The organism is Neobacillus sp. D3-1R (genome assembly GCF_052180215.1).
Classification (GTDB): domain Bacteria; phylum Bacillota; class Bacilli; order Bacillales; family Cytobacillaceae; genus Pseudoneobacillus.
The window spans coordinates 518,116-575,786 of record NZ_CP197471.1 but is presented as its reverse complement, the minus strand read 5'-3'; the positions used below and the strand labels follow the sequence as shown (position 1 = coordinate 575,786).

Sequence of the window (57,671 nt, the reverse complement as noted above, 5' to 3'; positions counted from 1 at the left end):
CATTTGATTTAAATCATTAGGGGGGGATACCGGAGTAATTCCGTTCCCGCTCATTAATCCCATTTCATAGATTTTGTAAAAACGGAACATCATTCTCCCTAAAAATAGAACTGTAACCAAGCTCCCTATCCAAACATTTGGCTGAAAATACCATTTTTGTCCACGTACCTCATAATGCGTCAGCCCTGCTCCATAAAAGGCCAGGAATGCTCCTATGGCAATACCTACAAAATCTGAAATCAGGCTAATTGGATGTGTCAGCGCTCCTGAGAGGAAAATCAATCCAATTACAAGAAAAATAATTGTTCGCGTGACTAACTTCCTTGTATTTAATTCCTGCCAACCGATATTTCGGCGTATTCTCCGGTAAATACTAAAGGCAACTAACAACAAAATACACAATATTGCAATGAAATGCTGGTTCATTATATCCCGCCTTATCCTTTTTCAACTATTCCATCATATACTTTTTTGAAGATATTGGGCATAATTCCCACTAATTTTTTAATAAAATACTATTTTTAAATATGTATACTCTGCATTGCCATGGCGAGTATCACCGTTATAGACGTATTTGCATGATCCATAAGTAAACCCACCTCTCCACCCCAAAAATGAATTAATGCCTTTACACGAAAAAAGGTACCAGTAAGTTGTTTCATCCTTGGATTCTGTTTCGGATCCTTAGTGCAGTAAAAAGGAGAAGAATTTGGCCGCTAATAAAACGTTCGGGAGCATTCCTTATGTTTTTTCTCTCTTCATCCAACTTAATGGCGTTCATTATGAATACTAGTTCGTGTAGAAGAAAGAAAAAAACGCCGATACGGCGTTTTTCTGACTACTCGCATTAAAATATTTGTTCTTTGTTTATTCTATCTTATCGTCTTTTTTTTCGATGGTAGTTCAGTGTGAGTTCGGTTCAAAGGTTCATATTTTTTAAAAAATCAATACTGATCAACGGTTGCACCCATTACGGCAGCTGTTACGAATGGTAATCCTTTTAATTCCATGAGCTGTTCTTTCGTACCTGTTACGACTACGCCGATAATCATACCATCCTTTTGGTTTTCCTTTACCACGTCGTAAAGGTGGTCTTTTGCATAAGAGGTGTAATAGTTATTGTTTTTACTATCCTTTAATCTCTTTACATCTTCAATAAAATCGTCTTCTGTTCTTTTCGTATCCTTAAAGGCTGGATCAAAGTAAGCATCAAATCCGTAGACTTCCTGAGCTTGTTCAGGGATAGCAATGGTATCTTTCTTTTCAAGCTCTAGTCTTTCTTTTGAATAGCTGTTTACGCGATACCAGGTTGCATCTACATCCTTTGGTAGCATTGTATTGATAGCGTCAAACGTATACCCCTTATCCAAGGAAATGGCCATTTCTATAAACTGATCATCTTTCACTTTCTCTAAAATATCGAAGTCCTTAAAGTAATGCTCATACTTTAAGGATGGGTGATAGAATAGTAAAACACGCTCTCCGCTCTGATAATCATAAAAGCGATCTATTTGTGGTGAGCTTGCATGCTCATTAATTTGTACACTACCCCTACCTGAGGCAATTGGGTGACCAGATCCGAAAACATTAAATTCAACCGTTTCATCTTCCCAAGGAATCACTCGTCCTTCAATCATTTTATATTTTTTTGAGGTAAACGTTCCATTTAAGAAGGAATAGTTAAAAGAGTTATTACCTAGAAAAACGTTTGGTCCTGAAATGCGCTCATGTAATTCAAGGTCAGAATACACATCCCAGTGTTTCTGATTCACAAGTGCCGAATTGGCGGCAACTCCAGCGAATAATAAAACAGGTGTAACAATAATCGATATCACCGTATTTCGCAAAATTGTTTTTCGTTTTGCCTTTTTTACTAACTTCTTTACATCTTCATCTTTAAACGCGAAATCCGAGTCTAGTTCTTCTATCCCTTTTTGTTCCTCATGTTCATGCTTACTCATGTCTCATCCCTCCTAAATAACTCCTTAAATTGCGCCCTAGCTCTGGCTAAATACGTTTTCACTTTGTTTTCGTTCATATCTAACACATTCCCAATCTCTTTATACGAAAGCAAAGTGTCATATTTTAAGAGAAGGATTTGTTTATAGACCGGACTTAATAAATTTAACGTTTCCCGCACCTTTTGTTGCCCTTCATTCTCTACCATTAGATCATCCAGCATTTTTTCATTGCTAACCATGTCACATATTTGTAAGTCAGTGGTTCGATTCATTCTGCGGCATACATCATAATATTGATTGATTGATACCTTAAAAACCCAGGCCGACAATTTATCCTGATCAATGGAATCCATATACAGTAAAGCTTTATATAAGGCTTGCTGGACAATATCTTTGGCATCTTCTCTGTTACAGCCCTGTTTGACTAAATACAGGAAGACTTTGTTTGATAAATCTTTTATCTGTTCGTTGAATGCAGCATTCACAGCCCTTTTTTATTCTCCTTTCGAAAGCTTTCACATCTATAACGGTCTAGTCAGTAAAATGTATACAACTATTTTAAAAAAACCTCTGTTAATGGTGGATGTTATTTTTATCATTGAAAAATAGACGGAAGGATTCCTGTTACATCAGCAAATTGACATATTCCCTTATAAATAAGCTGATTTTTTCCTGTTAAGCTATGCATTGCCATGATTTTAAGGTTATCTAATCAGAACATCTTCGCCTATTTCACCTTCAAACCACTAATTTTAACATAAATTTCCTTCTCTTGATAAAAAAAACACTCCTATTGTTTTAAGGAGTGATCACTTAAAATACTAGGAGTGCGCCTCGATATTTATCTTTTTAGAAAAGTAACCCACAAAAACAATTACTTTCCTACCATTACTTCCCTTTTTAAAGTTCGGTTTAACTCACCCGAATTCATATAGGCTGTTCCCATTGCTATTAGAAGTAAAATTCCGGTTACCACAAATATGCTGTGGATTGGGAAGACTCCTGCTAAGTATCCTCCAAAAATTGGACCTATCATCCCGCCTACTTGGTTCGCTGTTTGGTTCAAACTAAATGCTCTGCCACGGAATTCTTCTGGTGTGGACTTCACGACTAGACCATTTAATGAAGGGTAAACAGCACAGAAGAAGATTCCATAAATAAAGCGGATAATGGAAAACCCCCATATATGTGTAAAAACCAGCTGTGCTAATGTACCAAGTCCACCGCCCATCAAACCAATAAATAGGACTCGTTGGAAACCAACTTTATCAGCCCATTTCCCCCAATAAGGTGCAAATAATGCACTCGCGACACCTGGCAGCGAAATCACAAATCCGGTAAGTAACGAAGCATAAGCGGAAGAACCACCGAGTTTTGTAATATATAAAGGAAGAAGCGGATCAATAATCATGATGGAACAACTGATAATTAAAGTTAAGATCAGGACAAGCATGAATGGTTTATTGCCCAGAGCCACTTTAAAGTCATTTTTAATATTGCTTTTTTCTTTTGCTGGCTTGAAATTTTCCTCTTTAACCCAGAAAATAATCAGGAATGTCGCCAGACCCACAATAATACCCGCAGTAGCAAATGCCCACCGATTACCTACTAATTCCGCCATTCCTCCGCCAAGCAGCGGTCCAATAATCATCCCTGACGCTGATGCAGAAGAAATAAGAGAAAGGGCATATCCGACTTTGTCATTTGGAGTGTTCGTACCGATTAATGCAATCGCTCCAGGAATGAATCCACTCAATAAGCCCTGTAAGATACGAAGTCCTAAAATTTGATACGGATTCGTCACAAAAGCCATTAATACATAGATAACAAAGAGTGCAAACCCTGCCCGAATAATCATCGGCTTTCTACCGTATTTGTCGGCCATACCACCCCAAAACGGAGTCGCTACCGCACCTGCAAAAAAGGCGGCACTGAAGATGAGCCCTGACCACATCTCGGTATTTTCATGAACCCCTATTTGTAAAAGAAATATCGGTAAAAAAGGAATCACCATTGAAAAACTGGCCGCAGTAAAAAAAACGCCAATCCAAAGTATCCACAAATTACGCTTCCAAGTTGGCACATCGTCCATCTCCCCAGCAAAGTAAATGTATTAAATTTTCCCCAATGTTAATTTTATAGTTTTATATTATCAGAAAAAAAAGTATTTTCATACTCGAAATATTCGGTTTAGGAAGTATTTTTTCAAAAAAGTCCCATGTGCTAGTTGGGTTGGTGCGCTTGGGACAGGTCCTATTTCTTCTGAAAGTTGATAAATGTAAAATTCGGTTGATAATAGTTTCCTGGCGGTTGATAAATTCCTATTTCCGGTTGATAAACTTTGAAAAACGGTTGATAATGGTTTGAAGCTCTCCTCTACACCTTTAAATCTATCCATAAAACGGATATTCTTTTGGGACATGATAGACTCTTGTCTTTTTATCGCCGGAAAAACGCAAATTTAAGGAGAGTAATAGTCTTTGGGCAATTCTAGCGTTTGGAAGATGGAGAAATCGGCGGAGTTCCTTATTGGTAATCGTGGGTTTTATGAGAAGAAAGTAATCACGGATTGCTTTTTCGTGGGCTGTTTTGGAGCAAGTATGGCAAAGGGGACAAATCCAGTTTTGTTTATGATAATGCATTCCTAATTTTCCGCAGCTCGGACATTGCACCCCTGTTAAAATTTCACTGGTGGCCATTTTGTATTCGGCTAGCATGGTGTGACTCCAGATGGATACATGACTATTGATAAGAGTCTTTGCTAATTTTTTAAGTGCTTTCTCGTTTAATTGTTCTTCTGGGTGAAGCCTATCCACTTTTTCTATCCTATTTTTGATATCAGGGGACTTGCATATTTTTTGATAGATTTGTTGGTGATCTGGATGTGTTTTTAATAGACCTTTTTTATTTGCAAAAACAACGATGTTTTCCACTGGTAGATTGGCCAAGCCGCATGATTGAAGCCAGTTTTGTAATTCATACTGTTGGCGTTCCGCTTGTAAAATGGGGCACGGATAGACCTCGGTGCTATCTCCCTTTGTTTGAATGAGCTGGTTTAATGGGGTATCTAAAAAGATAGTACCTGAGTAGTTTTTTGCTTCCAGAATGAAGGTGTAGTGTGAGGTAAGAATAAGCGTGTCGATTTGAAAGTGATACTGATCATTTTTTAGCCTAAGGCCATGGAAGATCAGATACCTCTTTTGGGACAGAGTGCTTAAATGGTAGTCGAGGCTTTTTTCACCGTGGTATCCAGATGAATAGGAGCCGAGGTCATTTTTAATAGTGGGAAGTTTGGGGTGATTGGGGTCAATTCTTTGCTCTAAGGCTTCACAAAATGGCACTTTTAATGGTTTTGGTCTTGGTTTTTTGATCAATTTTAACCCTCCTTTTTTCATTAAGTAGTTATTTCCTCACTTTTGGTCAATTTCCTGCCGAAAACCTGGCCCATTTTTTTCAAATTGATGACCTTTGTGAAATTTATCAACCGATTCTTTCAATTTATCAACCGATTCTACGAGTCTATCAACCGCAAAAATCCCCTTATCAACCGCCCCACCTATTTATCAACTCCCCGCCCCAAAACCTTGGTATTTCTATACTTTGTACCATTAAAATTGTGTTAATATCACTTTGCTCACCTTTTCACAAATCGTTCACTTTCACCTCTCATTTTAGTGATGGAAATCACGAGAACGATTTACAGAAAAGTTAAACTATAAATGTAATCAATAATAAAAAATATATAGGAGTTTAATTGGAGGGAAAAGATTATGAGTAAGTTTACTAGAGTGGCAGCAATGATGGTTACTTCTGTGTTAGTATTAAGCGCTTGCGGTGGTAAGGATAATTTAGTAGTGGAAAAAAAGGTTGAAGCAGAAGCAAATTCAAATGTCACAACACAAGTTTTCGGACCTCATGAACATGTAAACCAAAAACCTACTCCAATCAAGATAAACAGAATTGGCGAGCATGAAGTAAATGTGGAAATGACCGCTCAAATTACAGATATTGAAATTTCTAAAGGAGATATCTACAAAGCTTGGACCTTTAATGGTGAAGCACCTGGTCCAGTGGTTGTTGTGAATGAAGGCGATTTAATCAACTTCAAATTAACCAACATGGACCCAGCGGTACCGCATAGCATGGACTTTCACGCTGTGCATGCTGCCCCATCTGTTGATTTTGCAAACGTGATGCCAGATGAAACAGGTTCATTCACTTATCCAGCAAACAATCCTGGCGTGTTCATGTACCACTGCGGTACAAAACCAGTTTTATCTCATATCGCCAACGGAATGCACGGTATGATTATTGTGAAGCCTAAAGATGGCTATCCAACTGATAAGCAAATCGACCGTGAATATACGATTATTCAAAACGAATGGTACAAATACAATGACTTAGAAGATTTTACAAATGGCGTTCCTAAAAATGTTGTCTTCTCTACAAAAGCGTTAAAAGAAGGCGACCCTAATACAAATGGAACAGTCGGCGCTTTAGTTGACCATCCGCTTCTTGCAAAAGTTGGCGACAAGGTTAGATTATATGTATTAAACGTTGGTCCAAATGAAGTGAGCAGCTTCCACGTCGTAGGTACCGTTATGGATGATGTCTACATCGATGGAAACCCATACAACCAGATGAAAGGGATGCAAACGGTTATGCTTCCAGCTAGTGGTGGTGCGGTTGTAGAATTTACTGTAACAAAAGAAGGCAGCTATCCAATCGTCACACACCAATTCAACCATGTTACAAAAGGAGCCGTTGCGGTTCTGAAGGTGACAAAAGACGGTTTAGATGACGGCAGTGAAACAATGTCTCACTAAAATAATAGAAGCGCCGGTGGATTCGTTCCACCGGCGCTTTTGTTATAAATAGTCGATATGACCTTTTTTTGATAGTAATTGCGATTATCGTATCACCTTAAATTTTGGTGAAAATTTTTAAAAATTAAGGTACTTCCCTGCCATCCTATGGATTTTTCAACCGGGTTTGCCATTTTATCAACCGCTTTTACGGATTTATCAACCGCATCCGCCACTTTATCAACCGCCCAGCAAATTTATCAACTTTTTCCCCTCTCCACTCTAAAATCCCACAAAAAAAAGAATCCCCCCTAAGGAAGATCCCCATTAACCTTAATCCACAAAAACGCCCCAACCATCAGAATATCCACCATGCGGTTTACATAGCTCATCTACTTTTTTCTGCATCTTGACTATTTCACTATGGTTCAGCAGCATTTTTTTCGAAAAACTGCATAACCACTCATCGGTTTCATCATCTTGCTCTAAAAGGCAATTAAATCCTTCCCCTTTTAGTACTTGGGAAACCTTTTCACCTGTCGTTTTATTGGGTACTGCCACAAAAAATTCAACAGATTGAGGTTTTTTAAAACTTATCCCTTCATTATAAAGGCTTCGCAACGCTTCTCCATCAGCATCATTCGGAAATTTCATTCAATAGTTCCTCCATCTTATTTCACATCTAGTTTGACTATTATAGCACAGGAAACGCTCATCGAAATCCATCGAACGATAAGTTATCCCGATTTCCTAACCAATTGTAAGGTCGCTTGGTACAATGAAATATGATATTTTTGTGCTTCAAATTCTGGCTGTATCATCACATTGATGGTTAACTGAATATTTTCTTCCAAAAAGTAAGGGCTCATGACTTTTAATTGATGGCTCCATATTTCTTGTTCCGTTGGTGTCATCGTTCCTTCATTTCCCCACTCTTGAAAAATGGCAACAATGTTGGAAAGATAGTGGTAGCCCTTCTTTAAATCCATCATTTTCTCTGATAACTCTTCCAATATCTTTTTACTCTTTTTACCTAACGGGTTATATTTCAAACTATTGGAAGCTGTTGTTATATCTTTTTTTGCTTGGTGAAGTTCCTGCAGCAACCCTTTTACCCTAGCTTCGAGGGCCAGTCCCTCTGCTTGCCTACAACCAGTTTGAACCCATTCTCCTGTATCGATGAAAAACTTTGATAATTCACTAGAAAATTTTTCAAACCTTCTGATTGCTTGTTTCGTATAATTCGGCGGAAAAATAAGCATTTGAATCAAAATGGCGATCATCGCGCCAATTAAGGTATCTCTTATTCGATCCATCGCGTAATGTTTGGTTTTATGTTCGAAAACAAAAACCAGTAAAATCGTTAAAGCAACCTGATGAAGAACCGTCTCATCCCGCTTCATCCATTTGGCAATAAAAGTTCCTCCTAAAATAAGTAAACCAAGTGTCCAGCCGTTTACACTTAACTTACTTGCAATAAAAATCGTACTAACGATCCCAATCACAGTCCCAACCATTCGATGCCATGAATACCGTATCGATTGGTCAATCGTGGTTTGCATACAAAGGATAACGGATAATGGGGCCAGATAGGGATGATTGGATCCAAAAAGTTTGGCGATTTCCCATGAAAGACCAGAAGCCACCGCCATCTTCCAAATCAGTAAAGACTTATCTTCATAATGCTCTAATGTTTCGCGAGTATTTTGCATGTTAATACCTACTTTAATAATGTCATACAACCTTTTGTATTTTTTACATAAAAGTAGATTTATATTAAAAAATTACTCACTAGAAGATTGCTTTTTCACAACCCAAATACCAGCATCCAAGTTTGTTACATGTACAAAAATCGTGTTAATTGTGCTTTTTACTGGGCTATTCATTTCTTACTCTTATTAATAATGACGTCATTATTAGATTTCATCTATTGGTACAAGCAAAAAAAGTAAAGTCACATAGTATATGTCATCAAACTATTGGAGGTGATAGTTTTGAAAAACCAACCCGAAGATCCAAATGGATTAGTATTAATCGTTGTGTTTTTCATCCTCTTTATTATCACAGTTGGAATCAACTTCATGATAAAATAGCAGGTTACATCCTTTTCCGGTAAAAATGGGGCTCATCTCTATCCCTGTCCAGACATATAATCCGGTATTAGATATTTTAACAGCTTCACATGAAATTTATGGTAAAATATAGATAATCATAAATTATTATTGCTCAAAAAGGAGGTTGTGATGGTTTCCATTATATATACCATTCTATTAATAATCATTTTCCTTATTTTAGTAAGAAAAAAGAACGATGAGGAATCTAATTTTCCGTTAAAGGTAATAGGTTACTTTATTTTAGGCTCCTTCGCTTTTAATCTAAATCATATTGCACTTCCACTTGGGTTTGTGATTTATCTGTTATTTTTCCATCCTACATTAAATGGACATGTAAAACGTACAGCCGCTATCTGTGGAGTGGCTGCATTTTTACTTGTTCATTGGATCCTGCCAGGTACCATGGAAGCATGGGAAAGTCGTCCACATTTTATTAAACAAGAAATCGAATCCGTTTATACAATGGACTTTCCTTACCAATTGAAAATGGTAAAAGAGAAATTCAAACTCGAAAACAATGATCTAAAACTTGAGGATTTTGAAGTAGAATATTTGAAAGATGGTTCCATTAAAGATTTGAGTTGGCAACTTGCAACACCTAATAATGGCAAATATACCATATATCAAATCCGTTATGAACTAGGAAAAAATAGATATCGTGTGACGAAGAGCCAGGCTGATACTTGGTTTCATTATGACCGGTTAATCGATGCTCAACATTTCTTCGAACATATCAAAACACTTAATATGAAAGAAATTACTCTAGGTAAAGGTGACTATCCATACTATGTCATTCAAAGTACAGGCGAAAGAGTAAATTACGCAGCTGAAGACGAATCACTTTTTATCGTAAAAAATGGTGAAATACAATCAATTGATAAAAACCAACTTCCTGTTGAGGGTTATATGATTAGAACCTTTGCGATGGAAAAAACGGGAGAACAAAGAAATAAACAAGGGAATCTCACACAAGAAAGCTTCGAAGGAACTGATACATCTACTTATTTTGTTATAGAATAAGAAAAGCGCAAGCGCCTTGGTTAGCCCCGACAAGCAAATGTTCTCTAGCGTAAGAAGTTTGAACTTTGACTTCTTACGCTAGAGGTTATTTGACCTCGAGGGGCTAGGCGCTGGAGCTAGACAATTTTCGAAGTCCAAAGAAATTATGCTTTCTTATCCTATAAAAAAAGCCTTACTTCTTACAACTTAAGAAGTAAGGCTAACTGAATAGAAGTACTATGTTATACCTCACGAACTTTTATCCTCCAAATCATATGATGGGCTCCTTCTCCCCAATAATCTTTTAACAAATAATCTGGTTCTCCAAATTTCTTTTGCCAGATTTTTTGTGCATTTCTATATCCGGAATCTAAACAAAATTCTTTTATTCCTCTATTCTTTAAAGCAGCATTCATAGATTCTAATAGTTGATTACCTATGCCTCTTTTTTGATAATTGGGGTGTACAAATACTGTTCCCACTTCATTCATACCTTTCCATGCATGATTAGTACATTGGTTTATAAGCTCACTTGCTGGACCATATTCTATTGTGCCAATTATTTGGTCGCCATCTTGAGCAATTAGAAAATATCTATCTTTACCGCCACTTTCGATATCTCTATTTAGGTAGTTGTTCTTCGTTTCGATTTCATCTTTCATATCCTCTAACAAATGCCCGATACCCTCTTTATGAAAAGTATCAGTTATGACCAATCTGAATAACTCTTTTAATTGGTTTACATCCTTTACTCTTGGTCTTCTTATGACAAGATTCATTTTCTAACACCTTTCATTTTTATAAAAATCTGTCCTACATAGCAGAATAGTAAAAATAGGCTTGTTTGGAATTTGAGTTTAAATTCAAGTACTAACAATAATAGCCATCAAAAAATGGTTATTTATAGTTTTCAAGGTATTGTCCCTTTTCAAAAATATCTTTTGAACTTAGGGCGGTCCATTCCTCCGGCGTTTCATTCGGGTGTAACTCGAGATACGATTTGACCATTTTATATCCTTCACTATAACCATAAAACCTTGGAAGGTCTTTTCCACCCCTAATAATTTCTAATGACCGCATCAAGTCATACTTTTCAAGATCTGGTTCAACTTTTGACCAGTTATCTTTGTTGTAGGTTAAATCAACTGGAGTAAAATCTATTTCGGGATATACTACCTTTTCATACATGACTGCTTTTCCTTCAAATATAAGATTATCTAATACAGAAACGGAACTATTTTTATTCAAATATTTTTCAGTCCAGACACTGTGATGGTATTCATGGGCTAAACCTGCTCTTATTGCATCATCGGTGTAGTATCTATTATAAAGGACAATAATTTTCCCCGCTCCAACTGTTACCATTGCTGCGTTTACATTTGTGGAAGGAAAAACACAAACTGTTGTTTCTTTTTCTGAAGATAGAAGGTTTGAGGATTTTATGAGAGCTTCTCTGATTATTTTATCGGTTTCTTTACTCTCCATTTTTTCGGTTAATATCTCCATTTCAGTTAAACGTTCCGGAGCTACATTTAGGATGGAATCGGCCATATGAAGGTATTCTCCATTTTGGAAGCAATCATTGTAAATAGGTTTAATTACCTCTTCTTTATAAATGTCCATTTTAGAATGACTAGGTTTATCTTTGACCTTAGCTATATAGTTAGGAAAAAACTTATAGGCATTGACTATTTTGTATTTTTGTTTTGTTTGAGGGTGTTCAAAAGAAGAAACAATATTTTCATATATTTGTTTTTCATTTGATTCGGAGAGGCTTTTCTTCGTTTTTTCTGTTTGCGTACAGGAAGTCAGTGAAAGAAGTAAATAGATTAGAATAAATGTTGTACCTATTTTTAGAAAGTATTTCAACAAAATCCCCCATTTAAAGAAGCATTTATGATAATTTCAAACTATTAAATCTACATAAATTTTACCATATTTTAGGTATAAGTAACTATTTATTTAGATGTATTAAGCATCTATCTCTAAAGTAAAAACACATGGAAAAGGCTTTACTTCTCCCTGAAGTAAAGCCCCTAGTTACGGTATTTGTTCTACTTGTTGTTATGAATCTAATTTAAACTTTTCAATTTCGACTTTTAAATCATTGATTAAATCGTTTAACTCTTGCGCTGAATCTGAAACAACGACAATTGCATTTAATTGTTCTTCGATACTAGAAGTAACTTGTTCAGTAGAAGCCGCCGATTCTTCACTTACTGCGGCGATGCTTTCAACTGCCTTTGAAACATTATCTTTAGAAGTAACAAGTAATTGAATGTTTTCGTTGACATCTTCAATGATTGATTGGATTCCACTTACAGAACCTGCAATCTGATTAAACGACTCTTCTGTTAGCACCACAGCATCAAGCTGTTCCTTTGCTAAAAGTTTCGTTTTATCCATTTCCTTATTCGCAATATCTGTTACTTCCATTATACCTGATAAGGTTTGGCGAACTTTATCAGTTGCTAGAGAAGTTTCTTCCGCCAGCTTTCTCACTTCACTTGCAACCACCGCAAAACCTTTACCATGTTCACCAGCACGAGCAGCTTCAATGGAAGCATTTAACGCTAGAAGGTTGGTTTGCTCTGAAATGGAATTGATTGTCTTGATTATTAATTCTATCTCTTTTACTTTTTCAGTAAGTGTTTCCATTACTTCTTTAGTTTGTGATACGGAAGTTTCCGTATCATTGGATTTTACTTTAAGCGTGCTTACGCTTGTCAATCCAAATTGATTAGATGCTACTACTTGTTTAGAAGCAGCGCTCATTAATTCGGTTTTATCTGACATTTCTTGAATTTGACTTGCTAATTCAATAGTGGCATTAAATGTATCATCGGCATCACTAGCTTGTTGAACAGCCCCTTTAGAAATTTCACTTATGGCCTTCCCAATCTCTTCACTAGAAGCGGTCGTTTCTTCTGCAACAGCACTTAGATTTTGAGAGGTGCTTGTAATACTATGAACAGAATTATTCACCTTGCTAATTAATGCTTTTAAATTCACGACCATTAAACTGAAACTATTGACTAGTTCCCCAATTTCATCTGAGCGATCTGTAGTATTAACTTTTACTGATAAGTTTCCATTTGCCACTTCTGCCGCATGATTCGTAATGGCTGTGATTGGCTTTGACATTCTTTTTGCAAAATAGTACGAAAGGAATCCACCGATGATGACGGAGAGAAATAAGGTAATAACTAGAGCTAAGAGAACTTGATTGGCCCCTTTATTAAAGTCCATTTTATAGGTTCCAGCCGAAATGACCCAACCCCAATTTGGATCGATTTTATTATAGGAAATCTTCTTTTCAATTGCCTTATCATCATTTGGCAATGCCCAGCTATACTCGACAAAACCACCACCATTTTTTGCTACTTTTATTTGCTCTTGAACGAGTAATTTGCCATCTACATCTTTCGTTTCCCATACATTTTTACCTTCTATGGATGGATGAGCCACTTCAAGGCCATCTTTATCATATACCACAAAATATCCATATTCCCCTAAATCAACGGGATTTGAAATGGTACGTTTTCCATCTGCATTCATCTTACCGATTAAGTATTCTTTTACTCTTTCTTGTGCATCTTCTAAAGAGAGCTCTCCATTTTCAACTTGTTTATTAGTTGAATCGATTAATTGGATAGCCATTTCGACACCATTTTGTAAAGTGGTTTTGCCTAATCTGTCCATTTGATCTTTTGAGATAAAGTAAGCAACTGTTCCAATAATAATATTCGGTACTATTAATACGATTAACATCATCGATATTAACTTATGACCAATTTTCAACTTCATTTTTCTCCCCAACCTTCATAATCTTTATATGATTATGTATCGACCTTATCCATTTAAAGATGAAGGTATTAAGCGCTGGTAAATGTTTGCAATTACTTCAAATTAATAACAACTGTTTCAAAATCGTGTATTTCAAATTTCAATATTTCCTGTTTATCAGCACAAAAAAAAGCGAGAATTCCTAGATGAATGAATCCTCGCTAAGGTCATATTTGCTTTAAAGTTTCACTTAGTCCTCTATTCTTCAAGGCAATATTCATAGATTCTAATAGTCGATTACCAATGCCTCGAAAGTTAATGCCTCTCTAACATCTAACATAAATTACTATTTTAAAGGAATACTACCTTTTATACATTTTTAAAAAAGGAGGGCTATATCCATTGAAAAAAAGGGGTTTTATTCTTTTACTTTTACTAATTGGTTTATCTCCCATTATGGTAAATGCGCATGTAAAATGGTTTACGGAGAAGGAGCCGGAAAAGGTTCCTATTGAAGAAATCCTTTCAACTGAATTTATAGTGTTATCCTTACTCATTGCGCTTTTTTTAGCATTATTATCCCAATTCATACCACAGCTAATGAAAATTCCCGGTGTCTCCCGCATCGATATGAAGTTAGATGGGTATCGGAAATACTCTCGTTACATTCTTAAATACGGTACAGCGGTTGCATTTATTTTACAAGTGCTCAAAGGAACGATGTTTGCACCTGAGTTCTCTATCCATCATACTTGGCAAACCGTTCTCATGTGGATCATTATTGTTTTACTGTTCATTCCCCATCATTTTGCAACAAAAATAGCTTCCATCATCATGCTTGGTTTATATATTCATATATGGAGTTATTCAGGTTGGTTTCATATGCTGGATTATGGATTTTACCTGGCTATTATCGGTGTTTTATTGGTTGGAAAAACGAGATTGGAGACAGCAGGGTTCCCTTTTCTTTACCTTGGAACAGGTTTAAGTTTATGCTGGGTTGCTGTGGAAAAATGGGTCTATCCTATTATGACAACAGATATTATCCACCGCCATCATGTCCCTACTTTTGGTTTTGCACCTGAACTATTTGTTGTTCTCTCCGCGTTTATTGAATTTGTCGTTGGTTACTTGTTAGTCGTTGGTATTCTTAACCGGCTATTGGCCGTAGTCGTCACCATTTTATTTATCCTAACAACGACCATATTTGGCTACACAGAAGTAGTAGGTCATGGAATGATTCATATTGTTTTAATCATTTTTATAATCGAAGGAATATCCTTTTATCATCCACCCATTACTATGCATAAGACCCGCTTGGACCAAATGATCTTTGTTTTCCTAAACTTTTTATTTGTGCTAAGTACATTTTTACTGATCTATTATCGATTTGCATAAAGGCTTAGAATGGAACTACTTGGAAGGACTCTCTAGAAGAGATTATTGAATAGCATTTTCACATCAAGGAAATTTCGTCATGATAAGGAATCCGAAATTAACTCATATGATTTACAAAAAAGCGAGAATTCAAAATTGAATCCTCGCTAACTCTTTTTTATACTTTGTATCCTTAATCCATCTACCGCTTTAAATAAGCGATTCCATCTGGATGAATTCCCACATCAATGCGAGATTCTTCCTTTAAGGTAGTCATGTTAATTACGGAAATATCATTTGTTTTATTGTTTGCTACAAATGCAAAAGTGCCTTCTGTATTAAAAACAATGCCGCCAGCCCAGCTGCCTACCGGAATTCGTTTGATTTCCCAAGGACGTACCTGGTCGTTTATTTTTTGTTCCGTTAAGATAACGGAAACATCACTAGAATCACGGTTCGCTATTAGGGCATACTTTCCATCTGGTGAAAAAACAAGACGGACCGGAACTTTTCCGACACGACGTTTATGCAGAACCTTGTACGAATTGATATCCATCACAAACAACGTATCATCGTCTTGGTTCGCAACATACAGTAGCTCTCCATTTGGATGAACAGCTACTCCCTCAGGACCAGGTCCTACTGGAAAGTGATTCACGATTTCCTCTGTTTCCACGTCAATTACTGTGATATTATGACTACCGATATTTGGAACATAAACGGTTTTTCCATCTGGTGAAAAAGAAATCATATGGGACCACTTTTGAAAAGTTGGAATGACTTTTTCAATTTCATCCGTTTCAGTATTAATAATAAACACCTTTTCACTGTAAGTGGAGGCTAAATAAAGCTTCTTACCATCCTTTGTTAAGCCAAGGCCATGCGGAAAATTAAAATCCGGATGCTCCAGTCTTTTCACAATTTCATATGTATCGTTGTCAATCACATCAAGCTTATTCCCTAACGAACAAGCCACATACGTTTTTTTACCATCAGGAGTAATAATGACTTCATGCGGGTTATGATCCGTTTCTATTGTTCTTTCAATCTCATTTGTTTCTAAGTTAACGATTGATATCGTATCTTCATCTTTATTTAAGACAATTAGATGCTCTGCCATCTTCTTTCCTCCCTACTATTGATATCTGAATTTTAACACAATTATTTCGAGAATAGAAATAGAATCCTTTTTATAAAAGGCTATGTTAATTATCTCTGTTAAATTGGCACAAATGGCTAGAGTAGTAGGGTTTATCGGACACACGTTCCGTTATATGACAAAAATGTTTGTTTTTAAAGAATTAAAGGACTATGGTTCCGCTATTTCACTAAAAGTGGCCCTTTGCCTATGAAATAAAGTGAATAACGGAACCTGAGTCCTTTAAAGTAGAAAAAACGCCTTATTTTAGGGGAATAACGGAATGTGTGTCCTATAAATTTAACATCCATACTACTCCTTAAATAACTATAAAAAAAGGGTGTCAGAAACTGCACCAACGCAGTATCTGACACCCTATTAATCTATAGATTAGTCTCTATCTTGATCATCATGGTCTTCATCTTTATCGTGATCTTCACGATCTTTGTCGCCATCATGGTGATGCTTATCTTTATGCTTCTTTAATTCTTCACGGTGTTTCTTTTCAGCCTTCTTAGCTTCTTCACGTTTCTTTTCTTCGGCTTTTTTTGCTTCTTTGCGCTTCTTTTCTTCTGCCTTTTTAGCTTCTTCGCGTTTCTTTTCTTCCGCTTTCTTTACAGCTTCTTGTTCCTTTTTCTTTTGTTCTTCCATAGCTTTAGCCGTTTTCTTAGCTACTTCTTTATTGATTTTCTCAACCTCTTTTGTTTCTTCTTGTTCCGCTTTCTCTTCCTTCTCACTTAATTCTGCTTCAAGATGAGTCTTTTTAGCTGCTGCTTCTTCAGCTGATATTTCACCGCTAGCTAATTCAGCTTCCATTTCACTCATCTTCTTTTCAAATTTTGCTTCTGCTTCTTCAAGCTTTTTATACTTTTTATCTAACTTTTGGAATGATTTTTGAATGTTTTTCATGATTGCTTTTTGAGCTTTAGGATTCTCAATTTTTGCTAAAACTACTAGCAGTGCATCAATATTATGGGCTAACTTGCTTTCAACTTCTGTTGCTTCAGTGTCTTCTGTCACCACTGTTTCTTCTGCCTTGTCTTCTTCCGCAACTACTGCTTCATCTGTTGCTTCAGCTTCCTCTGCTACTTCTGTTTCATCTGTTGCTTTATCTTCTTCTGCAACGTCTGTTTCATTTGTTACTTCTGTTTCTTCGCCAACAACTTCTTTATCTTCTTCTGTAGTATCTACTGTCGTTCCTTCTGCTGAATCATCTGTTACAGAAACTTCAGATTCTGGTAACTTTTCTGCAGCAAGTTCTTGAGTTGCGATAGCTTCTTGAAGAACTTTTTCTGCTTCTTCTTTATCTCCTTTTGCAAGTAACGCATTTGCTTCTGCAATACGCTCAGCAGCATACTTAGCTAATAGCTGTGCCTCTTTATAGTCGTCCGTCGTTACGGCTAGACGAACCTTTTCAATCATCATTTTTACAAAATAAAAGAAGTCACCAGGGATTAATGATGGTTCCTCCATGTCTTCTTGTGGAGCTTGTACAACCGTTGTATCTTGAGTAGTTACATCTGTTTCTTCCGTTGTTTCCGTTGTTTGAGTACCGTCTTGTGAAATAACGTCTGTTGTTGGTGCTTCGACGTTTGATACTTCTTCTGTTGCCGTAGATGAACCAGTCACTTGGTCATCTGCAAATGCACTTCCTGCTCCTACTGAAAAAGTAAGCGCTAATGCTGAAACACCTTTTACGACAAAACCAGTCAAATTCTTGTTTTTCATCATGATTTTTTTCCCCCTATGTATTGGTTACTAAAAACTACGTCGAATAAATAGGGGGTTTGTCGGTACTAGTAAAATTACTTTTTAAAACACTACTAAAGTCTATTTTTTCAAACCTATCATACTCCTCCTAAAAATTATTTCACCAAAATTTAACATATATAGAACATACCTCCTAAAGTATTAAAAAAATAGTGATATTTCACCTAAATAGGTATTTACTCCCTATAAAATACGTTATATAAATATAAGTAATAAACTTAGTCCTATGCACATAGTGGAAATGTTCTATTATTAACTTTAGGAGGAAGAAATGAACATCTTTAAGAAAAACGCAATCGAAAAAGTTAATATGACAAATATGGAACTTTCTTTATTAGCTTCAGGGGATGGTACCGAGGTCATTCATCATAAATTACACCCTGGTGCCCGTTTAGCTATGATTCCTGAAGAAGGATGGACCGCCATGGAGCATATGTACATTCTATCTGGTCAATTAATCTATCAATCTCCAAAAGGTGAAGTACTTTTAGAGCAAGGTGATTCCTTTTTTGCCAGCCCGATACAGGAACATGTAATTTTTATTGCAAAAACAGAGGTCCAGCTTCTCTATGTCACCTCTCAACCACAATTTCATGCGTATAGTAATTCCGTTCGAAACATGATGGACTTGGCCGTTTCCGTCGAGCAAAAAGATGGATATACAGCAGATCATTGCAATCGAATTAAAGAACTATCCATGATGGTTGGTGAAGTAATGGGGCTATCCCCTGACGAACTGTACATATTAAATTTAGCTGCATTTCTCCATGACATTGGAAAAATTAAAGTCCCGAATGAAATTCTAAATAAACCGGCTGGACTTACTGATGATGAATACGAAATCATGAAACAGCACACGACTTGGGGACGAGAAACTTTAACTGCAACTGAAATTGTTGACTTAGTGAAAGCTGGAGAAATTGTGGAACAACATCATGAGCGGTTTGATGGAAAAGGATATCCAAATCAGCTTAAAGGAGAAGAAATTCGAATTGAAGCTGCGATTATTACCGTTGTAGACGCTTTTGACGCTATGACCTCTGATCGGGTTTACCGAAAAGGAATGGAAAAGGACATAGCTCTAAATGAGATTATGAAAAATAAAGGGACGATGTTTCATCCATTAGTGGTAGACGCATTCTTCTCTATTAAAGATCAAATCCATTAAAGGAGGTGTGATTATGAAAAGATTTTTACTAGCTATTGCCATTGTTGCTATGCTACAAACCGTTTTCGTTGGTGTTGCTGGGGCTGAATATTTACAGAAATCCGACCAAACTATTTCGGTTAATACTGGACTTGGCCTTTATTCGCCATTAAATACTGGCAGCTTAACGTTTAAAACTCAAGAAGCTATCCATGATTTATTAGGGGACACTACAGGATTAGATGTTGACCATTATTATCTTTGGGTGGAAGTAGACGGCAACCAATTACTTGGTGTTGATCCAATCCGCGCTATGTATTAATAAACACCAAAAAGGACCTAAGAGATTAGGTCTTTTTTTATTGGCTTTTTTGTAAGACATTGTCATTTTTGTGAATATATCAAAAAAAGCAAGAAAAGATTATTTTTAATGTGATATAAGTCACATTATTACGCGACCTTTATCCTATATATTTAGATAGTTTACAATATACTCTGCTGAAATATTTATTTGAATTTCCAATTCTTAGGTCCTCTACGAGACTTTTAACTAACTATATATTAGGTGACTTTATGATAAATAAAATTGATGAGTGGCTAAACCGTCCAACTTATTTTCGTTATTGGTTTGTTATTATCTTAATTATCAATATCATGTATTGGGATTATTTTGAGCAACAACATCTATTTGTTTTTTATATTCTAGCAAACATCTTTTTAGGAATCGGTTTTTACGACCAGTCTACCCTATTTTTATTTGTCGCGACAACTTTAGTTGCCTTGACAAGATTTTTACTAGATCCCTATCAAACAACGATGCTCACTTTCATTATTCTTTTGTTAACCTATTTTTTAGTCGTAGTGATTTCTTCTGGACTCATTAAACGTAATAAAAAAATTAAAAGGTCCAAACTAGAGTTAATCTCAGCTTTATCGAATGCTCTAGATTCTAGAGATCCTTACACGATGCATCATTCTAACAACGTAGCACAATATTCTCTAGAAATAGCTAAAAAAATGAATCTATCTGATTCATTATGTGACGTCATTTATAAAGGGGCTTTGCTTCATGACATCGGGAAAATTGGAGTTCCCGAAAACATTCTACTGAAGCCTTCTAAATTAACAAATGATGAATATACAAAAATCAAACTGCATTCATCCATAGGGCATGAAATTATAAAACATGTTTCAGATTTTAACGGCACTGGAATTTTAGACATTGTTTTATATCATCATGAAAGATATGACGGTAAAGGCTATCCACTTGGATTAAAGGGGGAAGAAATTCCTTTAGTTGCGAGAATTGTAGCCATCGCAGATACGTTTGATGCGATGATCTCTAAGCGGGTATACAGGGATGAAATGGATTTAGATAGTACTCTTGAAGAAATAAGAAATAACAGAGGAACACATTTTGATCCGAAAATTACCGATGTGTTTCTCAGTCTGTACGAAAATGATGCAACCGTTTGGAAAGATAAAGAACAGAAGATTGCTAATTAGATATTCACTATCAAAAAAATGCCATCTCAAATCTTTTTATAGGTTGAGAAGGCATTTTTTTGAGTTAGCCACTAGTTGTCTATTTAACCTGCGTTAATAATGCTGTAACCAGTTTGCTTAAAGTCTCTTTTCCAATAAAGGGGGCAAGACTTGCAAGAATATCTGAGTTCAAATTTTCTACATCTACATTTTGGATTAGATCTTCTATGTTTTCTTTACTTAAAAATGGAGCAAGCTTTACGATTCTGCTTGCATCTAAATTACCCTCTATCACTTGATTGACAAGCAAATGAAGCGTTTCACCACTTAAAAACGGAGCCAGTTTTTCAACTTTTTTCCAACTTATAGTACCTTCCTTTGCTTGATGAACTAGTTTCTCTAATTGGTCTTCTTCCAGAAATGGTGCAAGACTTACAATCTGTTCGGCATCGACACTTCCATCCACCACCCAGTCTACGATACGAGTCATAGATTGCCTACTCAAAAAAGGAGCCAGTGCTCGAACCTGTTCCCACCCCATTTGACCATCTTCCAATCTTAGAACTAGTTTATCTAAGCTTTCCTTTTTTAAAAAAGGAGCAAGACCCATTAGCTGATGTACTTCTAATGTAGCAGGTTTTTCTACTAACTCCATTAATAGTTCTTGATTAAGAAACGGAGCGATTTTTGAGATAACATCCCAGTTCACTTCGTTTTCTGTTGCATGTCGTACAAGCTCTGATAAGGATTCTGTACCTAGAAATGGAGCAAGCCTAGTTATGAATTCAAAATTGATGTTTTTGACATTTAAGTTTTCCGAAACCTTATTTAGTGTACTTGCCTTAATGAGAGGAGCAACTTCCGTTAGGTCCTCCATATTGACTTCTCCATTATTAATCATAGCCGCAACTTGCTCTGTCCGATTTTCAGAAATTTCTTCTACTAATTTACCAACTTTTGAGACACTCTGATTTTCCCCAGCACTCATTAATTCATCAATCGAAATTCCGAAAAATTTAGCGATCATAGGAAGGGTAGCAATATCCGGAAGCGAGTCCCCTCTTTCCCATTTAGACACAGCTTGATGACTGACATTCAGTTGTTCAGCAAGTTCTATTTGCGTCATATCCTTCTCTTTACGAAGCTTCGAGATATACGCTCCAATTTTACGTGTATCGAGCATTCAAACTCCCCCTAGGCAAAATATCCAGTGCGCACTGTTACGATAATCTTAGCATAGCGAACCAGAACAGCCTATCAACCGGTAGTTGAATGATTAAAATTGCACTTTTTCAACTGTCAGTAGAAAAACAACAACCGCTTTACCAAGTTATCCGACTTTGTGAGCCGTGTTTCCGACTTTGTCACAGACTTATCCGACTTTTTTAATGAAATATCCGTCTAAAATGAAGATGTTTCCGACTTTGTCACACTTTTTACAAATAAATCCAAATCAAAAAGAGAGATTGCGTTTAAGCAACCTCCCCTACTTTTTATCGATTGTAGTCAATTACATATAGATATGGGATACGGATGTCACCAGCGCTAGATGTTACATTAATATATCCGCTTTTGAATTCAGGAGTTCCTTGTTGTCCGCCAGAGGCAACTCCTCTATTCACAACATTAACTGTAATTTGTGCGCTTTGATTTCCAGCCAGAGTGACAGAATCAGCACTTAATTCTAAATTTTCATCAGCACTTAAGTTGTAAGTTATTGCATCTTCTTCATTAGTTGGATTCTCTAGAGTAAAGCTCATCTGATAAGTCTGATTTCCAACTGGACGCACAAGACCAAAACTTAAAGAGGATGGGAATGCCATTGCTGGCGTATTCATTGCACGACCTAAATCAATTAAGCCCGCCCCTACTTTAAGAGGGTCTTTTTCATCTGTATCAGGTAACACACTTCCAGCCACATCATGCGCTGTTCCCATTAATGCTGCTTTCACTTCCGCTGGACTCCAATCAGGATGAACAGCTAATAATGTTGCCGCTGCACCTGCTACATGTGGTGAAGCCATTGAAGTTCCTTGATAAAGCTCATAGTCGCCGCCAACAACGGATGAGTAAATATTAACACCAGGAGCCGCAACATCCGGTTTCAATGTGTAGTTTGGTGTTGGTCCCCATGAACTAAAGTTAGCTAGTAGGTTGGGAACGGCGGCAACTTCTGATAAATTAGGGTCAACTGTAACTGTACGATCACCTGTCCAGTGAACTAATGTCTGCCCAGCTGAATTCCCAATCATAACAGCTGGAATCGAAGCTCCATCTGAAGACATTGGAATTGGTTCATCCACACCATCAAGTTGATAGATAATAACAGCTTCTGCTCCTGCAGCAGCTGCATTGTTAATTTTTTCAGTAAATGTACATGCACCGCGTTGGATAACTGCCAGTTTTCCTTCTAACGGTGTGCCACTTACTGGAGTACAAGCTAGCTTATCTCCACCCGCAACATCTGACCATAGTGCATATTCACCTTTTATTTTTTCCGTTACGGTTCCTCCACCAGAACCAGTAGTCGCAACCGTTTTTCCACCATCAAATGCTTCTGAATCTAAAAACATTGCAAATGAACGACTATTAGTCGTTGCCGCTACTGTAATTACCTTTTCCGCTGTTCCCGGTGATCCAACGGTATAGTTTCCTGGCCCCTCGTTACCCGCTGAAATGGCCACTACTACACCTGCATCCACAGCTGCATTTACCGTCATATCAAGTAAATCAGCACCTTTGTGAGGCGTTCCACCTAAGCTTAGGTTTAGTACATCCATTCCATCTTTAACAGCCTCTTCAACAGCTTTAGCTATAAATAAACTCTTAGCATCTTCCACTTGTCCTGGGAAAACGTTATAGTTTCCTAGATATGCACCAGGTGCGACTCCGCTAAGTGGTTTGTTGCCAAGAGGTGGCATTGTGCCAGACTTCCCAGCAATGGTTCCCGATACATGTGTACCATGGCTTTCCACCGCTTCAGCAGTCTGCCACGGCTCCTGATGGAATACTTTTGCTACAATTACCTTTTCACTAGTAAAACGTGTATCCCCTTTTGGAAATCCTTCCGGTGCTTGCATTCCATCATTTGGTTGAAGGAATGGATGTTTAAAATCAATACCAGAATCAATGACACCCACCTTTATTCCTGCACCCGCATTCGCCTGACCTCCAAGTGCTGTCCAAACTGGAGCTGCATTAATCAACCCAGTACTTGTGCTCATCGCCTTATGATAGGTCGCACTGTACCCTTTATTCACAACACCTGGTCCACGGCTGATTTCTTCTAAAGTAGCACCGTTTAACTTAAGGCCGATTCCATTATAAGTTACCGCATATTCCGTTACGACTTCCACTTGTGGAAGCTGTTTCGCCAACCATTTCTTATAATTTTCACGTTGAGATTCAAGTCTTTTTCCATATTTATTTGCTGCCGGGGAGTTTAATTTAACTTTTTCCCCTTTTGCTGGCTTTGTAGATTCGTAGCCTTTAATATTTCCATCATAGGATGCGATCGGTGCATCACCAAACTGAACAAATGCATATTCCGGATCCGTACTTTGATCCACTGTTGACAGCTGCCGATCATCATTTTTAACAATCCCTTGTGTTGGTATCGCTGCTGCAAATAGTAAAAGTAGAGTTAATGAGATCCCTAACAGGTTTCTAAATTTCCTAACTAATTTCATCCACATTCCTCCTTCATATATGTATCAGTTCATATCTATTGTTCGTGTCCAAAAAAAATAACACTACTAAAGTAGTGTTTGCATCTAGGAAAATAAGCTTGTTTTAGTAGTATTCATACAAAAACATTTAGTTCTTTCTCACATTAAAGCAGTGGGGGTCAGACCCCCACTGCTTTAATGTGAGAAAGAAATTCTTTTGAAGTCTTCCAAACTTACAAATGTTGAATACACTGCTTCAAAAGGACAAGTTGGCTATATTCATTTCATTTACCAGTGACGTAAACGTCCATCTGTCTACACACTTAAACGCTCTTGATGATACAGTCCCCTTGTAGGACTTACCTCTTTTGTGATAACCTCTTTTATTATTTTCGCCAATACACTACTATAAACTAAGCCATTGTCTCCATAAGCAAATAGGAAGTAACAGTTTGGAAATTCTTCGTATTCACCAATCATTGGAAGTCCATCATGTGTTCCGCCATAAAATGCACCTAAATAATACTCTGGATAAACCTCTATTCTCGGAAAAAGCTTATTAAATTCCTCAATCAATTTATCTTTTTTATGTATAATTTTAGAATCACGTTCTTCAGGAAAAGATGTATTATCATCTAATCCTCCGATGATAATTCGGTTATCTTTTGTGGTTCGCATATAAATATACGGTCGAGCCGTTTCCCAAATAAGAGTTCGCTTATGCCAGTCATTAAAGCTTTCAACTTGATTGGTTATAACTGCATACGAACTAGTCACCACACTGTTTTTCTCTTGTTTAAACTCTAATCCTTCATAGCCTGCTGCAATAATCACATAACGAGATTTGATCCTATGACCGTTTTCAGTAAAAAATGTGGTATTTTCATTTGTAAAAGACTTTTCACTTATTTTCGTATTTTCAAAAATTCGCACTCCATTTTTATGGGCTAATTGTAGTAATCCATGATTATATTTATAAGGATTAATTTCGCCGTCATTATACAAATAAAGTGCGGATTGCTTTTTAAAAGGATAGCGTTCACTTATTTGATTTTCTGAAAGTAGATCTACTTTAAATTGATGTTTTTGAAGGAAGGCATACTCTTTTCGGAGATTCTCAACACCTTCTTTATCACTAGCATAATAAAGACTATCTCTCCAAAAGAATTCGGGGTCAATATCCATTTTAAGAGAAGTCTTTTCTATATCCTTTATTGCTTCTTCGCATAGCTTCGTATGTTGAATAGCTGCTTCTTCACCAAATGTATTCACTAGTTCAAAAAGCATTTTATCTCCTAAATATTGAAGAAGAGCTGTGTTTACACATGTACTTCCTGCCCCTATTCTTCGTTTGTCGACGACCACGACGTCTAGGTCTTGCTCACTTAGTAAATACGCACATTGCGCACCTGAACTTCCAGCACCAATAATAAGAACATCGCACTTTATATCTTCATCCAACTCTTGATACCTTGTTGAATTAGGATATGTTGTTTGCCAATAAAACCTTCCACTATGTAAGTCCATTTTATGCCACTCCTAAAGATTCAACTCATTTTACTAATATCTCCAATTTATAAATAATATTTCCATTACTGAAAAAATAATAGTCAAACGCTATATAATACATAAGGATTTGTTAAATATCTTTGTTGAACTGGCACTAGTGTAAATCATTTTGCAAAGTCGTGGCTAATTAAGCCGTAAACATTCAATTTAGGCGGTTCACGTTCCCTTAATTTAAGGAAATGTTTTTTTGAAGATTCTCGGACTATGGTTCTGTTATTTTCCCTAAGTGTGGCTTTTCAAAAAAATAAAAAAGAGATTGCCACAAAACAATCTCCCTTTCTCATTAACGGTTGTAGTCAATTACATTAGATATGGAATGCGAATATCACCATTAGAGGATGTTACGTTGATATCAACTCTTTTGAATCTAATGTTTGTATCAGGAAAATAGGCTTGTTTTGACCGTCTTCTATTCTACCTAAACCATCGGATACTTTCTCACATCGATCCAATCCTCCGCCTGTTCCAGTTCCCCCGCTAATTGGAACAGTAGATCCTCCCGCCCTTTTGCAGCAATAACTTGTACACCTACCGGCAACCCATCCGCTGTTAAATGAAGGGGAAGAGACATGGCTGGTTGTCCGGTTAAATTAGCTAGCTGGGTAAATGGAGTTCGTGATAGGTTTTTTTGGGCAATTTGATCGACAATACCAGCCTTTTTTAATAGTCCACCAAGTCCTAATTTTCCTACTGTGCTAATTAAAAATTTTTCTGAAGACGATGGCTCTAATTCTCCGATTTTTGCAGGAGGAAACGCCGTTGTTGGAGTTAAATAAAAATCATATGTTTCATGGAACGTTTCCATTTGATAGGCTGCCTTGTCCCACTCTCTAATGCTTAGGGCAAATTCTTCGGCTGTTGTTGCTTTTCCTAACAGTCCTAATAGCCATGTGGTAGGTTCGACATCTTCGAAGGTAACCTTTTTACCAAGTGTTTCTTCCAAAGAAGTTAATAATGCTGCCGTTTCCGCAAAGTACATCATTAAATAGCTCTTGGCGATTTTATGTCCATCTACAGGTGCATCTACTTCCTCCACTACGTGTCCCATTGATTCTAATAATCTAGCTACCTTTAGCACAGCCTTTTTACATTCGGGGTGAACTTCTGTGCCAATGGGCGAGGAAACGGAAAGAGCAATCCTTAATTTTTTACCAATTGGTGTACGTGAAGCCTGAAGATAGCTTCCTTGAAAAGATGGAGCATAGTAAGCAGCCGCTTTATCATACTTATATAGTTCATCTAACATCGCTGCACTATCTCTTACCGACCTTGATAATACATGCTCAACGGAAGCCCCTTGCCATGCTCTGCCATAATGAGGCCCAACCGGTGTTCTGCCCCTTGTTGGTTTAAGTCCGAACAAACCACAATAAGCAGCGGGAATTCGTATCGAACCGCCCCCATCATTAGCGCCCGCAATGGGAACAATTCCAGAGGCCACAGCAGCTGCCGATCCACCGCTTGAGCCGCCTGGCGTCACGTTTAAATTCCACGGATTTCTGGTTGCACCGTAATGGTCAGGTTCGGTAATTGCCACTAAAGCGAATTCTGGGACATTCGTCCGACCTAGAAAAATAACCCCTGCCTCACGTAACCTTTTTACATATTCCGAATCAACTTTTGATTTAAAACCTTGAAGCGCCTTGGATCCCGAGGTGATAGGTTGTCCCTCCATCTCTTGTGAGATATCCTTTAAAAACATTGGAACCCCTGCAAACGTTCCGGAAAGGTCAGTCTCTGCAAGCTTTCTGGCTTCTTCGTACATCCGGTAAATCACTGCATTTAATTTTGGGTTGAGGGAGTTGGTTAATCGAATGGCTTCCTCCACTAATTCTTTTGGGTGAACCTCTTTTTTCTTAACTAATTCTGCTAAGCCCAAACCGTCATATTCTTTATAGTGAAACCCCAACATGCTATCACCCACTTTCATTCTAGTAATTTTCTTCTATAAAAATATGAAAATTTCCTCTATGATATTCTTCTAACAAGTATAAAAATATCCGGAACCTATAGGGAAACTATATTTTTTCAAGAAGCTATTTCAGATTATATTTACTTCTGCCTTCACTATAAATCAAATGCCGAGCAAGTTTTTTGATTTTTAGATATCTAACCATACGCTTATCTAACATAGTCATATTATGTAATACAAGTCACTTATGAAACAATAAGGAGGTAGATTATGAATTTAAAGAAGTTTGTAGACTCTTTACCTATCCCGACTGTACTGAAAAATATAGACACGACACCCGACGGCATTCCTTATTATGAAGTAACCATGAAACATGTTAAGCAAAAATTGCATCGTGATTTGCCGCCAACAACCGTTTGGGGATATAACGGAATGTATCCTGGACCAACATTTGAGACTACACGAAATCAACCTATTTATGTGAAATGGAAAAACAAATTACCTTTTGAACATATCCTTCCTGTCGATCGAACGATTCATGGAGCAGAACCTGATCAACCATCTGTTAGAACGGTTGTTCATTTACATGGTGGACGTGTTAGACCTGAAAATGACGGATATCCAGAGGCATGGTTTACTCGGAACTTTGAAAATGTTGGACCAAAATTTGAGCATGACGTTTATTATTACCCCAATTGTCAACGACCTGCAACCCTGTGGTACCATGACCATGCAGTTGGTATTACTCGTCTAAATGTATATTCTGGGTTAGCTGGTTTGTACCTATTACGTGATGAACATGAGAAGAGCTTGAATCTTCCTAGTGGAAACTACGAAATTCCATTAGTGATTCAAGACCGTTCCTTTTATCCGAATGGTGATCTCTTCTATCCAACTCAGCCTGGCCACGAGCCACCTCCAGCACCTCAGCCGCCTCCTCAGATTAATAAGAAACTACCCAATCCATCTGTTGTTCCAGAGTTTTTTGGCAATACCATCTTGGTTAACGGAAAAGTGTGGCCTTATCTGGAAGTCGAGCCAAGAAAATATCGCTTCCGTGTTGTTAATGGTTCCAACTCTCGTTTTTACCGTATGCGTCTCAGCTCTGGCCAGAATTTTATTCAAATAGGAACAGATGGAGGATTATTAGAGCATCCGGTACTAATTTCACAGCTCATTCTGGCTCCTGCTGAACGTGCAGACCTTATTATTGATTTTTCCAAACATATAGGACAAAACATCATCCTTACCAATGATGCACCTGCCCCCTTCCCAGATGGTGATGTTCCTAATGAAGACCTAAGTCAGATTCTACAATTCCGCGTCAATCTAAAACTCGCTGGTCGTGACCGAAGTGAAGTTCCTAATCGTTTAAGTTGTTTGGAACACCTAAATCCTGCTGATGCTATTACACGTCGTAAAAATGTCCTGGTTGAAAGTACCGATGAATTCGGTCGATTAAAGCTCCTATTAAATAATATGGACTGGGATCAACTTCCGATAACGGAGACCCCCTATAATGGTACGATTGAAATTTGGGATTTATACAATACAACCCCTGACACCCATCCGATTCATTTACATTTAGTCCAATTTCAAATTTTAGGCCGTGCAACCTTCAAAGGAAATCCAACGAGACTTAACCGCTCTATTGGAAAAATGCGTCCACCTGACCCGAATGAAATGGGATGGAAGGATACGGTACGTGCAAACCCAGGAGAAGTTACTAGAATTATTGCCCGCTTCGGTCCATTTACAGGAATTTATCCTTGGCACTGTCATATTCTCGAACATGAAGATCATGAAATGATGCGCCCTTATGAAGTCCTTGAAAATGAATCCAAAGGTAAACTAAGTTCCTCACAGTGCCCGGATGATACCTTTAAACAATGCTTCGACTGTGAAGACTGATTGAGTAATCCACTAAATATAGCTCTCTTTACCAATAAGCAGTAAACACCCCGTTACGGATTGTAACGGGGTGTTGTTTTGATGAAAGCTGTTTACGTATAGATTGGTTCTAAGCTTTTCTTAATAAGTGAGCAGCTCTTTTCTTGATTTTTAAAAGAATTTTATCGCCCTATATAGTGAAATCTCTCTTCTTTTTTAGTTACAAAAGCAACAAAGTTTTGAAAAGAGCTTTAATGAATACTCAAATAAGTTTCATGAATTAACGGATTGTTAGCAAGCTCGCTTGGCTTACCTTCGACCTTTATCTTCCCATTTTCCAACAGATAGCCCCAATCTGCTATTTGTAAAGCAGCTTTCGCGTTTTGCTCTACTAGAATGATAGTCGTATCTGTTTGTTTCAATTTGAACAGTGTTTCGAAGATTTCCTCGACGATTAACGGGGCCAAACCTAGTGAAGGTTCGTCGAGCATTAAGACTTTAGGACGTGCCATCAGTCCCCTCGCAATGGCTAGCATCTGCTGTTCTCCGCCACTCAGGGTTCCCGATAATTGCTTTCTTCTCTCCTTTAATCGCGGGAAGAGCTGATACATTTTTTCCATATCTTCGTCGATTCCATCTCGGACTGTTTTAGAAGCACCATAACCGCGATAACGATTGTAAGCACCGAGGCGCAGGCTTTCTTCTACTGTTAGCTCTGCGAACATCCCTCTTCGTTCAGGGACCAAATTCACTCCAACATAGGCAAGCTTTTCTGCTGGTGAACCCGTAATGTCCTGACTCTCTAAAAATACTTGTCCTGACCTTGGCTGCAGTAAGCCGGCAATTGTATTTAACAAAGTTGTTTTCCCAGCCCCATTGGCACCAATAATCGTGCTTAATTGACCTTCTTTAATTTCAAGGTTAATTCCTTTTAAAGCATGAATGCTTTCACGGTAAACATGTAAATCGTTTATTTTTAAAATAAGCTTCGCGTCACTTGAAACTACTCTTTCTTTATAGGACTTTTCCATATCTCGACCAAGGTAAGCCTCAATTACCTTTTCATTTTCCTGAATTTCAGCTGGCGTTCCTTCGGCAATTTTACTGCCAAAATCAAGAACAATCAGGCGATCCGAAATTTCCATAACGGTGGATAAATCATGTTCAATTAAGAATATCGTTAAGCCCTGCTGCTTTAACTTCTTAATCAAGGAAATCATCGTTCTCCGCTCTTCCACACTTAAACCCGACATCGGTTCATCTAGTAAAAGTAGCTTTGGTTCAAGCGCAATAGCCCGAGCGATTTCAAGCAGACGCTGTTCACCAAAAGATAAATCTCCTGCTAGCGTGAGCGCCTTATCCTCCAAACCGATGAGTCTTAGATTTTTCATTCCTAATTCGGTTGCCCGTTCTTCCTTATGTTTCAAATGTGGAAGCCTGAGCATAGAGCTAATAATATTCGTTCTCCTTGTATCCTTTACCGACACCATGACATTTTCCAATAACGTCATATTGTCAAAAATTTGCAGGTTCTGGAAGGTGCGGGCAATGCCCAGTTCTGCAATTTCGTTTGGTTTTAAAGCATTGATTTTTTCACCATTAAATTTCACTTCACCTTCATCAGGTGAATACATTCCCGTAATACAATTAAATGTTGAGGTTTTGCCAGCGCCATTCGGACCGATAAGAGAGACGATTTCCCCTTCTTTAATATCGAAGGTGTTTTCATTTACGGCAATAACACCGCCAAATCTCTTTGTCACTCGATTGAATTCAAGCAATGTTGCACCCATCTATGACTCCCTCCTGAACCGCTGACTGATTTTTTCAAAAATGCCCATGATTCCTTTTGGCATATAAATCATCATGATGACCAATAAAAGCCCAAAGAAGATAACTTCGACCGCGCCACCAGCACTTTCACCAAAGATAAATGGGACTACCTCACGAAGTACTTCGACAAGGAGAGTCACCACAACGACCCCAATTAATGGACCGTACATACTCGCTAATCCGCCAAGCACGGCCATCACCACAAATTTGATCGACATCTCAAAGCTGAAAATCGCTGGGCTGATAAAACTCATATATGACGCATATAATCCTCCGCTTAATCCCGCAAACACCGCACTGACCACAAACGCAGATAATTTATATTTGCCGATGTTGATGCCCATCGATTGAGAGGCAATAGGACTATCCTGGATGGAACGTAAATTTCTACCCCAAGAAGATTTTAAAAGGTTTTTTGTTAAAAGAAATACGATAACAGCAATAAGAGCAATCATATAGAACCAAGTCATATCGGATGCAACCGAAAACGATCCTATTTCAAAGGATGGAACCCCGATTAATCCGGATGGACCGCCAGTTAGCTCGGACTCTTCGATTAAAATAATATTAATTACGATCCCAAAACCAAGGGTTGCTAAAGAAAAATAATGACCTTGAAGATTTCTTGTTAAGTACCCGATTAAATAAGCAATTCCCCCTGCTAAGACCATTCCAATCGGAATCGTTAAAAATGGAGAAAGGGAAAGTTTGATTGCTATGATTCCTGAACCGTAAGCACCGATTCCCCAAAAGGCGGCTTGCGCCAAGGAAACAAGACCTGCATGGCCCATTAACAAGGAAATCCCAATCGTAGAAATAAAATAAATACCTATTAAAACAAATACACCTGTTATATAGGTACCTGCCAAATAAGGAAAGGCAACCAACAGTATAAGTAAAAAAGGAATCAGGAATATATTTCTTTTCGAAAGGGGTTTTACGGTAATCGATGATTCATTGCTGATGATTGTTTTTTCCATATAGATCCTCCCTCCTTATACCCGTTTTCCGCTCTTCGTTCGAATAATGCCTTGTGGCATGAAGACAAGCACTAATAATAAAATGAAAAAGGCAATCGCATCTTTATAGCCAGATGAAATTAATCCTGCCCCTAATGATTCGATCACGCCCAAAATGATTCCCCCGATTACCGCACCCGGAACACTGATCAGTCCACCCAGTACAGCGGCGACAAATCCTTTTAACCCAATCATCAATCCCATATCATAGGTTGCTAGAGAAATCGGAGTGACCGCTACCCCTACAATACCGGCTAAACAAGCACCAATCATAAAAGAAAGCAAGCCCATCCATTTAGGTGAAATCCCCATTAAACGGCTTACCTCACGATTCATCATACTGGCTCTTAATGCAGAACCTAACATTGTTTTTTCAAAAAAGATATACAGTACCAGCATTGTAATGAAGGTAATGCCAATGATAAAGAAATCTTGACGTGGTATCGCTGCACTTAAGAAACTGACTGGCTCTCCTGCTAAAAATGGCGGTAGGACCTTTGGAGAGCTTCCAAAAATAAGTAACGCAAGACCACGTAACACAGTGGATACCCCAATCGTGATAATAATGAGGACAACCTCACTGTTAAATCGGGCTGGCTGAAGCGCTAGTCTTTGCACCAGCGCCCCAACAATCGTAGCTGTGATGACCGCAGCTACAGCCGCTACCCAAAGGGGGGCACCTCCGGAGACCATTGCGGCCGCCGAGATTCCCCCCACCATGACAAATTCACCTTGAGCAAAGTTGATAACACCGTTTACGTTATAAATGGTCACAAACCCTACTGCGATTAAGGCATAAATTCCACCAACTGCTAAACCGGATAGTAATAATTGTACAATTTCCAAACTGCTTCAATCCTTTCTATTCCGGAATGACCCAATCGCCATTCTTGACTTGAACCATAAGAGCATCTGCTGAACTTAACCCTTGGTGATCCTTTTCACTTAAGTTAAAAACGCCTGTTACGCCTACTACATTTTCTAACTTCTCAAGATTGTCGCGAATCGAATCTCTTGTGACCTTATCTCCAGATTTTTCAATCGCTTTGGAGATTAACAGCATTGCATCGTATGCCATACCATCAATTGGACTTGCACCTTGTTTTGTTTTTGCTTCAAAGTCTTTTACGTATTTTGTAATAATTTCCTTTTGAACATCGCCGTCTCCGATTTGATCAGAAACCCAAACCTTACCGGCAGATACATATGTTCCTTCAGCTGCTTCTTTTCCTGCTAATTCAACAAATGCATTCGAGCCTGCACCTGCTGGATATATCAGCATATTATCCATTTTTAGCTCCCAATAGTTACGGTTCACGATCGATGCAGCTGGTGGAATCGACCAGACAATGATCGCGTCTGGATTTAAGCCTTTAATTTTCGTTAACTGCGGCTTCATATCTTTATCGCCCATTCCAAACTTTTCAACGGCTACAATATTAATGCCGTTTGCTTTCGCTACTCCTTCAAACGTCTTTAATCCGCTATCACCATACGCATTATTCAAAGCCATGAAAGCAATGTTCTTTTTATTTTCTTTTTTCAATAACTCTACGATACTAGTAGAAATATCTTCATTGTCTACAGGAGTTTTAAACACCCAGTGTCTTTCCTCAGCTGGCGAAGAGATCGCATCCCCTGACCCTATCGATACAAGTGGTACTTTACTTTTTTCAATATAAGGAAGTAGAGGCATCGTTGTTGGTGTTGTTCCTCCCCCAATAACAGCTACTACCTTATCTTGCTCGACTAGCTTTTTCGTCACGACTAGAGATTGCGTTTCGCTTGATTCATTGTCATATACAACAAGCTCAATCTTTTTACCATCAATACCGCCATCATCATTGATTTGATCCACTAGCATTTGGATGGCATCTTTTTGTGGAACACCCCATACTGCTGCAGGTCCAGATAACTCTAAATTGACACCTATCTTAATCGTTCCTTCTTTGGAGCTAGTCTTCGTGTTACAAGCTGCAAGACTAAAGATTAATAGAATGCTAAGAAATAGCGTAAACCATTTTTTCATTTTGACTCCCCCATCTTTTTTTTAAAAGTAATGTCTCTAATTTAATTTTTTACATTATTTAGTTATCCAACTGTATTTGTAGTCTTTGTCTTCGATGTCATGGGCATTTTTTAAGACTTTTAACGGTCTGAATGTATCGATCATTACGGCAAGCTCGAGTGTTTCTTTCTTGCCTATACTTGCCTCAATTTTTCCAGGATGTGGACCATGTGGAATTCCTGATGGATGCAGGGTAATGGAACCAAGCTCTACCCCTTTTCGACTCATGAAATTTCCTTCCACATAATAGAGAACCTCATCGCTATCAATATTACTATGATAGTAAGGGGCCGGGATGGCATCTGGATGATAGTCATATAGACGCGGTACAAACGAACAAATGACAAAGTTATTTCCTTCAAAGGTCTGATGGACTGGTGGTGGCTGATGAATACGTCCGGTTATTGGTTCAAAATCCTCGACATTGAAGGTATATGGGAACAGATAACCGTCCCAACCAACGACATCTAATGGATGGTGCCCATAAACATGCGAATGCATATGGCCGCGTGATTTCGTCCGAACCTCAAACTCGCCACTTTCGATATGAGTATCTAGTGTTTCCGGACCATGGAAATCTCTTTCACAAAACGGACTATGCTCCAATAGCTGCCCAAAGTGATTGCGATATCTTTTTGGTGTTGTGATCCAGCTGGTTGTTTCGATCACCAGGAACTTGGATTCACCTGGATCTGGAGTAACTTTGTAAATCGTTCCAACCGGAATGACAATGTAGTCACCAGGTCGATAAGGAAGCGTTCCGAAAATCGTCTCCACTTTTCCGCTTCCATAATGAACAAATAAAACTTCATCCCCATCACTATTTCGGTAAAAATAATCCATTGCCTCCGTCGGTTGGACAATCCCAATCGTTAAATCCTCGTTGCCAAGAATATATTCTCTTCCTGCGACAGGATCGTTTTTCTTCGTTAATTTACTTGTGTAAAAATGGCGTGGAATAAGAGCCGCCTGCTCCTCATAATTGAGTTCCACTTTTCCTAATAATGTTGACTCCACCATCGCCGTTGGTGGATTATGATGGTATAAAATCGACTGAAGTCCAGAAAACCCTTTCGTTCCCATTACTTGTTCCCTATAAAGAGAACCGTCTTCCTTCTTAAAAACTGTGTGTCTTTTACGCGGGATTTCCCCTAACCTTTTGTAGAAAGGCATGGTTGCTTCCTCCTTATCGTTTTTCCGTTTTCATTTTTATCGTATTACGTTCATTCCTTTATGGATTGAACGTTTGACATAGTTGGATGGAAATGAACTATCTCACTTCCTGAACCGCTTCGTTCCATTCGAGCTTTTTAGCTGGTAAAACGCGTCCTGTTACTTCTCCAAAACCAACTCGATAGCCATCTCCTTGGCACCAGCCTGTCATTAACAATTCATCGCCATCATGAAGCCATACACGTTCTTCGCCATTTTCAAATTGAAGTGGCTCTGCCCCGCGCCAAGCTAGTTCCATCATGCTTCCACGTGATTCTCTTTCAGGTCCGCTGATGGTTCCAGATGCTAGTAAATCACCCGGGTTTAAATTACATCCGGTAATCGTGTGATGGGCAATTTGTTGGGCAATGCTCCAATATAAATAGTTGTAATTGCTAGCCGTGATTCGCTCTGGTGCTTCCATGTTTTGACCTTTTAGATAAACCTCTAATTGAATGTCAAATGAGCCAGCCTTATTGTTTTTTAAATAAGGTAGAGGCTCTGGGTCCTGTTTTGGCCCTGTTACTCTAAATGGCTCAAGTGCTTCAAGTGGTACGACCCATGGCGATATGGATGTGGCAAAGTTTTTGGCTAAAAATGGACCAAGCGGTTGGTATTCCCACGCTTGAATATCACGTGCGCTCCAGTCATTCACTAAAACTAATCCAAATACATGATCTTCCGCTTTATTTACCGAAATAGGGTTCCCTAACTGATTTCCTGAACCAATAAAGCAGCCAACCTCTAATTCAAAATCCAGCTGTCGGCAAGCTGAAAATTCAGGTGCACTTACAGTAGGCGGCTTAATTTGACCTTGCGGGCGGTGGATATCCGTACCGCTTAATACAACCGAGCTTGCGCGTCCATGATACCCAACAGGTAAGTGTGTCCAGTTTGGCATTAATGCATTTTCTTTTCCACGAAACATAGTTCCGACATTGGAAGCGTGTTCCTTTGAAGCATAAAAATCGGTATAGTCGCTAATCTTCACAGGCAATAACATTTCGATTTTACTTTGAAGTGTGAAGGCTTTTTCTCTTAAAGAAGCATCATCGCGAAGGGTTGGCACATCTTCTTTTAAAAGATGTTGAAGGACACTGCGAACTTCCTTCCATGCTTGCTGACCCATTTCCATAAAAGGATTTAAGGTTGATTGATGAAAAACGTTCTGGCCTTTTACTGGTGTATAATCAAAAAAGCCTGCTTCGTCTAGTACAGAAAGGTCTAACACATATTCCCCTATCGCTACACCAACACGTGGTTCTGCATGAGTTCCTTTCGGTTGAAAAATCCCATACGGTAAGTTTTGAATAGGAAAATGGGAATCTGAATTTACTTTTATAAATGAACGAATCACTGGGATGCCTCCTTTAAAAATTTCATTTCTCTTAATTCATCACGCGGTTCATCAAAACTGCAGGAACCATATGAATACAATTGTTTTCGATATTTCTGGATATCACTAGCCTCGATGATGACATCCTTCCAAAATAGCCCTTGCTCCTGAAATTGGAAGTGGTTTGGTTCCTCATCTATTAGAATTTCAACTAGTTTCTCTTTTTCAAGCTGATGTGCGAAGGCTGCCAGCCCTGCTGTAAAAACATTGAGAAAACCGTACATTTTGGTTTGTACTTCTTCCCGGTACATCCGAATAGGATGGTGCAATCCAGCTGTAAATTTTAACGGCAGCTTTCTTCGAGCACATCCTGATAAAAAAGCAGCAACCTTTTCGGGTGACGGAAACATGTTTGCTTCTAGCCCACCGGTCCGAAGCTTAAGTCCCAATGGTTGATTGGTCACGGCATTATGAGCAGCAAAAGCATCAAATGTCTCTAAAAGATGTTGTTCCCAGTCTTCTGTGTTGGGGATGGTCACTTCGCAAAAAAGCTTCACATTCCCCTGTTGAGCCAACTCTGACAAAACCGCCAAGTCCTCCACTTTTGGAATCGATAGAGGCATTGGAAGTTCAACTGCTTCTACCTGTACCTTTTCCCCATGCTTTTCTTGGAAACTAGTAATCTGTTGTAAAACATGTTGAAGGCCAGTTTGGCAGCCTTCCATATGTTCGCTTTTCATACCTGTAACCGAAAAGGATAATACTTCGATTGGCAATGTGTTAAGAACGAATTCCTCCAGTGATGAAGCAGGAATAATAAAAGTCCCCAGCATCCATTCGTCTTCACTTTGTTTATAGGAAATAAAGTTTTCAATTGCTTTTTCAAGTGATAAACCTGCCGGTGGGAATAATCCCGCATAATCGATTAGATTTTCCAAAAATGCTTGTAAACTTGCATTTTCCATTTCTTTACTAGTTGGCTTTAGCTCCATCTTTTCTTCGCTCCTTCGATATTAGGACTTATGATTCACGAAAAGCGCAAGCGCCTTGGTCAGCCCCGACATGCAAATGTTCTCTAACCAATGAAGTCTGATTTATGACTTCATTGGTTAGAGGTTATTTGACCTCGAGGGGCTAGGCGCTGAAGCTGGACAATTCTCGAAGTACAAAAAGTTATACTTTCTGATCTTTTAACGAAGCGCACTGCCCTTTTAATGCCACTTGCATTGACACTAATTCTTTCGCTAATGCCTCAATACGAGATAACACATCATGATCGGTTATTTCATTTGCCATATTAAAATGGTTGGTATGGGCGTAAACATAGCTTGGTGCAACATAAGCACGGAAATATCCCGCAATTGGCTTTAGCTGATTTTCAATAACTAAATAATGCTGATAGGTCCCACCATTTGCGACAAACCCCATGACTTTATGGCGGAAAACATCCGGTGAAACGATATCGAATAGATTTTTTAACGGTGCTGGCATTGAGCCATTAAAAATGGGGCTGCCAATTAAATAAAAATCAGCTTCGGATACCTTTTGGATCGCTTCTCTTGTGTCATCATTGTATAATTCCAGCTTACGTCCATCACAAAATTGCATTTCATAGTTTCTTAAATCGAGAAGGTCCGTTTCAATGTCAGGATTTACTTTCTTGATTTCTTTTAGAACAGCCTCCACTAACACAGCTGTTTTGGCACCTAAAATCGTCCCCGAAATTCCAAGTATCTTCATCTGCTTCCTCTCTCCAATCGCTATTTTTATGTTAAGACGATACTTTTACACCACTAGCAAAAGCAGGCATCACCTTTTCCGCCACGAGCTCCATGGATTGAAGAACTTTTTCATGTGGCAATCCACCAAAGTTCATAAGCATCATGACATGGTCACAGCCAGCTTCTTGATATAATCGCAGACGGGCAATCACATCTTCTGGAGTCCCAATTAATAGTTGTTCACGCTCTTCTAAATCTTCAAATTGCGCACTTCTTCCATACTGACGAGTATCTAAATATAGGTTTAAATGTTCTCTCGCCACTTGTTCTGCTTCCTCACGGGTTTCAGCCACAAACGTATGGAGTGCCAATGGAATATTGATTTTGCTCTCATCATGACCTGCTTCACGATATGCCTTTTTATAATCATCCAAAATTTGTTTTAATTCAGGGATCGAACGGCTTGCCACGTATGGAACTCCCATAATGTTATAGCCCATTTTTCCAACAAATGTTGATCCAACTGGACTTAAGGCACCAATCCAAGTTGGAACCTTCTTTTGTTTCGGAATAACCTCCAGCTTCACATCTTTGAACTGATAATAATCTCCTTCATGTGAAAATCTTTCACCTGTCCAGGCTTTTTCAATAACGGCCAGCGCATCATTAAAACGGAACGCTTTGTCTTTTCCTTCTACATTAAAACCAGCAAATTCATGTGGAAGATAACCGCTTCCTAACCCTAAATTTAAGCGCCCATCACTTAACACATCTAGTAAGGCATAATCCTCTGCCACTTGAATAGGATTTTTAAACGGCAACGTCACGATCGATACCCCTAAACGGATGTTCTTTGTATGCTGAGCGGCAACAGCCAAAAGCATCTGTGGAGTTGTTAAGATTCCGTATTCACTAAAGTGATGCTCTGCAAACCAAACGGATTCGTAACCTAAACGATCTGCCTGAATGGTTTGTTCTAACACTTCTTTCATTAATTGTTCATGGGAACGATTAAATTTTTCCTTGTAGTTATCAAAAACAGTAAATAGACCAAATTTCATGACGATTTCCTCCGTTTTTTCAATTTTGGACAACAAAAAAACCAGTAGCAAAGAAACATCTAAAAAACTGAAAAAATATCAGATTCTAGATCTTTTTTTACCACTGGTTTTTAATCTACTTAATTGAGATTGGGTCTCTCTCCCTTTCCCCATAGATTAGCCAGTTAAACAACATGTTAATATAATTATATATAAATTATATAACGAATATTCTAAAAATTGCAAGCGCTTTATTACTTGTTACCTTACTTCATTTTACTTTCCATATAGCGCTGGTAAGCGGTAATAAACGCTTGGATAATCGCCTTTTGCGGAGAAACTAAAAATCTCGATTCTATTAATTTTGTAAGATGATCGATGCCATTTTGAAGAGATTGTCCACGCAGCAAAGAGGATAGAAAGTTATTCGTGATATCCTTTATAAAAGTAAAGTCACAATCTACGATGATATCTGTCTCTTTATCAATAATCAGTAAACAGCCAAGGGACTTCTGCAACTCAAACACCGGAGTTCCTTTCGGCAATGGAGCAAATCCCGCTACATATACATAACTGTCTTTCATTTCGCCTCTCATAACTCCTACCTCCATCTCAAAAAATTTCTATATTAATAGTTTATCATTACGGGTTAGTAAGAAAAAGGTGATTGGTGGCAGAAATGGGGGTGAAAATTTCACTTTTACTAGTCTTCCTTTTTGGTAGGAGCCTTATATCTGACTGTTTTCGTGATTTATCTGACCGTTTTCGTCATTTATCTGACTGTTTCAAGTATATATCTGAACATTTTTGGATTATTACTAACTTTGTCACAATTTTTACATATTCTACCAAAATTCAACCTTAAATAACCTTACTGCATAAACAGAAAAAGACCCAAATTAGGGTCTTTTCAAAATTCTTTAAGCACCACAGCATTTTTTATATTTTTTCCCGCTGCCACATGGGCATGGATCGTTTCTGCCTACTTTTGGATTTAAACTACTAGGTTGATTTTGACGCTCCATATCCTTTGCGAAGTCTGCTTCATTTTTTTCAGCGATACGCTTCCATTCTTCTAAATAGGGATGATTCTCACCCATTACTTTGTAAAATCCGTATGCTAGTTCCTCTATTTCAACGAGATACGATTGTGGATGATTCTTCAAATAAGCTTCTATTTCAGGTAAGGCGGCATCAGATAATTGATGGCACAAGGCTTCAAATACAATGCTTTGGTCGTCTTCATCTGTCAGTTCTGTCATTAAGTCCTTTAAAACCTGAGTAGCCAATGGAGTTTTCGTTCCACTTAATACGGAGATAGCAAAAATAGATGACTCCTGCATTCGAGCATATGGAACCACCGATTCTACCACTTCATCACTTTGAAAGGAAATTAACGCATCTGCCGTTTCCTCCAGTAAGATGTCATCATCACGATCGAGAAAACTCACTAATAGCGGTATGTATTTAGGTAACTTCAGTAAACCAATCATATAAACAGCAAGAATACCATGATAGGCAAAATATTTTTCATGGAGCTGTTCTCCTAATATAAGGTCTATTTCGTTCTCATCCACCCAGCCCTTATGAATAAGTGTCTTCACTAAAAGTTTTGCCTTACTATATAGTTGATGGTTATGTTCGGGTGATTTCCCCAAACCTCCTAGTAAATCTCCATAGGTTTCCCAGACTTCTTCTTCAGACCCCTCAAGTAAAATACGATAGAAATCCCAGTTATCCTTTGGTGCATATGGTTCCAATTGTTCCCGATACTTGAAAGCCAACTCAGGTTCTATCTTGTCTACTAACCGTAAGTATAAATATTGATTGGATGCATCTGAATTTTTCAGCCCTTCTATTAAAAACATTACTGCTCTTTCGCTAAAAGGTAACTTTTCTAGATTCATTAATATGTTGAATTCCTTCACCTTTGACTGGAGAGCGTCATTTAATAGCCTCTCCGTCCATTCGGGTGGCACAAACGGATAATATTCACTAAGTAGTCTTAATATAAATTTTTGAATAAGTAATTCTTCACTAAGCAGATGCGGTTCTATTTTTTTCAAAAATGACAATGCCTTTTTCCTCCTTGTTTCCTTCTTACTAATCATGATAACCAAAAATAGTATCTCAGGCATAATAAATTTCACTTTTTACCAAACTATTAAAACAACTCATTTTAGATCTTCTGTTTACTTTTACAAATAAATGGCGGTCATTTTTAAAAAAATATTGAACTTCATTACATAAAATGGTATATTTTGAAAAGTTAGGAAATTTAATTATTTAAGGAGGGGATTGTTGTGTCGTATATAAAATTTCAGAGCAAGTTGACGATGGTATCTACAATCCTTTACATTTTTTCTTTTAATCATTAATAAACTAAGTAGATTAAAGACTATCGTAATGAACGTAGTCTTTTTTTATTGATTGTATTTATTACATCGTCATTCTTCCTAACCATGCTCTGATGTTTTAAGCAAACGAAAGGGATGGTTTTTATGAATAGGAATTTAACTGACGGACAGATTGTTTCCATAGTATCGATGAAAACGAATCAAAAGTATGAGGAAAAAGTGGAGTCATTCCGAATTGAATATTTAATTGATGGTTATCGGGTTATTGGTTTTATAGTAAAACCAAAGAATACCGATAACGGCCCCTTACCAGTACTCATTTATAATCGTGGAGGCAATAGAGAATATGGTAAGATCGACGAAGAAAGGTTAGAACGATTAGCTTCCTACGCAGCCAGAAATTATGTTGTCCTTGCTACTCAATACCGTGGTAACGATGGTGGAGAGGGTAGTGAAGAATTTGGAGGAGCAGATATTCGCGATATATTTGCAATGTCCTGGTTAGCCGATACACTACCATACGCTGATTCCAATCGAAAAGTAATGTTTGGCCATTCTAGGGGCGGATTAATGACTTATATCGCTATAAAACTAGGTATTGATATAAAAGCTGCTGCAGTTGTAGGTGCTCCGAGTAATTTATTACGAGAGTCACTCCCTTTTCCAATGGATCAGATTCATGAAGAACTTATCGGAAATAAGGTTGATGAACGAGAAAAATTTATAGCGAGGTCTGCTTTATTCTGGCCAGATAAAATAAACATCCCTATATTAATATTACATGGAGATAACGATAATAGAGTACACGTTGAAGATTCGATAGAATTATCCAAATTACTCGAAGAACACTCTAAGATTTACAAGCTTGTCATCTATCCAGAAGGTGACCATAGATTATCAAACTACCAACAGGAACGTGATAAAGAAATATTTGAATGGTTTGATCACTATTTAACCTACTAGCTATTTTTTTATATTTAAAAATGAAGCCCTAACTCCACTGGAAGTTAGGGCTTCTATTTATGAGGCAAGAACTTCAAGTCCTTTTTGTTATTTACCTCTCACCTTTTTGTCTCTTTCTTCTAATGTAAACATTAGATAAGCGATTCCACCTGATAAAAGGGCCGCACCTATAGCTATGATCCATCTTATTAGAAGGGCTATTTCCGAATAATCTTTATTCAGCATCCACATCGCCAGGATGGCTACAAGGATCATAATGGGAATAACGGTTAACTTTTTCAAAGCCAAACTTCCTTTCCTTACATATCGACTAAGATAACTGTTTCAATTTTAACAAAAAAGGATGCTTAAAAGCACCCTTTTTAACTGATTTTACTTTGTGCTACCACTGAACTCTCTTGGTTGCCTGGAATAAAGAATGAAGTTAGCACAGCCAAAATACTTCCGAAGAAACCGAAAATAAACAAATGATGGATGCCCTCCATAAAATTCGCTCCACTTGTTAAGAGTGCTCCCATAATCGTCACTCCGATAGCGGTACCTGTGTTTCGGCAAAACATGAAAAACGAAGTAGAAATTCCTTTTTCATGAGCCCCAACAAGCTGTTGAACACCAATGATTCCAACTGTACTCAATAACCCAAAAGATAGTCCTTGAACAATCATCGCCAAGAATACATACCAGAAACCATGGTTATCATTCAATAGAACCAATAGAATGCCTGAAAGGAATAGCAAGACATTCCCAATCATTAACAATGGTCGGTATCCGTATTTTAAAATCCATTTTCCTGCTGGAACTGCCACAACCATCCAGCCAATCGCCGTACCTAGAAGAGCCACCCCACTCATGAAAAGCGATAGGTGTGCAATATTCTGTAAAAATAACGGAATGTAACTCGACGTTCCAAATAGAGCGACTGTCCCTAGGAAGGAATTGATATTAATCCAAGTAAATGTCTTATTTTTAAACATGGACAGTGGGACAATAGGTGATGTATGCTTTTTCTCGAAAAAATAAAATCCTATTAAGAATAAAGCTCCAATCACACCGAATAATAGTTGATTTTCTTCAAGCACCGTCACTAAAAGAAGGAAAGTGATACCAACTGCAAATAATAGAGCTCCAATATAATCGACCTTTGCTTTCTTTGGCTGATACTTTTCTTGGTATGGTAAAAGCGTCAACAATGCAATGATACAAATAGGTAAATTAACAAAGAAAATCCATCTCCATGTCATAACCTCAACAAAAAATGCTCCTAGTAAAGGCGCAAGGACAGCAGATAAGCCCCACATACCGGTAAACAAAGCTTGGATTTTTCCTCGTTTTTCAACAGAAAAAAGGTCTCCTGCAATAATCGCTGGAAAAGGCATCATAAATCCGGCACCTATTCCCTGAACCGCGCGGAAAATAACTAACTGAATCATACTTTGTGATAACCCGCAAAGAAGTGACCCGAATAAAAAAAGGATAATTCCAGATGCAAAAACTCTTTTTCTTCCGAATAAATCAGAAAGTCTCCCTGCTACAGGGGAAAGAATGGTACTCGCAATCATATATGACGCGAAGGACCAAGCATATAAATCAAATCTTCCTAACTCTTTTGCGATAATCGGCATCGTTGTGTTCATAATTGTGGTATCCATCGAGGCCACCAGCATCGCCAGAACAATGCTAACCATTACGGTCGTTCTACTTTTCATTTTTCTTAACCCCCATAATTTTTCCAATAAGCAATTTTACTCCATGGAAGGCATATCTGTCACTTAGGAAGATTGGGCTTTTTTATAGCTTGCACTTCGGTGGTAAAAATAAACAGGTTTTTGTTAGGTGGGGTTTTGGGGAATGAGGCTGGGGAATGGGTGCGGTTGATAAGTTGCTGGTTTCGGTTGATAAAACTTGAGTTGCCGGTTGATAAATTCCAAATTTCGGTTGATAAAACTTGAAATGCGGTTGATAAGCCACAGTCTACACTAAAAATCCAATTAAAAAGCGAACAGCACATTGACTGTTCGCTTTCTTTTTTATGATAAAGCTGTTTTCGTATAGTTTGTGGTTTTCGTAAAAATCCCTAAAGCCGGATTTTTACAGGCTCTCTTAATAAATGATCAGCTCTTTTCTTCATTTCCGTATGAGTTTAACACCCTATATCGAGAAATGCCTATTTATTAATCTAAAAAAGCAACAAAGGTTCAGAAAAGAGCCTATGATAAAATTCGTTTTTCGCCTTCAATGGCTTTAATCGGGTCAATATTTTGCGTGAATTCAAGAGTTCCAATGTATTTTCCATTCTCATCACGAACTGCGAAGTAACGGATATAAACATATTTATCACGGAACTTAATCCAGAAGTCCTCGCTATCTTTTTTACCTGATTTAAAATCCTCCAATAGCTCCTCCACGACATGAACACTTCTTGGGGGATGACAGTTTTGCACTGTGCGGCCGATAACGGCTTTAGTGCGTGCAAATATTCGTTCTTTTCCATGGGAGAAGTAACGGACGACATCTTCATGGTCAATGAAGGTAATATCAACCGGTAGATGATTTAGAAGCATCTCCAATTGTTTAAGTGATAGTATCCCCGTTTCCATTTTTATATAACCTTCAGAGATTGCTTTCTCATCTAGATGATTACGGTCAGGTTTCCACTCCGCTTCTGGCCCTGTTAAGCAAAAGCCAATTTCATCGCTTTCGTGGGCAATTTTCACCCACTCGTCTTCCGTCAAATTTTTCAACGCCATCGGAAAAAGAATGTTTTCTTCGCGATACACCATGGCTAATACTTCATCCATTACATAATGGATTACATGGATAACTGCTTTTTTATCGCCTTGGTAATGGGTTAGTTTTTGCTTAGCGTCCTTGATGGCATCGCGGATAAAATCGTCGATTCTCCACATATTGTTGGTTGGTCCATAAATTCCGTAATTTTCAAGATATGGAAAAATCAAATTCTCTTTACGGCTAAAATGCTTATCGATATCTAATAAAAGATTCATATCACTCAATAGCTTGTAGACATTCTCAGGTGTATCCTCTTTTTCAAATTGTTCTAAGTTAACTTTCACGCTCAATTGAACTAATTTTTCCAATTCCCGGTTCTCTAACTTAAAGGTATGTACCGGGTGCCCAGGCTGGTCTTCGGGGCCAGCAGTTGAATGGATTTCTTCCTGAATTGTTCCTTTAAACATTTCGGTGTGAGCTGCATATATTCGTTGCACTTCTTCATTAGAAATTCCATCGTTTTCTAAAAAATCATGGGAAAGTTGAGCAATTTCATCCACCGTAATTTTTCCAATGAAAGCATTGAAATGAGCTTTTACCTCGTCGATATTTCTCCCGTTATGAAGATCTTGAAAAACTTGTCTTATATTAGCCATTCGATTTGTTTCTGTATATAGTTGTAGTTCACGATTATTAATCATTTCACTCATAAGAATTCTCCTTCGCTGTGGAATGAGAACCTATTAGTTCTCACAATTAAAATAGCATTTTTTCAAAAGAGAATTAGTGATATACATCATTTGAAAGGTGTAAAACTTAACATTGTCATGAAATGGACAAAAAAAAGCAGAGACTTGGGCTCCACTTCACGTTACTCCTTGTTTTTAACAAATTGCGAGATAAAAATAGTTCTTGTGTTTTCGTCTGTTAATTCCCCACTAATTATCTCAATCAATAATAAATTAAAGCCTTCATAGGATAACTGGTCTGAAGGTGGAGACAATTTTCTAAGATGATTTTCCTCTAACAGATAGTATTCTCCTGGTAAACCGATACCTTCTTTCCATCCAGATGATCTCAATTTAACGTCTTTCTCATCCCTGATAAACACCTTTTGTTGGTTTAGGATTTGAAGTCTTTTAAAAAATTCATTGGCATTCATTAATCCTGGATATTGAAACCAATCATTCACCGTTTTTTTCGTAATAATCACTTTTTTCTCATCCTGACAAGATCGACAACTATTATATTGATAAATCGTATATTTATTTTCCTTTTGCATAGCCAAATTAAATCTTACCTCTTCAATGTCTCCATCCTTTGTTAGGTAAACATTGAAATCCTCTATTCTGGCATCATCAGAAGTGCCACTATTGATTTCTAACTCTTCTTTGAACTTTTCCCAATCTTCTTCTATATTTAATTGATAGATATTATCTTCAGAAAAAAATCGAACTTGCGGTACATTTACCACATTAAAATAATATAATGCGTAAGCTATTGCTCCCAATACAATTAGTATTATCAACATATAGGTTCTTTTTTGTTTCAAACCATCACCCCCGGATGTTTCATTTTCATTGTAGCATAACAATTCCAAACATTCCCAATGTATAAGTCATGAACCGTGTAAAAATAGAAAAACTAAGATACAATAGTGGCAAACACAAATGGAGGTTAGAATGATGAAAAACGTCGTTATTTATACACAAGAAACTTGCCCGCCATGCCATGCGGAAAAACTTTGGCTAAAAGAGAACGGAGTGGAGTTTGAGGAAAGAGATATTCGCAAGGATGATCGTTACATGCAAGAAATTATTGAATTAGGAGCTTCCGCTACCCCCGCAACGGTTATTAAAGATGAAAATGGTCAAGAAGTCGTAATGGGCTTTGACCAAGAAAAATTAGCAGAAATTTTAGGACTATAAAAAGATAGGTGTCCTCCTCATTTGGAGCTGACACCTATTTCTTTTTCTGCCTCCATAAAAAGAGTGCCATTCCAATATAAACCCCAAAGAGAAGAATAAAGAACACTGGTGTAGAAAGAGACATCGGCATTACCCCTACTTCAATTCATGCAAAGCTGGATGGAAGAAATACAATAGAATGATGATGATAGGTATGGATATCATCATCGCAAAAGCCGGTCTTTTATAATGCAAACGTATAATGACAAAAGAAATAACGTTAAACAATAGGGACCACCAACCATTCCAACCATTTTCATATACAAATAGCCCCTTTTTCGTAAAAATCCATTCAATCACAGAAAAATAAGCAACCCAAATTCCGATATAAAAGTACTTCTTCCTACCTTTTGGGAAATATTGAAGATACATCATGATCACAACTGGGAGTATAAATAGCGAGAAGGCAATTTCTATTATTGTATGATTGAGCCAAGAAACCGTAACCGCTTTATATCTCCATAAGGTATGTTGATAAAAGATGAAATTATATAGTAGGTTACAAATTATATAGTACTGAACAGTCGGATAGAATTCCTTCCACCGTTTCCAATCGATAAAAACCTTTGCAAAAAGAATATAAACGACCATGACGATTAATAAATACATGTAATATAATTCCCTTATACATTTTTATCTTCATTTTCTCCAAGTTTTCTTTGTCTAATCAATTGAAATTATTACTTTCGTGTTTACACGATTAAAAATAGCCATAACAAAGGGATTGCCCTCTACAGGAGCAATCCCTTTTCCATTTAATCAAACGTTTGTTTAGTTTTTTTAGTTGATAAACCTCACTAATTTCAGTTTATCAACCGAATTTCGAAGTATATCAACCGGAATCAGCATGTTATCAACCGCTTTTTCGGATTTATCAACCGTTTTAAAAATTTATCAACCGCAGACACCAAAATTATTTTACGTACTCGTCCTTCATTAATCCCAACAAATGATTGTCGTGATACTGTCCATCGAAAAAGAGGTCATCTCGTAAAGTACCCTCTAGCTTGAATCCTAGCTTTTCGTAGGCAGCAATTGCACGCGCATTGAAGGCATATACATTAATACTAATTCTGCGTAAATTTAATGTATTAAACATATAATCGATAATTAATCGCAAAGCTTCCGTCCCATATCCTTTACTTGTATACTGTTCATCTGTAATAGCGATTCGGAAACTTCCCTTTCTTTCGCGATGTTCGATATCAACGATGGCTAAGTCACCAATGACTTGATCGTTTTCTTGTAAACAAATTAATAAATCGATTCTGCTATCATTTTCATTCCATTTATTGATCGCATTCTCCAACATTTCTCTTGTTAAAAAGTCTGTTGTTCCTGTTAATCTTCTAATATTAGGGTTTGAGACAGCTGCTAAATAATGATCCACATCCCCCTGCTCCACTCTTCTTAAATAAACACGATCGTTCTCTAAATACTTAATAATTTCCATATAGATTTTCCCCCGTTAATTTAAATAAACTATATAGTCGGTTTTCTTATTAATCAGTATAATGCACAAAACCACTTTTTTCCAACAAAAACTCCACCATCTCAATTTTAAAAAGCTTGAGAGAATCCTCCCAAGCTCCACTCACCTTACTTGAAACTAAACTCTTAGCCGATAAGCCTTTACCACAATCCCATCCTCCAATGGTACAAAGTCAAATTGGGGGATGTGTTCAAATCCGAGTCCTTCATATAACCGAATGGCATCTTTCATAAATTCTGCTGTATGTAACCCAATGGAATGGTAACCTGTTGCTTTCGTGCGATAAATACATTCCATCATTAATGCCCTTGCTATTCCTTTTCCACGCATCTGTGGGTTAACAGCTAGCATCCGTATTTCAGGGTATTCCAACGGATCTATATACCCTTCATAAGCTTCGATTTTTGCTGGAAACAAAGCCACACTGCCCACGATTTCCCCATCCATTTCTGCTACAAGAAGTTCGACCTCTGATTGGGTATCAGCTTCCGATGTAATGGACTATGTAAGAGCCTTCCAATGCCCTTTTGGTATACGTTCTACATGTTCTTTATATGAAATAATTCTTTGCTTCCGAATGAAAGGTAATTCTGTCTTTTCTGCATAACGTATGATCATGTTAAGAATCTCCTATGAAATATTTTCAGTCTTCGCACTTAAATACCTTTAGAGGGTGGAAGAATTATATACTTCGTTTATGAAGGACAACATTCCTCTTTTTTAAACCAAGAATGTCCATCATAACCCCGATGAAGGACAAACCCCTCCTCTTTTTTTGCCCAAATGTCCTTCATAACCCTGATGATGGACAAAACTCCTCTCTCTTTTAACCCAAATGTCCTTCATACCCCCAATGAAGGACAAAATTCCTCTCTCTTCATCCAAAAATGTCCTTCATACCCAAAACTATATATTTATGGATGATTTACCTCCAAATGGTTAAACTAAACCTGTATTTTAAAAGGAGATGACTTTTACATGAAATCCTACTCTGTTCATTATTTCGATTTTACTGGTGGAAAAGGCGTTGCTTACTATGATGCTACCAATGAAATTGTTGCAAGGGACCGATTTCTCGCAACCCATCCGAATTGCAATGTCGATTATATTAAATGTAGAAGTGTTGATGGGAATCTCCCAAAATAAGCGTTCCCCACTCTATTTCCAAGTTTGATCCAATTTATCTGAATAAAAGGTGATGGCTCTTTTATAGTGTAAGATGTCTTCATCTGAGGTCGTTTCAACAAGACATTTTAATAACAGCTCCATTGCACGTTGATGTTCTTTTAAGTTATATAGTGTCATGGAATAAAATACCTGCAGTGCTCTATTACCAGGGTATAATGTCACCCCTTTGGAAAGAACATCTTTAGACTTCTCATATTCCCCTAAGGTTCGGTAAGTGCTGCCTAGTCCTAACAGTGCGCCTTGAAGCTCCTCCTCAGGCAACCCCAACTGAATTGCCTTTTCGTAGTATGGTACCGCAGCTGCTTCTTCCCCTAAAACATCACAACTCCATGCACATTGATAATTAACCATTGCGTTCTCAGGAAACTCATTTGCAAGTTCTCGAAAAATTTCGTTTGATTCCTTTAATTTGCCTTCTTTTCGCAAAACAAGAGCCCTATCCAGTCGATTTTCCATAAATTTTACTCCCCTTTTATGTTTTTTTCATGTCATAATGATTGGTAGCGTCATTTTTAAATTGAGGTGTCCTTTTTTTGAAAAAATCATACCTATTAGCAACGGTTCTATCCGTTCTATTATTTTCCTTATTTTCACATTATCTCTTCCAATTAACCTACTATCTGCACCCCATTGCTTTAGTGACTGTATTAGTTTGTTTATGGGGATTGCTTGCCTTTTTCATTCTCTTGATTCGCAGGGAACGGATTTTTGTGTTATATCATCGTTTTATCTGGTTTATTTCTATATATACCATTATGCTGTTAATTTTATTATTTTTCCGGCCAGGAGATCATGCATTTAACAATTATAACCTTGTACCTTTCTCAACCGTTCACTTTTTCTTATCTGGAAGAGTAAACCCATTTATCTCTTTTTATAATTTAGTGGCTAATGTGGTGTTGTTTATTCCATATGGCATTTATCTTTTGGCTCGAAAAAATCATACAAGCTTATTAGCGTATGTCTATTTACCTTTTATTACAATCTCCTTAATCGAAATGATGCAGTTGCTTACTCACCGAGGCAGTCTTGATATCGATGATCTCATTTTAAATATGCTTGGCGTCTTTTTAGGCTATCTTTGTTATCCCGTCTTTAAGCGTGTGATCAAACTTGTTTAGTAGCTTAGTTATCTGAGTCAGAAGGTGAAAATCCTTAAAAAATTCGCTCCCATGAATAACCTAACAAACATTTTGCCTTCCTTAAATTTCGCCGTTCAAAAGTTGTTCAAAATGATTTTACAAATATGTGAATGATTACACAAACTCAACTTTTTCAAAAGAAAGTTTGCTATATTTACAGTGTAATCATTAATTATTCATTTCTTAATAAAAGGGAGATGTTTCACATGTTAGTAAAATGGTTAAGAGAAAACACAATTGCCGCAGGTCTATTAACAGTCATTCGTTTATATTTAGGATATTCTTGGTTAACAGCAGGATTTCATAAGCTCACTGGAGGATTTGATGCCTCTGGATATTTAGCAAATGCAGTAGCAAACCCGGTAAAAGGTCCAGATGGCGGTCTAGTTTATGGCTGGTATGTAAGCTTCTTAAAAGGTTTTGCCCTTCCTAACGTAGATATTTTTAACACAATCGTTCCACTTGGCGAATTCTTAGTTGGTTTAGGATTAATCTTAGGATGCTTAACAACAGCAGCGATGTTCTTTGGTTTAGTGATGAACTTTTCTTTCTTCTTAGCTGGAACTGTATCTCATATCCCAACTGATTTATTCCTTGGAGCAATCATCTTATTCGCTGGTTTCAACGCTGGTCAATTCGGTTTAGACCGCTGGGTGATCCCTTACATTCGTAAAACTGTTTTCAAAAACATTAAAGCGGTTGAAAATAACGCATAATGAAAAAGGTGCCGGGCAACTGCCTGGCACCTTCTTTTTATAATATGACCGTCACTTTAAATAAATCCCCGTCCACATCAATTTCTAAGCTGCCCTCATGTAGATCAATAATGGATTTTGCGATAGCAAGCCCAAGTCCTGACCCTTCCGTATGACGAGAAGTGTCTCCTCTTTTAAATCGCTCCAACATCTCATCCGTATTTCCACCTAGCTCATATTTAGAAATATTTTTAAATGTAAGGCTTACTTTTTCTCCAACTGTCTCTACGTTTATATACACTCTTGTATGATTTAAGGAATATTTAAAGATATTCCCTATTAAGTTGTCGAATACACGCCATAGCTTTTGGCCATCTACCGTTACATAGACCGGTGATTCAGGCTTTGATACACGGAATTCTAATGTGGACTGTTCTATCGTTTCGTTATACTCCGCAAGTGCTTGCTCAACTAACTGGCAAACATCAATTTTCTCTTTCTTTAGTTCAATGTTTCCGCTGGTCATTTTGGAAACTTCAAATAAGTCATCGATTAAGACCTTTAAACGTTTCGATTTGCGGTCAATGATTTGAAGATACGACTCACGTTCTTCTACTTCCAGGTCTTTATTTTTCAAAAGTTCCGCATACGTAATAATTGATGTAAGCGGTGTACGTAAATCGTGGCTTACATTTGTGATTAGCTCCGCTTTTAAACGTTCACTTTTTGCCTGCTCATTCTGTGATAATTTTAAACGTTGCTTTACTTCATTTAAATTTCCTGCTAGTTTTACTAAAACAGATTTCCCCTTAACAGGTAAATCTTTTTCGAAATCACCTGTTTCTAATTGACTAGCAAATAGAAGAATACGATTAAAGTAACCTATCTCTTTGATCATCATCCATCCTAACGGAATCCCGACCACTATCATTCCAATAAAAAATAGAACGAAAAACTTATTATCCACTAGAGAAAGCAGCGCCGCTGCCCCAAACATAAACACGATGAAGAGGATAGCTACTACTTGGGCACCCACATGCCAATTCATAAAAGCTTCTTTAACATGTTGAAAAAGTCGCCCTGTTAAACTATTTTTCCAATCTGCTATTAACGTTTCTCGATTTTTCAAACTATCATAGAACTGTTTTCCTTGAAAAACCAAGAATCCGACTACCGGCGTGAGTATTATAAAGGAGAGGATTCGGTTGATTTCACTCCATACATCCATATAGATATTAGAGTACCCGTTATCGACAATAAAGATCATGGTAAAAATTACGGTGATGATCGTAATCAGCAATCTTATATCCAGTGGTACTTTCTGAAACACTGGTGCCCATTTCTCGTGAAAATCAACCAGTACTACCTTTTTATGTTTATATAAATAAACACAAGCTGCTAATGCAAGAATCGAAAAAATGCTGTTGATAAAATAAAGAATTTGGCGTTCTCGATATTGCTTTGCCTCTTTTAATATAAAATTGGTTTGTTGATTAGATGCAAGGACGGCAATTTGCCCTTCATAAACCTTTCCATCCTGAATCGAATCTGAAATAACGATATCATTTGCTTCATTAAAGATCGGTTGAGATTGCGATTGAATGGCCTCATGATTAGGCGAAGGATAATTTCGAAGGAAAATCGCATGGTCTTGTTTAGAAATTCCCTCTTCTGTTGGATCATCTAAATTCGTGAAAACCTTAGCTGTTTCACTATCTTTTAAATAATAGGAAAATGCCGACTGATATAGACGAAACTGGCCTTTATTACTCTCTCTATCGTGAAAGTAGTCTTCAATCGTTTTTTGTTTCTCTTTTAAGATTTTTTCTTTCACGTATTCATCGTCTTGTAGAATCTTCTTTAAATCTTCTATCTTTTTATCTCTTTCTTCTATTAATATCGATTCACTATCAAGAAGGTTTGCTCTTGCTTCTTGAATTCTATTATCATATTCAAGCTGAATATCGTTAATTTGCAGAGAGATATCTCCAAAACGTCCACGATATCGTTCCAGCTCTTCCTCAGAAACGGTCATGTTTTTGAGCATTTCTTGTTTCGTGACAACATTTAATTCGTAACTGTTTAAATAATCAATAAAACTAGATAACTGACTTTCAAATTCACCTGTTTTAAAATAACTGGTTTTAAAGTAGGTGCTTCCTTGAGCCAATATGGATAATACTCCGCTAGCTCCTAGGGTAAACAAAACGATTATAGATAAGAGAATTCCTCTATTTTTCCACTTTATATCCAACGCCCCATACCACCTTTAAATATCTTGGATTTTTTGGGTCAATCTCAATTTTTTCACGGATTTTGCGAATGTGTACAGCTACCGTATTTTCCGCATTATACCCTGGTTCCTTCCACACATTTTCATAGATTTGATCAATCGAAAACACCCGTCCGGCATTCACCATCAATAATTCTAAGATTTTATATTCAATTGGTGTTAATTTAACATGTTCTCCATAAAGCATAACTTGTTTAGCTGACTGGTTCAGAATTAAGCCATTGATATCAATGACCTTTTCCACACCATCATAGGTTCCAAGTGTAACGTATCTTCTTAATTGTGACTTTACTCTAGCAATCAACTCTAGCGGATTAAAAGGCTTGGTCACGTAATCATCCGCACCTACCTGCAAACCAAGGATTTTATCAATATCCTCCGTTTTGGCACTTAGTATAATAATAGGTATATTTCTTTTCTGACGAATTTTTAAGGTTGTGGTTATTCCATCCTGCCGAGGCATCATCACATCTAGTAACACTAAATGCACCTCAGTTTGGTTTAACATTTCGATAGCCTCTAAGCCATCCGCTGCCTTCAACACAGTTATTCCTTCATTTTTCAAATATATTTCAATCGCATCTCGAATTTCTTGTTCATCATCCACTACTAATACCGTATAATTGTTCAAATTTATCACTCCCAATTAAAACTATACCATCTCCACCCATAAATACTAGATACTAGAAATTAAGATTCTTTTGACGAAAATACCTTTTAAGAACCTTTGTGAAAAACACTCCTAAAAGCAGGATTAGAACAGCTCCCCCTATTTGATGAAGATTTTCGCCAATGCTTTCAATTTTCGAACCAAAATATCTTCCAATTAAAAATAATACAGATGTCCAAACAAGAGCAGAAAGATAGGAAAAACGAGCAAAGCTTAAATAGGAATATTGATAAGTCCCCATTAGAAAAGGGATACAATGCCTCATAATCGGAAGTCCATAGCTTAAAGCTGCTGCATAACCCCCATATTTTTGAATATAAATACTGGCTCCCTGTACATTTCGGTTTATCTTTTTAAACCTTTCAAGCTTTTGAAGCAGTCGATTTCCACCCTTTCGACCAACCAAATATAAAATAGTGGCATTAAGGATAACTGTTAGGTAAACGATGAAAAACGTAAGCAACGGTTGAAAGTGATCCATGGTTGAGATGATACCACCCGTCATGACCAATATTTCATTCGGAATCGGTAGCCCTAATAAACATACATAAAACGATGAAAACAAAGCTAAATACCCGTGCTCACTTATAAACTCAACCACTAATCCTAAATCCACTACTCATCCCTCTCTTTTTACAAACATATATAAATGCTGGTGGTAAATTAAATGGTGTAAAAAGTATCCGCACTTGATCAAAATACTCCCTTAACAAGCTTTTCATATGTAAAGAATATTGAAAGGCAATAAAGACGCCTTCTTCACTTAATAACTCCGACACCTGTTGAAAAATATTTCTTCGTGTGCTTTCAGGAAAATTAGTAAACGGTAATCCAGAAAGGATGCAATCAAATTGCTGAATCCCATTTTGATGTGCATTCGTTTTTAAATAGTTGGCATCTTTAAATACCTTTACCTCTGGATAATGGTTCCGTAGTTTCTCTCGTAGATCAGAGTCAAACTCATATACGAACAGCCTACAATCATTATTTTTTCTTTCTATAATGGATTTTGTAAAAACTCCCGTGCCTGCGCCTAGTTCAGCAATCGATTTTATCTTTCCCCATTGGACCTGACTGAGCATCTTATCCACTAAAAAGCTCGAGCTAGGAGTCACACTCCCCATTTGCTTTGGTGATTGCAAAAATTTATATAAAAACTGAAGTCTTTGTGTACCATTTAATGTCAACAAATTAAACTCCCCTCTCATTTACAAATCCAATTCTATCCAACAAAAATGAAGAAACCCCTAGCGAATTTCTTATGATTTTCTTAAGATTTTTTAAAAATCATCTTAGGAATTGGCACCTTTTTTATTTTCCCAAAACAAAAAACCCCTTTATATTGGGGTTTTCCTACGTCTTTTGCATATTAACAATACTTAAACAGTGTTAATGTTCATAAGTTGTTCATAATGATTTTACAGAAATGTGAATGTGTAAGAAATTCCCACTTTTTCCTCGAAGAAATTGATATATTAACAGTGTAGTAGAAATCATATTAAAACTTTTTAAAAACTAAGGGGTGTTTCACATGTTAGTGAAATGGTTAAGAGAAAACACAGTCGCAGCAGGACTTTTAGCGGTTATTCGTTTATACATCGGGTATTCTTGGTTAACAGCAGGATTTCATAAGCTAACTGGAGGATTTGATGCATCTGGCTACTTAGCAAATGCCGTAGCCAATCCAGTAAAAGGTCCAGATGGCAGCATGGTTTATGGTTGGTATGTAAGCTTCTTAAAGAGTTTCGCAATACCAAATGTTGATATCTTTAACACGATCGTTCCACTAGGTGAGTTTTTAGTTGGTTTAGGCTTAATCTTAGGATGCTTAACAACAGCAGCGATGTTCTTCGGACTTGTCATGAACTTTGCCTTCTTCCTAGCCGGAACAGTATCTCATATTCCTACTGACTTATTCTTTGGAGCTATCATTCTCTTCGCTGGTTTCAACGCTGGTGTATTCGGTTTAGACCGCTGGGTGATTCCATTCATCCGCAAGACTGTTTTCAAAAATAAAAAAGCTGTTGGAAATAACGCTTAACTATATGAGGTCGGGCACCATCCATTTGGATGGTGCCCATTTTATTGAAGAGACTATGTTATGAACAACAATTCTCTTCCGTTTCGCATAACAAATGTTCTTCATAAGCCCGATGAACAACTTATCTCACCATTTTCTTTCCAGAATTGTTTTTCATAAGTAAATTCGTGGCTTCTCCAGACAATACCGATCCACCCAACTTCATTACCAACAAAGCAATTAAAAAATTCTATAACATTACCGTTCATAAGTTGTTCAAAATGATATTACAGATATGTGAATG

Annotated in this window: 52 protein-coding genes (1 of these 52 running past the window's edge); 13 read left to right on the top strand and 39 right to left on the bottom strand. The window is 37.5% G+C overall.

The window, feature by feature from the left end:
- The 5 genes from ACSBPO_RS02840 to ACSBPO_RS02820 all read right to left on the bottom strand — a co-directional run.
- Positions 1 to 426, bottom strand: partial view of a hypothetical protein gene (locus ACSBPO_RS02840; RefSeq protein ID WP_442598574.1) — the 5' portion only. Its footprint begins 129 nt before the window's first position; the window shows 426 of its 555 coding nt (coding positions 1–426); it begins with the start codon at positions 424 to 426; its stop codon lies beyond the left edge, outside the window.
- A 518-nt stretch (positions 427 to 944) separates the two neighbouring features.
- Positions 945 to 1,961, bottom strand: coding sequence for an anti sigma factor C-terminal domain-containing protein (locus ACSBPO_RS02835; protein WP_442598573.1), 1,017 nt, complete (start codon positions 1,959 to 1,961; stop codon positions 945 to 947).
- The gene (locus tag ACSBPO_RS02830) at positions 1,958 to 2,446 is read right to left on the bottom strand and encodes an RNA polymerase sigma factor (protein ID WP_442598572.1); all 489 of its coding nucleotides are present in this window, start codon (positions 2,444 to 2,446) and stop codon (positions 1,958 to 1,960) included. Before ACSBPO_RS02830 ends, ACSBPO_RS02835 begins: the two co-directional genes overlap by 4 nt.
- Before the next feature lie 389 nt (positions 2,447 to 2,835).
- The gene (locus ACSBPO_RS02825) at positions 2,836 to 4,044 is read right to left on the bottom strand and encodes an MFS transporter (protein WP_442598571.1); all 1,209 of its coding nucleotides are present in this window, start codon (positions 4,042 to 4,044) and stop codon (positions 2,836 to 2,838) included.
- Positions 4,045 to 4,351: 307 nt separating this feature from the next.
- Positions 4,352 to 5,335, bottom strand: a complete 984-nt coding sequence (locus ACSBPO_RS02820) for a nuclease-related domain-containing protein (protein ID WP_442598570.1) — start codon at positions 5,333 to 5,335, stop codon at positions 4,352 to 4,354.
- A gap of 396 nt (positions 5,336 to 5,731) precedes the next feature.
- Here ACSBPO_RS02820 and ACSBPO_RS02815 point away from each other — a divergent pair, with 396 nt between their 5' ends.
- Complete coding sequence (locus ACSBPO_RS02815; protein WP_442598569.1) at positions 5,732 to 6,787, top strand: multicopper oxidase domain-containing protein; 1,056 nt, start codon at positions 5,732 to 5,734, stop codon at positions 6,785 to 6,787.
- Positions 6,788 to 7,099: 312 nt separating this feature from the next.
- Here the strand turns inward: ACSBPO_RS02815 and ACSBPO_RS02810 are convergent, their stop codons facing one another.
- Positions 7,100 to 7,420, bottom strand: a complete 321-nt coding sequence (locus ACSBPO_RS02810) for a ribonuclease E inhibitor RraB (protein ID WP_442598568.1) — start codon at positions 7,418 to 7,420, stop codon at positions 7,100 to 7,102.
- 83 nt (positions 7,421 to 7,503) lie between these two features.
- Positions 7,504 to 8,478, bottom strand: a complete 975-nt coding sequence (locus tag ACSBPO_RS02805) for an FUSC family protein (protein ID WP_442598567.1) — start codon at positions 8,476 to 8,478, stop codon at positions 7,504 to 7,506.
- A gap of 531 nt (positions 8,479 to 9,009) precedes the next feature.
- Here ACSBPO_RS02805 and ACSBPO_RS02800 point away from each other — a divergent pair.
- Positions 9,010 to 9,900, top strand: a complete 891-nt coding sequence (locus ACSBPO_RS02800; protein ID WP_442598566.1) for a hypothetical protein — start codon at positions 9,010 to 9,012, stop codon at positions 9,898 to 9,900.
- Between the two features lie 221 nt (positions 9,901 to 10,121).
- Here ACSBPO_RS02800 and ACSBPO_RS02795 read toward each other — a convergent pair whose 3' ends face one another.
- The 3 genes from ACSBPO_RS02795 to ACSBPO_RS02785 all read right to left on the bottom strand — a co-directional run bounded on the left by ACSBPO_RS02795 (position 10,122) and on the right by ACSBPO_RS02785 (position 13,686).
- Entirely contained in the window at positions 10,122 to 10,658 is a 537-nt protein-coding gene (locus tag ACSBPO_RS02795) for a GNAT family N-acetyltransferase (RefSeq protein WP_442598565.1), read from the bottom strand.
- Positions 10,659 to 10,776: 118 nt separating this feature from the next.
- Complete coding sequence (locus tag ACSBPO_RS02790; RefSeq protein ID WP_442598564.1) at positions 10,777 to 11,748, bottom strand: DUF2268 domain-containing putative Zn-dependent protease; 972 nt, start codon at positions 11,746 to 11,748, stop codon at positions 10,777 to 10,779.
- Positions 11,749 to 11,943: 195 nt separating this feature from the next.
- Positions 11,944 to 13,686, bottom strand: a complete 1,743-nt coding sequence (locus tag ACSBPO_RS02785; RefSeq protein ID WP_442598563.1) for a methyl-accepting chemotaxis protein — start codon at positions 13,684 to 13,686, stop codon at positions 11,944 to 11,946.
- Between the two features lie 381 nt (positions 13,687 to 14,067).
- Between ACSBPO_RS02785 and ACSBPO_RS02780 the strand changes: the two genes are divergently transcribed.
- Positions 14,068 to 15,063 (top strand): DoxX family membrane protein, encoded by a 996-nt coding sequence (locus ACSBPO_RS02780; protein WP_442598561.1) that lies wholly within the window; start codon positions 14,068 to 14,070, stop codon positions 15,061 to 15,063.
- Between the two features lie 181 nt (positions 15,064 to 15,244).
- On the opposite strand, the gene ACSBPO_RS02775 is transcribed toward ACSBPO_RS02780, so the two are convergent.
- Positions 15,245 to 16,162, bottom strand: a complete 918-nt coding sequence (locus tag ACSBPO_RS02775) for a YncE family protein (protein ID WP_442598559.1) — start codon at positions 16,160 to 16,162, stop codon at positions 15,245 to 15,247.
- Between the two features lie 408 nt (positions 16,163 to 16,570).
- Positions 16,571 to 17,911: a hypothetical protein gene (locus ACSBPO_RS02770; protein WP_442598557.1), complete on the bottom strand. Its 1,341-nt coding sequence runs from the start codon at positions 17,909 to 17,911 to the stop codon at positions 16,571 to 16,573.
- A gap of 310 nt (positions 17,912 to 18,221) precedes the next feature.
- On the opposite strand from ACSBPO_RS02770, the gene ACSBPO_RS02765 reads away from it, so the two are divergent.
- From ACSBPO_RS02765 to ACSBPO_RS02755, 3 genes are all read left to right on the top strand, one after another.
- A complete protein-coding gene (locus tag ACSBPO_RS02765) occupies positions 18,222 to 19,118 on the top strand; it encodes an HD domain-containing phosphohydrolase (protein ID WP_442598555.1) in 897 nt (298 codons plus the stop codon).
- A gap of 13 nt (positions 19,119 to 19,131) precedes the next feature.
- Positions 19,132 to 19,419, top strand: coding sequence for a hypothetical protein (locus ACSBPO_RS02760; protein ID WP_442598553.1), 288 nt, complete (start codon positions 19,132 to 19,134; stop codon positions 19,417 to 19,419).
- 251 nt (positions 19,420 to 19,670) lie between these two features.
- Positions 19,671 to 20,603 (top strand): HD-GYP domain-containing protein, encoded by a 933-nt coding sequence (locus tag ACSBPO_RS02755; protein WP_442598551.1) that lies wholly within the window; start codon positions 19,671 to 19,673, stop codon positions 20,601 to 20,603.
- A 79-nt stretch (positions 20,604 to 20,682) separates the two neighbouring features.
- On the opposite strand, the gene ACSBPO_RS02750 is transcribed toward ACSBPO_RS02755, so the two are convergent.
- From ACSBPO_RS02750 to ACSBPO_RS02735, 4 genes are all read right to left on the bottom strand, one after another.
- Positions 20,683 to 21,765 (bottom strand): helix-turn-helix domain-containing protein, encoded by a 1,083-nt coding sequence (locus tag ACSBPO_RS02750; RefSeq protein ID WP_442598549.1) that lies wholly within the window; start codon positions 21,763 to 21,765, stop codon positions 20,683 to 20,685.
- A gap of 310 nt (positions 21,766 to 22,075) precedes the next feature.
- Positions 22,076 to 24,271 carry a S8 family serine peptidase gene (locus tag ACSBPO_RS02745; protein ID WP_442598547.1) on the bottom strand — a complete coding sequence of 732 codons (2,196 nt, stop codon included), beginning with the start codon at positions 24,269 to 24,271 and terminating at the stop codon, positions 22,076 to 22,078.
- A gap of 294 nt (positions 24,272 to 24,565) precedes the next feature.
- Complete coding sequence (locus ACSBPO_RS02740) at positions 24,566 to 25,777, bottom strand: NAD(P)/FAD-dependent oxidoreductase (protein ID WP_442598545.1); 1,212 nt, start codon at positions 25,775 to 25,777, stop codon at positions 24,566 to 24,568.
- A 460-nt stretch (positions 25,778 to 26,237) separates the two neighbouring features.
- Positions 26,238 to 27,731, bottom strand: a complete 1,494-nt coding sequence (locus tag ACSBPO_RS02735) for an amidase (RefSeq protein ID WP_442598543.1) — start codon at positions 27,729 to 27,731, stop codon at positions 26,238 to 26,240.
- A gap of 270 nt (positions 27,732 to 28,001) precedes the next feature.
- On the opposite strand from ACSBPO_RS02735, the gene ACSBPO_RS02730 reads away from it, so the two are divergent.
- Complete coding sequence (locus ACSBPO_RS02730) at positions 28,002 to 29,642, top strand: multicopper oxidase family protein (RefSeq protein ID WP_442598541.1); 1,641 nt, start codon at positions 28,002 to 28,004, stop codon at positions 29,640 to 29,642.
- A 230-nt stretch (positions 29,643 to 29,872) separates the two neighbouring features.
- On the opposite strand, the gene ACSBPO_RS02725 is transcribed toward ACSBPO_RS02730, so the two are convergent.
- The 11 genes from ACSBPO_RS02725 to ACSBPO_RS02675 all read right to left on the bottom strand — a co-directional run bounded on the left by ACSBPO_RS02725 (position 29,873) and on the right by ACSBPO_RS02675 (position 41,925).
- On the bottom strand, positions 29,873 to 31,414 hold the full coding sequence (locus ACSBPO_RS02725; RefSeq protein ID WP_442598539.1) for an ATP-binding cassette domain-containing protein: 1,542 nt from the start codon (positions 31,412 to 31,414) through the stop codon (positions 29,873 to 29,875).
- Positions 31,415 to 32,434, bottom strand: coding sequence for a branched-chain amino acid ABC transporter permease (locus tag ACSBPO_RS02720; protein ID WP_442598537.1), 1,020 nt, complete (start codon positions 32,432 to 32,434; stop codon positions 31,415 to 31,417).
- 15 nt (positions 32,435 to 32,449) lie between these two features.
- Entirely contained in the window at positions 32,450 to 33,319 is an 870-nt protein-coding gene (locus ACSBPO_RS02715) for a branched-chain amino acid ABC transporter permease (RefSeq protein WP_442598535.1), read from the bottom strand.
- A 16-nt stretch (positions 33,320 to 33,335) separates the two neighbouring features.
- Positions 33,336 to 34,502: an ABC transporter substrate-binding protein gene (locus tag ACSBPO_RS02710; RefSeq protein WP_442598533.1), complete on the bottom strand. Its 1,167-nt coding sequence runs from the start codon at positions 34,500 to 34,502 to the stop codon at positions 33,336 to 33,338.
- Positions 34,503 to 34,556: 54 nt separating this feature from the next.
- The gene (locus tag ACSBPO_RS02705) at positions 34,557 to 35,714 is read right to left on the bottom strand and encodes a homogentisate 1,2-dioxygenase (RefSeq protein WP_442598531.1); all 1,158 of its coding nucleotides are present in this window, start codon (positions 35,712 to 35,714) and stop codon (positions 34,557 to 34,559) included.
- Between the two features lie 97 nt (positions 35,715 to 35,811).
- On the bottom strand, positions 35,812 to 37,110 hold the full coding sequence (gene fahA / locus ACSBPO_RS02700; protein WP_442598529.1) for a fumarylacetoacetase: 1,299 nt from the start codon (positions 37,108 to 37,110) through the stop codon (positions 35,812 to 35,814).
- Complete coding sequence (locus ACSBPO_RS02695) at positions 37,107 to 38,081, bottom strand: hypothetical protein (protein ID WP_442598527.1); 975 nt, start codon at positions 38,079 to 38,081, stop codon at positions 37,107 to 37,109. The genes fahA and ACSBPO_RS02695 overlap by 4 nt, the downstream gene beginning before the upstream one ends.
- A 181-nt stretch (positions 38,082 to 38,262) precedes the next feature.
- A complete protein-coding gene (locus ACSBPO_RS02690; RefSeq protein WP_442598525.1) occupies positions 38,263 to 38,829 on the bottom strand; it encodes an NADPH-dependent FMN reductase in 567 nt (188 codons plus the stop codon).
- 31 nt (positions 38,830 to 38,860) lie between these two features.
- Positions 38,861 to 39,871: an LLM class flavin-dependent oxidoreductase gene (locus ACSBPO_RS02685; RefSeq protein ID WP_442598523.1), complete on the bottom strand. Its 1,011-nt coding sequence runs from the start codon at positions 39,869 to 39,871 to the stop codon at positions 38,861 to 38,863.
- Between the two features lie 245 nt (positions 39,872 to 40,116).
- Positions 40,117 to 40,446 (bottom strand): DUF3870 domain-containing protein, encoded by a 330-nt coding sequence (locus tag ACSBPO_RS02680; protein ID WP_442598521.1) that lies wholly within the window; start codon positions 40,444 to 40,446, stop codon positions 40,117 to 40,119.
- A gap of 324 nt (positions 40,447 to 40,770) precedes the next feature.
- Positions 40,771 to 41,925 carry an SEC-C metal-binding domain-containing protein gene (locus ACSBPO_RS02675; RefSeq protein ID WP_442598519.1) on the bottom strand — a complete coding sequence of 385 codons (1,155 nt, stop codon included), beginning with the start codon at positions 41,923 to 41,925 and terminating at the stop codon, positions 40,771 to 40,773.
- A 426-nt stretch (positions 41,926 to 42,351) separates the two neighbouring features.
- Between ACSBPO_RS02675 and ACSBPO_RS02670 the strand changes: the two genes are divergently transcribed.
- Complete coding sequence (locus tag ACSBPO_RS02670) at positions 42,352 to 43,170, top strand: alpha/beta hydrolase family protein (protein WP_442598517.1); 819 nt, start codon at positions 42,352 to 42,354, stop codon at positions 43,168 to 43,170.
- 87 nt (positions 43,171 to 43,257) lie between these two features.
- Here ACSBPO_RS02670 and ACSBPO_RS02665 read toward each other — a convergent pair whose 3' ends face one another.
- From ACSBPO_RS02665 to ACSBPO_RS02650, 4 genes are all read right to left on the bottom strand, one after another.
- Entirely contained in the window at positions 43,258 to 43,452 is a 195-nt protein-coding gene (locus ACSBPO_RS02665; RefSeq protein WP_442598515.1) for a histidine kinase, read from the bottom strand.
- An 80-nt stretch (positions 43,453 to 43,532) separates the two neighbouring features.
- Positions 43,533 to 44,876 (bottom strand): MFS transporter, encoded by a 1,344-nt coding sequence (locus tag ACSBPO_RS02660; RefSeq protein WP_442598513.1) that lies wholly within the window; start codon positions 44,874 to 44,876, stop codon positions 43,533 to 43,535.
- Between the two features lie 501 nt (positions 44,877 to 45,377).
- A complete protein-coding gene (locus ACSBPO_RS02655; RefSeq protein WP_442598511.1) occupies positions 45,378 to 46,610 on the bottom strand; it encodes a DUF438 domain-containing protein in 1,233 nt (410 codons plus the stop codon).
- Between the two features lie 161 nt (positions 46,611 to 46,771).
- Entirely contained in the window at positions 46,772 to 47,452 is a 681-nt protein-coding gene (locus ACSBPO_RS02650) for a hypothetical protein (protein ID WP_442598509.1), read from the bottom strand.
- 130 nt (positions 47,453 to 47,582) lie between these two features.
- Between ACSBPO_RS02650 and ACSBPO_RS02645 the strand changes: the two genes are divergently transcribed.
- Positions 47,583 to 47,828 carry a glutaredoxin family protein gene (locus ACSBPO_RS02645; protein ID WP_442598507.1) on the top strand — a complete coding sequence of 82 codons (246 nt, stop codon included), beginning with the start codon at positions 47,583 to 47,585 and terminating at the stop codon, positions 47,826 to 47,828.
- Positions 47,829 to 47,963: 135 nt separating this feature from the next.
- On the opposite strand, the gene ACSBPO_RS02640 is transcribed toward ACSBPO_RS02645, so the two are convergent.
- The 3 genes from ACSBPO_RS02640 to ACSBPO_RS02630 all read right to left on the bottom strand — a co-directional run bounded on the left by ACSBPO_RS02640 (position 47,964) and on the right by ACSBPO_RS02630 (position 49,791).
- On the bottom strand, positions 47,964 to 48,476 hold the full coding sequence (locus ACSBPO_RS02640) for a CBO0543 family protein (RefSeq protein WP_442598506.1): 513 nt from the start codon (positions 48,474 to 48,476) through the stop codon (positions 47,964 to 47,966).
- 304 nt (positions 48,477 to 48,780) lie between these two features.
- Positions 48,781 to 49,320, bottom strand: coding sequence for a GNAT family N-acetyltransferase (locus ACSBPO_RS02635; RefSeq protein ID WP_442598504.1), 540 nt, complete (start codon positions 49,318 to 49,320; stop codon positions 48,781 to 48,783).
- Between the two features lie 156 nt (positions 49,321 to 49,476).
- Positions 49,477 to 49,791 carry a GNAT family N-acetyltransferase gene (locus ACSBPO_RS02630; RefSeq protein ID WP_442598502.1) on the bottom strand — a complete coding sequence of 105 codons (315 nt, stop codon included), beginning with the start codon at positions 49,789 to 49,791 and terminating at the stop codon, positions 49,477 to 49,479.
- Between the two features lie 546 nt (positions 49,792 to 50,337).
- On the opposite strand from ACSBPO_RS02630, the gene ACSBPO_RS02625 reads away from it, so the two are divergent.
- Positions 50,338 to 50,505, top strand: a complete 168-nt coding sequence (locus tag ACSBPO_RS02625) for a hypothetical protein (RefSeq protein WP_442598500.1) — start codon at positions 50,338 to 50,340, stop codon at positions 50,503 to 50,505.
- Positions 50,506 to 50,517: 12 nt separating this feature from the next.
- On the opposite strand, the gene ACSBPO_RS02620 is transcribed toward ACSBPO_RS02625, so the two are convergent.
- Complete coding sequence (locus ACSBPO_RS02620) at positions 50,518 to 51,003, bottom strand: tetratricopeptide repeat protein (RefSeq protein ID WP_442598498.1); 486 nt, start codon at positions 51,001 to 51,003, stop codon at positions 50,518 to 50,520.
- Positions 51,004 to 51,080: 77 nt separating this feature from the next.
- On the opposite strand from ACSBPO_RS02620, the gene ACSBPO_RS02615 reads away from it, so the two are divergent.
- Together ACSBPO_RS02615 and ACSBPO_RS02610 are read left to right on the top strand one after the other, a co-directional pair.
- Entirely contained in the window at positions 51,081 to 51,668 is a 588-nt protein-coding gene (locus tag ACSBPO_RS02615) for a VanZ family protein (protein WP_442598496.1), read from the top strand.
- Positions 51,669 to 51,895: 227 nt separating this feature from the next.
- Complete coding sequence (locus tag ACSBPO_RS02610; protein ID WP_442598494.1) at positions 51,896 to 52,405, top strand: DoxX family membrane protein; 510 nt, start codon at positions 51,896 to 51,898, stop codon at positions 52,403 to 52,405.
- A gap of 37 nt (positions 52,406 to 52,442) precedes the next feature.
- Here ACSBPO_RS02610 and ACSBPO_RS02605 read toward each other — a convergent pair whose 3' ends face one another.
- The 4 genes from ACSBPO_RS02605 to ACSBPO_RS02590 are packed head-to-tail and all read right to left on the bottom strand — an operon-like array spanning position 52,443 to position 56,537.
- On the bottom strand, positions 52,443 to 54,638 hold the full coding sequence (locus tag ACSBPO_RS02605) for a histidine kinase dimerization/phospho-acceptor domain-containing protein (RefSeq protein WP_442598492.1): 2,196 nt from the start codon (positions 54,636 to 54,638) through the stop codon (positions 52,443 to 52,445).
- On the bottom strand, positions 54,616 to 55,308 hold the full coding sequence (locus tag ACSBPO_RS02600) for a response regulator transcription factor (protein WP_442598490.1): 693 nt from the start codon (positions 55,306 to 55,308) through the stop codon (positions 54,616 to 54,618). The genes ACSBPO_RS02605 and ACSBPO_RS02600 overlap by 23 nt, the downstream gene beginning before the upstream one ends.
- 52 nt (positions 55,309 to 55,360) lie before the next feature.
- Positions 55,361 to 55,963 (bottom strand): DedA family protein, encoded by a 603-nt coding sequence (locus ACSBPO_RS02595; RefSeq protein ID WP_442598488.1) that lies wholly within the window; start codon positions 55,961 to 55,963, stop codon positions 55,361 to 55,363.
- Positions 55,941 to 56,537 carry a class I SAM-dependent methyltransferase gene (locus ACSBPO_RS02590; protein ID WP_442598486.1) on the bottom strand — a complete coding sequence of 199 codons (597 nt, stop codon included), beginning with the start codon at positions 56,535 to 56,537 and terminating at the stop codon, positions 55,941 to 55,943. The genes ACSBPO_RS02595 and ACSBPO_RS02590 overlap by 23 nt, the downstream gene beginning before the upstream one ends.
- A gap of 341 nt (positions 56,538 to 56,878) precedes the next feature.
- Here ACSBPO_RS02590 and ACSBPO_RS02585 point away from each other — a divergent pair, with 341 nt between their 5' ends.
- Positions 56,879 to 57,388 carry a DoxX family membrane protein gene (locus ACSBPO_RS02585; protein ID WP_442598484.1) on the top strand — a complete coding sequence of 170 codons (510 nt, stop codon included), beginning with the start codon at positions 56,879 to 56,881 and terminating at the stop codon, positions 57,386 to 57,388.
- Positions 57,389 to 57,671 lie beyond the last annotated feature (283 nt).

Coding starts and splice junctions, on each gene's coding strand:
- ACSBPO_RS02705 (WP_442598531.1), bottom strand. CDS start 35,714: ATGCCTTTCTACAAAAGGTTAGGGGAAATCCCGCGTAAAAGACACACA.
- ACSBPO_RS02765 (WP_442598555.1), top strand. CDS start 18,222: ATGAACATCTTTAAGAAAAACGCAATCGAAAAAGTTAATATGACAAAT.
- ACSBPO_RS02695 (WP_442598527.1), bottom strand. CDS start 38,081: ATGGAGCTAAAGCCAACTAGTAAAGAAATGGAAAATGCAAGTTTACAA.
- ACSBPO_RS02585 (WP_442598484.1), top strand. CDS start 56,879: ATGTTAGTGAAATGGTTAAGAGAAAACACAGTCGCAGCAGGACTTTTA.
- ACSBPO_RS02725 (WP_442598539.1), bottom strand. CDS start 31,414: ATGGGTGCAACATTGCTTGAATTCAATCGAGTGACAAAGAGATTTGGC.
- ACSBPO_RS02835 (WP_442598573.1), bottom strand. CDS start 1,961: ATGAGTAAGCATGAACATGAGGAACAAAAAGGGATAGAAGAACTAGAC.
- ACSBPO_RS02670 (WP_442598517.1), top strand. CDS start 42,352: ATGAATAGGAATTTAACTGACGGACAGATTGTTTCCATAGTATCGATG.
- ACSBPO_RS02655 (WP_442598511.1), bottom strand. CDS start 46,610: ATGAGTGAAATGATTAATAATCGTGAACTACAACTATATACAGAAACA.
- ACSBPO_RS02815 (WP_442598569.1), top strand. CDS start 5,732: ATGAGTAAGTTTACTAGAGTGGCAGCAATGATGGTTACTTCTGTGTTA.
- ACSBPO_RS02685 (WP_442598523.1), bottom strand. CDS start 39,871: ATGAAATTTGGTCTATTTACTGTTTTTGATAACTACAAGGAAAAATTT.
- ACSBPO_RS02690 (WP_442598525.1), bottom strand. CDS start 38,829: ATGAAGATACTTGGAATTTCGGGGACGATTTTAGGTGCCAAAACAGCT.
- ACSBPO_RS02625 (WP_442598500.1), top strand. CDS start 50,338: ATGAAATCCTACTCTGTTCATTATTTCGATTTTACTGGTGGAAAAGGC.
- ACSBPO_RS02805 (WP_442598567.1), bottom strand. CDS start 8,478: ATGCAAAATACTCGCGAAACATTAGAGCATTATGAAGATAAGTCTTTA.
- ACSBPO_RS02710 (WP_442598533.1), bottom strand. CDS start 34,502: ATGAAAAAATGGTTTACGCTATTTCTTAGCATTCTATTAATCTTTAGT.
- ACSBPO_RS02740 (WP_442598545.1), bottom strand. CDS start 25,777: ATGGACTTACATAGTGGAAGGTTTTATTGGCAAACAACATATCCTAAT.
- ACSBPO_RS02730 (WP_442598541.1), top strand. CDS start 28,002: ATGAATTTAAAGAAGTTTGTAGACTCTTTACCTATCCCGACTGTACTG.
- ACSBPO_RS02680 (WP_442598521.1), bottom strand. CDS start 40,446: ATGAGAGGCGAAATGAAAGACAGTTATGTATATGTAGCGGGATTTGCT.
- ACSBPO_RS02770 (WP_442598557.1), bottom strand. CDS start 17,911: ATGATGAAAAACAAGAATTTGACTGGTTTTGTCGTAAAAGGTGTTTCA.
- ACSBPO_RS02795 (WP_442598565.1), bottom strand. CDS start 10,658: ATGAATCTTGTCATAAGAAGACCAAGAGTAAAGGATGTAAACCAATTA.
- ACSBPO_RS02810 (WP_442598568.1), bottom strand. CDS start 7,420: ATGAAATTTCCGAATGATGCTGATGGAGAAGCGTTGCGAAGCCTTTAT.
- ACSBPO_RS02755 (WP_442598551.1), top strand. CDS start 19,671: ATGATAAATAAAATTGATGAGTGGCTAAACCGTCCAACTTATTTTCGT.
- ACSBPO_RS02745 (WP_442598547.1), bottom strand. CDS start 24,271: ATGAAATTAGTTAGGAAATTTAGAAACCTGTTAGGGATCTCATTAACT.
- ACSBPO_RS02785 (WP_442598563.1), bottom strand. CDS start 13,686: ATGAAGTTGAAAATTGGTCATAAGTTAATATCGATGATGTTAATCGTA.
- ACSBPO_RS02720 (WP_442598537.1), bottom strand. CDS start 32,434: ATGGAAAAAACAATCATCAGCAATGAATCATCGATTACCGTAAAACCC.
- ACSBPO_RS02610 (WP_442598494.1), top strand. CDS start 51,896: ATGTTAGTAAAATGGTTAAGAGAAAACACAATTGCCGCAGGTCTATTA.
- ACSBPO_RS02635 (WP_442598504.1), bottom strand. CDS start 49,320: ATGGAAATTATTAAGTATTTAGAGAACGATCGTGTTTATTTAAGAAGA.
- ACSBPO_RS02800 (WP_442598566.1), top strand. CDS start 9,010: ATGGTTTCCATTATATATACCATTCTATTAATAATCATTTTCCTTATT.
- ACSBPO_RS02750 (WP_442598549.1), bottom strand. CDS start 21,765: ATGCTCGATACACGTAAAATTGGAGCGTATATCTCGAAGCTTCGTAAA.
- ACSBPO_RS02760 (WP_442598553.1), top strand. CDS start 19,132: ATGAAAAGATTTTTACTAGCTATTGCCATTGTTGCTATGCTACAAACC.
- ACSBPO_RS02640 (WP_442598506.1), bottom strand. CDS start 48,476: ATGTATTTATTAATCGTCATGGTCGTTTATATTCTTTTTGCAAAGGTT.
- ACSBPO_RS02645 (WP_442598507.1), top strand. CDS start 47,583: ATGATGAAAAACGTCGTTATTTATACACAAGAAACTTGCCCGCCATGC.
- ACSBPO_RS02775 (WP_442598559.1), bottom strand. CDS start 16,162: ATGGCAGAGCATCTAATTGTCTTAAATAAAGATGAAGATACGATATCA.
- ACSBPO_RS02660 (WP_442598513.1), bottom strand. CDS start 44,876: ATGAAAAGTAGAACGACCGTAATGGTTAGCATTGTTCTGGCGATGCTG.
- ACSBPO_RS02735 (WP_442598543.1), bottom strand. CDS start 27,731: ATGTTGGGGTTTCACTATAAAGAATATGACGGTTTGGGCTTAGCAGAA.
- ACSBPO_RS02620 (WP_442598498.1), bottom strand. CDS start 51,003: ATGGAAAATCGACTGGATAGGGCTCTTGTTTTGCGAAAAGAAGGCAAA.